Here is a 57,671-nt window from a genome sequence, read left to right as displayed (position 1 = left end):
GGCCTGGACGCGCAGTGCACCTTGCTCTTCCTGCAGGATGACAAGCGCATCCAGCAATTCTTCCTGGTCAAGCATTACCCGGCGGCGGCCGAGCTGCAGACGGTCTACACCGTGGCACGCGAGCTGGCCGAGGAAGGGCCCTTGACCATGGCGCGCCTGGAAGAGGCCCTCGAGGAAGCGGGCGAGGCCAAGCTCAAGGTCTGCCTGAAGCTGCTCAAGGACGGCAAGCTGCTGCGCCAGAACCGCAAGCTCGAGTACCTGCCCACAAACAGGGAGCCTGACCCGGATCTGTTCGGGGAATTGGCCGAGGTCTACGTCCAGAAGGCGGAGCGCGACCGTGTGGCCCTCGACCAGATGGTAGGCTATGCGGTGAGCGGTTTCTGTCGCTGGAAGCTGCTGCTGGACTATTTTGGCGACGAAGTCGAAGGCTTCGAGAAGTGCTGCAAGTGCGACAACTGCCGCAACCCGCCGGCGGCCATGATCGAGGATATCGAGATCCGCGACGATGAGTTCGATCGCGAGCCGGCGCCAGGGCCCAGCGGTCCGCACTACGAAGTCGGCGGCCGCGCCAGGTCGCCGAAGTTCGGCGAGGGCGTGATCGTCGCCGTCGCCGGAGACCAGGTCACACTGGAATTTCCTGACCAGGATGAGCCGCGTACCTTCCTGGCCGAGTATCTAGAGCCGGCCTGAGCCGGGAAGGGACCGCATGGGAGACATGGTCGTCGTTCGCAGGGAAGGCTTGTATTGCGTACCCGGAGGGTTCTACATCGACCCGTGGCGGCCGGTCGACCGCGCGGTGATCACGCACGCCCACGGCGACCATGCCCGCTATGGCCACGGCCACTACCTGTCGGCCGCGCCGGGCGTGAATGTCCTGAAATCGCGGCTCGGCGAGATCAATGTCCAGGGCGTCGAGTATGGCGAGACCGTCGTTCACAACGGCGTGACCATCTCGCTGCACCCGGCCGGCCACGTGCTGGGCTCCGCCCAGGTCCGCATGGAGTGCGGCGGCGAGGTCTGGGTGGCCTCGGGCGACTACAAGGTCGAGCCGGATAAAACCTGCGCACCCTTCGAGCCGGTGCGCTGCGATACCTTCATCACCGAGTCCACCTTTGGACTACCGATCTACCGCTGGGACCCGGAGCAGCAGGTGATCGACGAGATGAACGCCTGGTGGCGCCGCAATGCCGAGGAGGGCCGCTGCAGCGTGGTGTTCGCCTATGCCTTCGGCAAGGCGCAGCGCATCCTGTCCCGGCTCGATCCGACCATCGCCCCCATCGTCTGCCACGGCGCGGTGGAGCCGCTCAACCGCGTCTACCGTGCGGGTGGCGTCGAGCTGCCCGATACCGTGATGGTCAGCGAGATCGAGAAAGCGGCATTGCGGCGCGCCATCGTCATCGCACCACCGTCGGCCAGCGGCTCGCCCTGGATGAAGCGCTTCGGCGACTACAGCGATTCCTTCGCCAGCGGCTGGATGCTGCTGCGCGGCGCGCGCCGGCGGCGTGGCGTGGACCGCGGCTTCGTGCTGTCCGACCACGCCGACTGGCCCGGCCTGATGAGCGCCATCAAGGCCACCGAGGCACAGAAGATCATCGTCACCCACGGTTCGATTCCGACCATGGTGCGCTGGCTGTGCCAGAACGGGCTGGATGCCAAGGGCTTCGACACCGAGTACGGCGACGAGGAAGAGGACGAGGCGCTGCCGCCTGCGGGCGCCGCGGCGTCGAAGGAAACCCACCAGGAGAAGGGGGGGGGAACTGCGGCGGGAGAGAGCGATGCGTGAATTCGCCCGCCTGTATGCGGAACTCGACGAGACCACCTCTACCACCCGCAAGCTCGACGCCCTGCAAACCTATTTTTCCAGGGCCGCGCCCGAGAACGCCGCCTGGGCCGTCTACTTCCTGGCCGGCGGCAAGCCGCGCCAGGCGGTGCCGACCAAGCTGCTGCGCCAGTACGCGATCGAATACGCGGGCCTGGACGAGTGGCTGTTCGACGAGTCCTACCACGCCGTGGGCGACATGGCCGAGACCATCGCCCACATCCTGCCCCCACCTTCGCGGCGCAGCGACGTCGGCCTGGCCGAGTGGATGGAACAACGCATCGGCCCCCTGCGCGGCGCCGACCCCGGCACCATTCGCGAGGCCCTGTACGCGGCCTGGGATGAACTCGACTGGCGAGAACGCTTCCTCTTCGTGAAACTCATCGGCGGGGGGTTTCGCGTGGGCGTCTCGCGCCTGCTCGTCACGCGCGCGCTGGCGGCTATCGCGGCGGTGGACAGCAAACTGATCGCCCAGCGCCTGATGGGCTGGACCGACAATTCGGTCCGGCCCACCGCCACCAGCTTCCTGCAGCTGATCGCCGAACAGTCGGATGAAGAGCACAAGCTGCGCGGCGGCCAGCCCTATCCCTTCTTCCTGGCCCACCAGCTGCAGGGTGAGCCAAGCGCGCTGGGCGAGGTCGACGACTGGCAGGTGGAGTGGAAGTACGACGGCATCCGCGCCCAGCTGGTGCGGCGCGGCGGCCAGAACTTCCTGTGGTCGCGCGGCGAAGACCTGATCACGGAACGCTTCCCGGAACTGGCCAACGTGCGCCTCCCGGAAGGAACGGTGCTCGATGGCGAGGTGCTGATCTGGCAGCCCGGCTGCGACGCCCCGGCGCCCTTTGCCGACCTGCAGAAGCGCATCGGCCGCAAGACGCTCGGCCCCAGGATCCTGGGCGAGCTGCCGGCCGTGCTGTGCTGCTACGACCTGCTGGAATTCGGCGGCGTCGACCTGCGCGCGCTGCCCCAGCACGAGCGCCGTGCGCTGATGGAGACGGAAGTAGCGGCCATCGACTCGTCCCAGTTGCGGCTGTCCCCGGTGATCAAGGCCGACAGCTGGGATGACCTGGCAGCCCTGCGCGCCGAGTCGCGCGAGCGTGGCGTCGAGGGCATGATGCTGAAAGCACGCTCCGCCCAGTACGGCGTGGGCCGCACCAAGGACGTCGGCACCTGGTGGAAGTGGAAGATCGATCCCTATACGGTGGACGCGGTGCTGATCTACGCCCAGGCCGGCAGCGGACGGCGCGCCTCCCTGTACACCGACTACACCTTCGCGGTGTGGGACGGGGCAGGAGACGAGCGCCGCCTGGTGCCCTTCGCCAAAGCCTATTCGGGCCTGACCGACGCCGAGATCGCGCAAGTGGACAATGCCGTGCGCAAGACCACGATCGAGAAGTTCGGGCCGGTGCGATCCGTCAAACCGACCATGGTGTTCGAGATCGGCTTCGAAGGCATCGCCCTGTCGACCCGCCACAAGGCCGGCATTGCCGTGCGCTTCCCGCGCATCCTGCGGCGGCGCTTCGACAAGCCGGTCGAGGAGGCGGATACCCTGGATACCCTGAAAGGCCTGCTGGCCGCGGCAAGTCCATGAGCAAGAATCCCGTCACCGAACGCATCGACGCCTGGCTTGCGGCGAAAGGCTGGACCGCGTTTCCTTTCCAGCGCAATGTGTGGAAGGCGGCCCTCAAAGGCCAGTCCGGCCTGCTGCATGCGAATACCGGCGCCGGCAAGACCTTCGCCGTCTGGTTCGCGGCGCTGCAGCGCGCGGGCCTCAAGACCGGGCGCCATACCGCCGGCCTGCGCGTGCTGTGGATCACGCCGATGCGGGCGCTTGCCGCGGATACCACGCGGGCGCTGGAGGAGTCGGCCGCCGAGCTGATGCCCGAGTGGGAGATCGGCGCCCGCACCGGCGACACCAGCTCGGCCGAGCGCGCGCGCCAGACCCGCAAGATGCCGGCGACCCTGGTCACCACGCCGGAAAGCCTGTCTTTGATGCTGAGCCACGCCCAGGCTGCGGAGCAGTTCAGGCACCTCGACATGATCGTCATCGACGAGTGGCATGAACTGATGGGCAGCAAGCGGGGCGTGCAGGTGCAGCTGGCGCTGGCGAGATTGCGCCACTGGCGTCCCGAGCTCTTGATCTGGGGCGTGTCGGCGACCATGGGCAACCTGGATCTTGCGCGCCAGGTGCTGCTGGGCGGTGACGAGGGCGTGTTGGTCGAGGGAGATTTGCGCAAGCAGATCTTGGTCGATTGCCTGATTCCGGAGAACGTGGCGCGCTTCCCCTGGGGTGGCCACATGGGCCTGCAGATGCTGGGGCCCGTCATCAAGGAAATCGAGCATTACGACGCGACCCTGGTGTTCACGAACACCCGCGCCCAGTCCGAGATCTGGTACCAGAACATTCTCGACGAACGTCCGGACTGGGCCGGTGTGATCGCCCTGCACCACGGCTCGCTCGACCGCGAGGTGCGCGAGTGGGTCGAGATGGGGCTCAAGAAGGGCGAACTGAAAGCGGTGATCTGCACGGCCAGCCTGGACCTGGGCGTGGACTTCCTGCCCGTCGAGCGCGTGCTGCAGATCGGCAGCGCCAAGGGCATTGCGCGCCTGCTGCAGCGGGCCGGCCGCAGCGGCCACGCGCCGGGGCGGGTCTCGCGCGTGACCCTGGTGCCGACCAACAGCCTTGAACTGCTGGAAGCGGCCGGTGCGAAGAAGGCGGTGGCGGCGCGCCGCATCGAAGGGCGCTACGTACCCAACAAACCGTTTGATGTGCTGGTGCAGCACCTGGTGACGGTGGCGCTGGGCGGCGGCTTCGTTTCAAGCGAGCTGTATGAAGAAGTGAAGCGCGCCTGGTCTTATCGGAACCTGAACGAGGAAGAGTGGCAGTGGGCGCTGGATTTCGTCGCGCGCGGCGGCCAGAGCCTGCTGGCCTACCCGGAGTACCGCCGCGTGCTGCCGGACGAGGAGGGCGTCTACCGTGTGCCGGATACGGCGATCGGCCGCCGCCACCGCATGGGCATCGGCACCATCGTGTCCGACTCGACCATCTCGGTAAAGTACATGAGCGGCGGCCGCATCGGCAGCGTCGAGGAATCCTTCATCTCGCGCATGAAGCCGGGCGACCACTTCCTCTTCGGCGGGCGCATCCTGGAATTCGTGCGCGTGCACGAGATGACGGCCTTCGTGAAACGCGCGACCAGCAACCGCGGCGCCATCGCGCGCTGGGGCGGAGCGAAGATGCCGATGTCTTCCGAGTTGGCGCACGCGGCGCTGGAAGAACTGCGGCTGGCTTCCCAGGGCATCTACGACAGCCCCGAGATGCAGGCTCTGCGGCCGCTGATCGAGATCCAGTGCCGCTGGTCCGCCCTGCCCACCAGCGAAACCCTGGTCCTGGAAAGCATGAAGAGTCGCGAAGGCTGGCACCTCTTCGTGTTCGCCTTCGCCGGGCGCTCGGTGCACACGGGCCTGGCGTCGCTGTTCGCCTACCGGATCGGTCGCATGCAGCCCTCGACCTTCTCGATCGCCGTGAACGACTACGGCTTTGAATTACTCACACCGGAGCCGGTCGACTGGGCGCGCATATTCGATGCCGAGACGGGCGCGGACGTGGACCTGTTCACTACTGACTGCCTGCTGGAGGACGTGCTGGGCAGCCTGAACGCGACCCAGCTCTCGCAGCAGCGCTTCCGCGAAGTGGCGCGCATTGCCGGCCTGGTCTTCCAGGGTTATCCCGGCCAGCCGAAGTCGAACCGGCAGCTGCAGGCTTCCTCGTCCCTGTTCTTCGAAGTCTTCCGCAAGCACGACAGCGGCAACCTGCTGCTCACGCAGGCCCAGCGCGAAGTGCTGGAGCAGGAACTGGAACTCACGCGCCTGCGCGAGACCTTGGACGAACTGCATGGACGCCGCGTCGCCTTCCGCGAAGTCAAGCGCGCCACGCCCTTCGGCTTCGCGCTGATGGTGGAGCGCTTCCGCGAGAAGGTCAGTACCGAGAAGCTGTCGGACCGGGTGGCGCGCATGGTGCGCGAACTGGAGAAGGCGGCGGCTGCATGATGCACACGACGAGCGTGGCGGCGCGGGTGGCCGGCGAAACGGTGCTGCTGCTGCCGGAGAAGGCACTGTACTGGCCGGCGGAGAAGATGCTGATCGTGGCCGACATCCACTTCGGAAAAGCTGCCGCCTTCCGGGCGCTGGGCGTGCCGGTGCCGCGCGGGACCACGACCGAGAACCTGACGGGGCTCGACGCCCTCGTCGACGCGCATGGGGCGCAGCACATCGTCTTCCTCGGCGACTTCCTGCATGCGCGCGCGGCCCACGCCAGCGCCACCCAGCAGGCGATGCTGGCCTGGCGCGCGCGCAGGAGCAGCCTGCGCCTGACCCTCGTGCGTGGCAACCACGACCGCCACGCAGGCGACCCGGCGGCGCAACTGGGAATCGAACTGGTGGACGAACCGCACCAGGTCGGTCCCTTCGCCTTCTGCCACCATCCGGATCTCGACACGCCGGGCTATGCGCTGGCCGGCCACATCCATCCCGTCTACGTGCTGGCGACCCGCTTCGACGCGCTGCGCCTGCCGTGCTTCGTGGTGGGCAGCGAGCGCATGATCCTGCCTTCCTTCGGTTCCTTCACGGGCGGCCACGCGATCCGGCCGGAGCCGGGCGACACGATCTACGTGAGCTCCGGCGACGCCGTCCACTGCGTACGTTAGCGTACTGACTTCCCATGTGCTGAGGCGTAAGTTCTAGTAGGACAGAACGTCAATCGCTCATGGAGGAATAGCCATGCTTTTCCGCACCTTTTTACATGCCGCTTTTGCCGCCATGCTGGCCTTCGGCCCGGCTGTCCTTGGCGGCGCCCAGGCGCAGGCCTACCAGGGGGGCCGCAACTATGCCCCGGTGATCAATGGATTCAATGTGGAAGAGGTGCGCCGCCTGAACCCGGGTGTCGAGCTGCACTTCGACCTCTACGGCAGCCCCGGCGGCGTGGCCACGCTGCGCATCGACGGCGCGACCCGTAACCTGAACCTGACCGAGGTCGAGCCCGGCCAGTACACCGGCACCTACACCATCGGCACCCATGACCGCATCCGTCCGGAGAGCGGCGTGACCGCCAACCTGCGACTGGGCAACCAGGTGGCTACCAGCCTGCTGAGCGAATCGCTGCTGCAGCCGAACGCCCCGCGCAGCCAGCGCGGCCAGCTGGCCTCGCAGCCGCGCGTGGAACGCTTCGACGTGCAGGGCAGCCCGGACCTAAGCCCGGGCAACGAGCTGCGCTTTACCGTCTTCGGCACGCCGGGCGCCCGCGTCGAAGTGGCCATCGCCGGCGCGCGCGGCGTGTTCTTCCTGCCGGAAGTGCGTCCGGGCGAATACGACGCCATCTATACGATCCGCAACACCGACCGCATCACCTCCGGCAGCCGCGTGACCGCGACCATCCGCGCCGACGGTCGCTACGCCACCACCGTGCTCGGCCGTCCGCTGCTCAGCGGCGGAAGGGTCAGCGAGCCGCGCCAGGCGCGCTACTGCAGCAACTGCGCCGTGGTGGAAGCGGTGAACGTGATCGAAGTGTCGGGTAATGGCAACTACCTGGGCACGGCCGGCGGCGCCGTGGTGGGTGGTCTGCTGGGCAGCCAGGTCGGCAGCGGCAGCGGCCGTACCGCGGCGACCGTGGCTGGCGCCGTGGCGGGAGGTCTGGCAGGACGCAATATCCAGCGCAATATGAACAAGGAACAGCGCTTCGAGGTGGTGGTGCGGTATTCGACCAGCGGCGCGACGCAGACGCTGCAGTACGACAATGACCCCGGCGTGCGCCAGGGGGATCGTGTGCGCGTCAGCAACGGTGTCCTGACCCGTGACCAGTAGGGGTGATTCAGTCCTGTGGACTGAATCACGCTCCGCCGAACGCGCGTTCAAACTTCAGTAGCATCTACGCGAATTGCGTCTCTGAGCAGCGGTGAGTTGAACGCGCGGTCGGCAGAGCCGACCACCCTATGTATAGATAGTACCCGCAGTGTTCACAAAGAAAAGGCCGGCGTCCGTGAGGAACGCCGGCCTTCTTGTTTAGTCGAGGACGCCGTCAGGCCGTTGCCAACACCTGATCGTCACCCGGCTGCTCCGACTCCGCCTTCTGCTTCGCTCCGCCCTTGGTCCGCGAGCGCGAGGGCGGCAGGCGGCGCAGGGTCTTGAGCGCTTCGGCGTCCTTGATGCCGATGGTGCGCTGGTCGACGGTGATCAGGCCGATCTCGTTGAAGGCCGACAGCGTGCGGCTGACGGTCTCGAGCGTGAGGCCGAGGTAGCTGCCGATCTCGTGGCGCGTCATGCGCAGGTTGAACAGCTTGCTCGAGTAACCCATGGCGGCAAAGCGGTCGGCCAGGGAGACCAGGAAGCGGGCGACTCTCGCTTCGGCGGACAAGGCGCCGAGCATGCCGATCATGGTCTGCTCGCGCACCAGCTCGCGGCTCATGACGCCGTACATCATGTTTTCGAGCTCGGCGTGGACGCGGCCGAGGGCGGTGAGTTTCTTGAACGGCAGCAGGATCAGGTCGCAGTCGGAAAGGGCGACGGCTTCCGAGGCGTAGTGGCGGGTGTGGATGCCGTCCACGCCCAGCATGTCGCCCTTCATCGGGAAGCTCAGCACCTGCTCGTTGCCGAATTCGTCGATCAGCACGGTCTTCAGGAAGCCCGAGTTGACGATATATAAAGTGTCGAAGGCCTGGCCGATGGTGTGGACGCGCTGGCCGGTCTTGAACTGCACGTGCTGGAACAGCAGTTCTTCCGACGTGACCGAGACGCTGGCGGGAATGCGCAGCAGGTCGCACACTTCCTTGAGGTTGGACCAGAGGCGTCCCTGGCGTTGGCGGCCGGCTTCCATGGGCGAGTGCAGGGTCGGCTGGGTGACGTTGCGTTGTTCTGTTGGCTGGGACTGCATGCTCATCTCCAGTGAAAGACTCATGGTTTGGGCGGCGACCACGGGGCGAAGCTTGCTACCGGCTCGGTGGAGGCGGACCCCGCTGGCGGCTGGCTCACGCTGGGACTTGGATCGCAAGCAAGTCGAAACGGTGAATTCAGTATGCCAACACGAGTCCGGCACGAATATCAGCTATTGCTGAATATGTAGGTAGGACGGTTGCTAGGCTTGTAGGAATTCTCCGACTGCCAGCCTTGGCGACAGAGGGAAAACCCGGTGGATGGCATTGCAGCCTGGCGCCTGGAGGGGGCAGGGCGGGAGGGAAACAGCGTGGCGCGGGCCGCACCAAGGGCGGGCCCGCGTGTCTAATTCGATTAGGCCTTCATTGGCGACAGCAGCCGGTGCGCGACCGCGTACTGCACCATTTCCGACAGCGAAGTCATGCCCATCTTCTGCATGATGCGCGTCTTGTGGGTGCTGACGGTCTTGACGGACAAATGCAGGCCGTTGGCGATCTCGGTGATCGACTTCCCACTGACGAGTAGCGAAAACACCTCGAATTCCCGGTCAGACAATTGCTTGTGCAGCAACTGTTCGTTCGGCGCCATGATGTTCAGCGCCAGCTGCTCGGCCACTTCGGTACTGATATAAGGGCGGCCGGAGGCTACCTTGCGGATTGCGCCCACCAGCTGGGTGCCCGCGCTTTCCTTGGTGAGATAACCCTGGGCGCCGGCGCGGATGGCGCGCACCGCGTATTGTTCTTCCTCATGCATGGTGAGGATCAGGATGGCGAGCTTGGGCGCCTCGCTGCGCACCTGGCGGATCAGGTCCACCCCGCTGCGGCCCGGCATGGACAGGTCGAGCAGCAGCAGGTCGAAGCCGCCCTGGCGCACCTGGGCCAGCACTTCAAAGCCATTGGTCGCTTCGCCGGCGATGTCGATGTCCGGCGCACCGTCGAGGATGCGCTTGAGGCCCTCGCGCATGATCGTGTGGTCGTCGGCAATAACAATGCGAATCATGAATCTTCCTTCAGTGAAGCGACGCTGACCGGTTCAGGCTAACACAGGTTCGCGCGGTCATTTGTCGTTCTTTCTTCACGGCCGCCCCGCAAGGCAGGCTGTGGATCAGCTAGCCACCGGCTCGCTGATCAGGCGGTGCACCAGCACCGGCTTGGTGGTGTGGGACAGCACCTTGTTGGTCACGCTGCCCAGCAGCAGTTGGCCCCAGCCGCTGCGTCCGTGCGAGCCCATGAAGATCAGGTCGCAGCCTTCCTGCTCGGCCACGTCGACGATCTTGAGGGCGGCGGTGTCGGAAAACGCCGTCATGCATTCGTGCTTGAGACCGGCCGCGCCGCAGGAGCGCATGATCTTGCCCATGTATTCCTCGCCCAGGCGGCGCATCTGCGCGATGTACTCCTCTTCGCTCGGATAGGAGGGCGGGATGATCTCCACGTACACGGGATACTGGTAATCGGGCGCGACGAACAGGGCCAGCACCTCGGCGCCCATCTGTTGCGCGAATTTGACGCCGGCGCAGGCCGTATGCTGCGACACGGCCGAGCCGTCGGTGGTGATCAGGATTTTGCGGTACATATTGACTCCTCCAATGGCCACGCCATTCTGAAGCGTCCTGGACGCGGCGGCGATTGCGAGAACGCAAACTGTTGAGCTCGATCAAACTTCAGGCTGCTGTTCCGGGGCCCGTGAACACCGCTGCGGCAGCCAGGACGTTACGAAAAACAACACCTCCCTTGTGTAAATATTCAGGAACTGCACGTTTTAATTGTCGCGGAATTAAGTTTCGCTGTCCATTTCGTTGCGTCGCCGTCGCCGACATTTACCTAGGGCAACCACGCTGCTACACTCGCATGCAGACTCTTACCATCATTGATCGTGCCCGCGCGGCGCGGAGGTGGGCGCAGTACCGACCGAATTGCAAACGCTCATTGCGAACTTATACATCATGGAGAAGCAGGGATTATGACCGACGCCGCTGACGATTTCGACGCACTATTCGAGGAAGTGGCGGCGCAGCGCACCAGCGCCCCCGCCGCACCGGCGCCCGCACCGGAGCCGGTGGCCGCGGCCGCCGATGAAGACGACCTCGAGTCGCTGTTCGACCAGGTGTCGGCGAGCGCCGCGCCTGCCGTGGCCGCGGCTCCCGCCGTTGCCGCAGTCGCGGCCGTGGCGCCGGCCGCCGCCGCACACGCCGCCGGTGAAGGCGAGCAGGGCATGTTCGAACGCCTGGGCGGCATCGTCCGCCTGCTGCACGATTCGCTGCGCGAACTGGGCTACGACAAGGCGCTGACCGAAGCCTCCTCGGCCATCGTGGACGCCCAGGACCGCCTGGAATACGTCGCCACCCTGACCGAACAGGCCGCCAACAAGGTGCTGAACACCCTGGATGACGGCATGCCGGCCCAGGACCTGCTGTCGAAGCAGGCCAAGGACATGGAAAACCGCTGGGCCGACCTGTTCTCGGGCAAGCTCAGCCTGGACGAGTTCAAGGCCCTGGCCGGCGACTCGCGCCAGTTCGCCGCCACCGTCAACGAAGCGACCGAAGCCGAGAAGGCGCGCCTGCTCGAGATCATGATGGCGCAGGACTTCCAGGACATCACCGGCCAGCTGATCAAGAAAGTGGTGAAGATCACCCAGACGGTCGAGCAGGAACTGGCCCAGCTGCTGCGCGACCACGCGCCGGCTGACCTGAAAGAGAAGCTCGCGAAGAAAGAAGCTCCGCCGGCGGCGGCCCCGCTGATGCAGGGCCCCTCGGTGCCGGATACGGCGCTGAACCAGGACAACGTTGACGACCTTCTCGCCGATCTGGGATTCTAATGGACGATATGCTCAAGGACTTCGTCGTCGAGGCGATGGACCTTGCGGTAAATGTTGAAGAACATTTGCTGCGCCTCGAACGCGATCCGGACAACAAGGAAACGCTGAATGCGGTGTTCCGGTCCTTCCACACCATCAAGGGCGGCGCCGGCTTCATGGGCCTGCCCGCGCTGGTCGCGGCCTGCCACCTGACCGAGAACCTGTTCGACGCCCTGCGCACGGGCCAGGCGCCGGTGACCCCGCTGGCGATCGAAGCCGCGCTGGAAGCCTCGGGCTTCGTGGCCGACCAGCTCAATGACCTGAACAACGGCACCCCGCCGGAAGGCCTGGCGCAGATGCCGGCGGAACTCGAGCGCATCCTGACGGACGCGATCGAAGGCAAGGGCGCGCCGAGCGTCCCGGCTGCCGCGCCGGCCGCCGCAGCCGCGCCGGCACCGGCCGCCGCCGCGCCGCTTGCCGCCGCGCCGGTCGCAGCAAGCCCCGCAGTCGGCGACGATGGCCTGGACTGGGTCGGCATGTACAACGCCGTGGTGCCGGAAAGCGCCGCGATCGCGGCTGGCCCGGCAGCCGCAGCGCCGGCGCCGGTCGCCGCGGCTGCCGCCGCGCCCTCGGCGCCCGCCGCGCAGGCCGAGGGCGCCCCGGCGGCCAAGGCCTCGGGCTGGGATGGCGTGGAACGCCGCTCCAACGACAAGGTCGCCGATGCGCGCGCCGCCGCCGCGCCTGCGAAAGACGAAAGCATCCGTATCGATGCGGTCAAGCTGGACGCGCTGCTGGAAGTGGCGGGCGAGTCGGTGCAGGCCGCCAACCAGGCCGCCGTGCTGCTCGAGCGCCTGCAGCAGTTCAAGTTCGAAGGTCCCGCCGCCGCCCTGATGGCGACGCTGACCGAGACCCTGGAACGCGCCTCGCGCTACTCGGCCGAACTGCAGCGCGCCACGCTGGCGACTCGCATGCAGCCGGTGGGCCGCCTGTTCCAGAAATTCCCGCGCCTGGTGCGCGAGCTGGCCAAGGACCTCGGCAAGGACGTCGAGCTGACCATCGAAGGCGCCGAGACCGAGGTCGACCGCGTCGTGGTGGACAGCCTCTACGACCCGCTGGTGCACATGCTGCGTAACGCGCTCGACCACGGCGTCGAGTCGCCGGAAGAGCGCGTCGCCGCCGGCAAGCCGGCCAAGGCCTTCATCCTGCTCAAAGCATGGCAGGAGGCGAACAGCGTCATGATCGTGCTGCAGGACGACGGCAAGGGCATGGACCCGGTCAAGCTGCGCCGCAAGGCGATCGACAAGGGCCTGATCGGCGAGAACGGCGCCCCGAACGACGACGACGCCTACCAGCTGGTGTTCCTGCCGGGCTTCTCGACCAAGGAAGTGGCTTCCTCGGTCTCGGGCCGCGGCGTGGGCATGGACGTGGTCAAGACGGCGGTGGAAAAGAACCGCGGCGCGATCCGCATCGATTCCTCGCTCGGCCACGGCACCAAGTTCGCGATCCGCCTGCCGATCGAGCTGTCGATCGTGCCGACCATGCTGGTGTCGACCTCGAACGCTTCGCTGGCGCTGCCGATGGCCGTCGTCGAGCGCGTGGTCGAGCTGCCGGAAGAGTTTTCCTGCGTGGGCGGCGCCCCGGTGCTGAAGGACCAGGGACGCCCGCTGCCGGTGCGTTCGCTGGCCCTGGCGCTGGGCTACGAAGCCTGCTCGGAACGCGTCGGCATCGTCATCAACGCCCCGCAGCCCTACATCCTGGCGGTGGCGGCGGTCGATGGCACGGCCGACCTGGTGATCAAGCCGATGACGGCCCTGTCCGTCGAGGGCATCACCGGTACCGCGCGTTCCGCCGAGGGTGAACTGGTGCTGGTGGTCGGCCTGTCCTTCCTGATGGACGGCTGCCGCAGCAACGTGCGACTCGCCGCCTGAGATGTCTTGACGCGATGCGGCATGCGAATGCCGCGCCGCCATGTCATAAAAACGCATACAAAAGCCTGAGCTTTCCAGCTCAGGCTTTTTTTATTTGCATTGGTAGTTGTCTATGCAAATTAAATTTGCATGAAATTGCACTCATTGGCAGAAAAATGCGCCGCCCCCTCTTGGTGCGGCACTGCACAATTATGGCATAATCAAAAACCGACCTCGCATATGGCGAGGCGCGTTCACTGGATAGACCATGCAAAAAACGCTCTACGACAAACTCTGGGATTCCCATGTCGTGCGTGCCGACGCCGATGGCACCACCGTCCTCTACATCGACCGCCACCTGGTGCACGAAGTCACCAGCCCGCAAGCCTTCGACGGGCTACGCGAGGCCGGCCGCGGCCTATGGAGGACCTCGGCGAACCTGGCCGTGGCCGACCACAACGTGCCGACCACCGACCGCGCCCACGGCATCGCCGACCCAACCTCGCGCCTGCAGGTCGAGACGCTGGACGCCAATGCGAAGGGTTTCGGGCTGACCTATTTCGACATGAACGACAAGCGCCAGGGCATCGTCCACGTGATCGGGCCGGAGCAGGGCGCGACCCTGCCGGGCATGACGGTGGTCTGCGGCGACTCGCATACCTCCACCCACGGCGCCTTCGGCTGCCTGGCGCACGGCATCGGCACCTCGGAAGTCGAGCACGTGTTGGCCACGCAGACCCTGCTGGCCAAGAAATCGAAATCGATGCTGGTGCAGGTCGAGGGCGAGCTGCCGCCGGGCGTGACCGCCAAGGACATCGTGCTGGCGGTGATCGGCAAGATCGGCACCGCGGGCGGCACCGGCTACGCCATCGAATTCGGTGGCTCGACCATCCGCGCGCTGTCGATGGAAGGCCGCATGACGGTCTGCAACATGGCGATCGAAGCGGGCGCGCGCGCCGGCATGGTCGCGGTGGACGACACCACCATCGACTACGTGAAGGGCCGTCCCTTCTCGCCCAAGGGCGAGCAGTGGGAGCAGGCGGTCGCCTACTGGCGCACGCTGCACTCGGACGAGGGCGCTACCTTCGACACCGTCGTCAAGCTCGACGCGTCGGAGATCCGCCCGCAAGTCACCTGGGGCACCTCGCCCGAGATGGTGACCTCGGTGGACGGCCGCGTGCCGGACCCGCAAGAGGAAAGCGATAGCGTGCGCCGCGGCGCCATCGAGAAGGCGCTGGCCTATATGGACCTTGCCCCCAACACCCCGATCGAGCAGATCCGGATCGACAAGGTCTTCATCGGCTCCTGCACCAATTCGCGCATCGAGGACCTGCGCGCCGCCGCGGAAGTCGTGCGCGGCCGCCAGCGTGCGCCGAACGTCAAGCTGGCGATGGTGGTGCCGGGTTCCGGGCTGGTGAAGGAACAGGCCGAACGCGAAGGCCTCGATCGCATCTTCAAGGACGCCGGCTTCGAATGGCGCGAACCGGGCTGCTCGATGTGCCTGGCCATGAACGCCGACCGCCTGGAACCGGGCGAGCGCTGCGCCTCGACCTCGAACCGCAACTTCGAGGGACGCCAGGGGCAGGGCGGCCGCACCCACCTGGTGTCGCCCGCGATGGCGGCGGCGGCGGGCATCGCAGGCCGCTTTGTCGACGTGCGCGCGCTTTGAAACGTTATCAGCATCCCGACACACCGAAACACAGGAACATCATGAAGAAAGCATTTGTCATCGCCATCGCCGCCATCGTGCTGAGCGGCTGCAACACCATCTCGGGCATTGGCCGGGACGTGCAGAAGGCCGGCCAGGTCATCACCGGCGCCGGCGGCAAGTAATCAATCAAGAAGAAAAGGCGGAACGATTCAATGGATAAATTCACCGTACACGAAGGCCTGGTGGCGCCGCTCGACCGCGCCAATGTCGACACCGACGCCATCATCCCGAAGCAGTTCCTGAAATCGATCCGCCGCACCGGCTTCGGCCCGAATCTATTCGACGAGTGGCGCTACCTGGACCACGGCGAGCCGGGCCAGGACTGCAGCACCCGTCCGGTGAATCCCGACTTCGTGCTGAACCAGCCGCGCTATGCGGGCGCTTCGATCCTGCTGGCACGCAAGAACTTCGGCTGCGGCTCCTCGCGCGAGCACGCTCCATGGGCCCTGCAGCAGTATGGCTTCCGCGCCATCGTCGCGCCGAGCTTCGCCGACATCTTCTTCAACAACTGCTACAAGAGCGGCCTGCTGCCGATCGTGCTGGGCGAAGAGGAAGTCGACGGCCTGTTCAGGGCGGTCGAAGCGAACCCCGGCTTCAAGCTGGTGGTCGACCTGGCGCAGCAGCGCATCGGAACGAGCGACGGCAGCCTGTCGTACGGCTTCGCCATCGACGAGTTCCGCAAGTACTGCCTGCTGAACGGCCTGGACGACATCGGCCTGACCCTGCGCCACGCCGACGAGATCCGCGCCTTCGAACAACGCCACCTGGCCGCCCAGCCCTGGCTCGCCAACACCATCTAAGAAAGAGAACGCATGAAGATTGCAGTCTTGCCGGGTGACGGCATCGGTCCGGAGATCATCAACGAAGCGGTCAAGGTCCTGGACGCGCTGGGCGAATCCTTCGAACTCGAAACCGCGCAGGTCGGCGGCGCCGGCTACGCCGCCCACGGCCACCCGCTGCCGGAAGGCACCCTGAAACTGGCCAAGGCGGCCGACGCCGTGCTGTTCGGCGCCGTCGGCGACTACCAGTACGACAGCCTCGAGCGCGCCCTGCGTCCCGAGCAGGCCATCCTCGGCTTGCGCAAGGAACTCGGCCTGTTCGCCAACCTGCGTCCGGCCATCCTTTATCCGGAACTTGCGGGCGCATCCACGCTCAAACCCGAGGTCGTGTCGGGCCTGGACATCCTGATCATCCGCGAACTCACCGGCGACATCTATTTCGGCAAGCCGCGCGGCGTGCGCGAATGCCCGGACGGCCCGTTCGCGGGCCAGCGCGAAGGCTTCGACACCATGCGCTATGCCGAAGGCGAGATCCGCCGCATCGCCCACGTGGCCTTCCAGGCCGCGCGCAAGCGCGACTCGCGCGTGACCAGCGTCGACAAGGCCAATGTGCTGGAAACCTTCCAGTTCTGGCGCGACATCGTCACCGATGTGCACAAGGAATACCCCGACGTCGAGCTCGAGCACATGTACGTCGATAACGCGGCCATGCAGCTGGTCCGAGCCCCGAAAAAGTTCGATGTCCTCGTCACTGGTAATATGTTCGGCGATATCCTGTCGGATGCCGCGGCGATGCTGACGGGGTCGATCGGCATGCTGCCGTCCGCCTCGCTCGACGCGAACAGCAAAGGCCTGTACGAGCCGTCGCACGGTTCGGCGCCGGACATCGCCGGCAAGGGCGTGGCCAATCCACTGGCGACCATCCTCTCCGCCGCGATGATGCTGCGCTTCACCTTCGGCAAGACCGAGCAGGCGGACCGCATCGAGAACGCGGTCAAGCGCGTGCTGGCGCAGGGGCTGCGCACCCCGGACATCCACGAGCCGGGCAGCACCAAGGTCGGCACAAAAGAAATGGGCGACGCTGTCGTCGCGGCGCTGGCCTGATGCGTTAATACAAGACTTATATTTTTATACCTGAGGGAAGATAATGAAATTAGTAGGCCTGGTTGGCTGGCGCGGTATGGTGGGCTCGGTCCTGATGCAGCGCATGCAGGAAGAGGGCGATTTCGACCACATCGAGCCGGTGTTCTTCACTACCTCGAACCCGGGCGGCGCCGCGCCGAAGATGGCGAAGAACGAAACCACCCTGAAGAGCGCGACGGACATCGCGGAACTCTCGAAGTGCGAGATCATCATCTCCTGCCAGGGCGGCGACTACACCACGGAAGTGTTCCCGAAACTGCGCGCCAGCGGCTGGAACGGCTACTGGATCGACGCGGCCTCGACCCTGCGCATGAACGACGACGCCGTCATCGTGCTCGATCCGGTCAACAAGGACGTGATCAAGAACGCCATGTCGCGCGGCGTGAAGAACTTCATCGGCGGTAACTGCACCGTGTCCTGCATGCTGATCGGCCTGGGCGGCCTGTTCGAGCAGGGCCTGGTCGAGTGGATGACCTCGATGACCTACCAGGCCGCATCGGGCGGCGGCGCCCAGCACATGCGCGAACTGCTGACCCAGTTCGGCACCATCAACCAGTCGGTCAAGCCGCTGCTGGACGATCCGGCCTCGGCCATCCTCGAGATCGACCGCACCGTGCTGGCGACCCAGCATGGCCTGTCCGCTGAAGAAACGAAACAGTTCGGCGTGCCGCTGGCCGGCAACCTGATCCCCTGGATCGACAAGGACCTGGGCAATGGCCAGTCGAAGGAAGAGTGGAAGGCCGGCGCGGAGACCAACAAGATCTTGGGCCGCGGCGAAGGCTTCGGTAAGGGTGACGCAAATAAGGCGATTCCCGTGGACGGCCTGTGCGTGCGCATCGGCGCGATGCGCTGCCACTCGCAGGCGCTCACCATCAAGCTGACCCGCGATGTGCCGCTCGACGAGATCTCCGACATCATCGCCTCGCACAACCAGTGGGTGAAGGTGGTGCCGAACACCCGCGAAGCCTCGATGCGCGACCTGTCGCCGGCCGCCGTGACCGGCGGCCTGGGCATCCCGGTCGGCCGCCTGCGCAAGCTGGCCATGGGCAACGACTACCTGTCGGCCTTCACCGTCGGCGACCAGCTGCTGTGGGGCGCCGCCGAGCCGCTGCGCCGCATGCTGCGCATCGTGCTGGACAAGTAATCCCGGAGGGTGGGCGGCAGCGCCGTCCACCCTGCGCACCGTATTGGCAGCCTTGCCACACCCGCTGTAAAATTGCTAAGCGCTTGTAATCAAACGCTATCAAACGCCCTCCGCATCGGTCATTCTGGCCACACATCCCTCCCTGCGGCAGCCTCCGTGTGCGCGGGAAGCTTGCATGCTCCAGAGCATGATGATATGTTGAGACTCCCAGGAAATCGTCTTTCCTCCGGCCAACTTTCTTTCGCATCCTGACTATGCCTTTTTCTCACCGTCCTCCGCTCATGGCAACCGCGCTGAAAACAGTCACCGCGGCCGTGGCCAGCGCCGTGCTCCTGTCGTCCGCCGCCTCGGCTGCCGGCCTCGGCAAGCTGACGGTGCTGTCGGCGCTCGGGCAGCCGCTTCGCGCCGAGATCGAACTGACGACGACCGCGGGCGAGGATGCGTCCAGCCTGGCCGTCAAACTGGCTTCGCCGGAAGCCTTCCGCGCGGCGAACATCGAGTTCAACCCGGCCCTGCTGTCGCTGCGCTTCAATGTCGAGCAGCGCGCCGGCCGCCAGATCATCCGCGTCACCTCGACCCAGCCGCTGAACGAGCCTTTCGTCGACATGCTGCTCGAGCTGTCCTGGAATAACGGTCGCCTGGTGCGTGAATACACCTTCCTGCTCGACCCGGCCGAACTGCGCGCCACGCAGCCGGCCCAGGTGGCGGCCGAGGCCCCGCGTCCGGCAGCCCAGCCGCGCGCCGCCCAGCCTGCCGCACCGGTCGCGCAAGCGCCGCAGGAGCAGCCGCGCCGCGAAGCATCCGCACCGCCCCCGCGCGCAGCGGGACCGGCCGTCGACACGCCCACCAGCTACCGCGTGCGCCCGGGCGACACCCTGGGTGGAATCGCGACCCGCCTGAAGCCGTCCGACATCTCGCTCGACATGATGCTGGTGGCGCTGTACCGCGCCAACCCGGACGCCTTCATCGGCCAGAACATGAACCGCCTGAAGTCGGGCCAGATCCTCCGGGTGCCCGATTCGGACACCCTGCGCGGCACGGACAGCGCCGAAGCCGGCGCCATGGTCGTCGCCCACGCGGCCGACTTCAATGCCTACCGCAACAAGCTGGCCGGCCAGGTCGCGAACGCGGCGCCGCAGCGCACCCCGCAGGCGGGCCAGAGCGCGGCCGGCAAGATTACCGCCAAGGTCGAGGAGCGCCCGACCGCCGCCAACGAATCGCAGGACAAGCTGCAGCTGTCGAAAGCCACCCAGCCGACCGCGGGCGCGAACGGCGCGGCAACGGCCACCGCCAGCGCGGAAGATGCGATCGCACGCGAAAAGGAACTGGCCCAGGCACAGGCGCGCGTCAAGGAACTCGAGCGCAACGTCAACGACCTCGAAAAGCTGATGACGGTGAAGAGCCGCGCCGGCAGCGAGGCCGAGAACGCCGCCGCAGCTGCCGCCGGCGCCGTCGCCGGCGTCGACAACACCCCGGCCGCGCAGGCAGCGAAGCCGGCCGCCAAGCCGAGCACCCCGCCGAAGCCCGTCGTGCCGGAAGAGAAGAGCCTGGCCGACACCCTGATGGACAACATCAACATCGTGGCCGGCGGCGCCCTCGTGCTGCTGCTGGCTGCCCTCGGCATCTCGCAGCGCCGCAAGAAGGCGCAGCAGGCCCGTGACCTGGACGCCGAGCCTTCGGTGCTGGGCGTGCCGACCCAGGGCGCGCACTCGCTGTTCGCGGAGGCGGGCGGCCAGAGCGTCGACACCAGCAACAGCGTCTTCAATTCCAGCTTCGCCCCCTCGGCTTCCCAGCTCGACACCAACGAGGTCGATCCGGTCGCCGAAGCCGACGTCTACATCGCCTACGGCCGCGACGCCCAGGCCGAAGAAATCCTCAAGGAGGCCCTGCGCACCCATCCGGAACGCCATCCGGTGCGACTCAAGCTCCTCGAGATCTACGCCGCACGGAAGGACCTGCGCGCTTTTGAAACCCAGGCCAGCGAGCTGTATGGCATGACGCGCGGCCAGGGCGACGAGTGGGCCCAGGCGGCCGCGCTCGGCCAGAGCATCGATCCCGCCAATCCGCTGTACGCCAGCGCCACCGGCGCCACGCCGGTTGCGCCCGCCCAGAGCCCGCAGGAGCGCGACCAGCAGTCGCTGCTGTCCGCGCAACTGGAAGACGCCTTCCGTGGCGGCGCCGCTCCGGCAGCCGTCCTCGGCGCGGGTGCGGCGGCAGGCGCCGCCTATGCCGCGATGGACGAGGACAAGCAGGAAGACGCGACCGCCGTACCGGGCTTCGAGAGCGAGCCGGTGGCCGCGCGCAGCGAGGACAATTCGCTCGACTTCGACCTCGGCGGGCTGACCTTCGAGCCGGTGACGAACAACGAGCCGATCGCGATGAACGGCCCGGATGCCGGCGCGCAGGACGAGACCGCCGTGCCGGACCTGGAATTCGCCCTCGATCCGATCACGCCACCAGACGTCACCGCTGCCCCGGCCCCGGCCGAGGAAGAGCCCTTCGACCTGGCCTTCGACATGAGCTTCGGCGACCCGCAGCCGGCGTCGCAGGATGCGCTGCGCACCGAGGCGCCCGCTGCCGCCGCCCCGGTCGACATGGCCGGCCTGGCCGCCGAGTTCGACCTGCCGCCGCTGCCGGAAGTGGCGCAAGAGCCGGCGTCGAACAATGCGGAGGCACTCGACAAGGATCCGCTGTTCGACCTCGACTCCATGGACTTCGGCCTGCCGCCGACCCCGGCCCAGCCGGCCGCCGTGGCCGAGGCGACGCCTTTCCACGGTGAGGTCCCGGCCATCCTCGGCGCCCCGGCGCCGACCGCCGGCGTCGAGGACCCGCTGTTCGACCTCGACGCCATGGACTTCGGCAGCCCGGCCGAGCCGGCGCCCGCCGCGACCGCCCAGCCGGCGGCGGAACCCTTCGAATTCGATGCGCCGCCGGCGCCGGCAAGCGAGCCGAAGGAAGAGTTCTCCTTCGACCTGGCTGAGCCGGACGCGGGTGATCCCTTCGCGCTGCCGGACACCCCGGCCGCCGCGCCGGCCATTGTTGCCACCCCGAGCCCGGGCGTGCCGGTCGAGCCGGCCTTCGACATGGCCGACATCGACCTCGAGCTGCCTGACTTCGACCGCGCCGGGGCCGTAGCTGCGCCAGCCCTGCCGGAAGTCGGCGAGGCGCTCGAACCGGCCGCCATGTCGCCCGAGCACATGGAGATGGAAACCAAGCTCGATCTCGCGATCGCCTACCAGGAAATCGGTGACAAGGAAGGCGCACGCGAACTGCTCGACGAAGTCATCAAGGGTGGCAGCAGCGAGCAGGTGAGCAAGGCCAGCGCCATGCGCTCCCTGCTGGCGTGAGGCGCATCGCCCTTGGTGTCCAGTACGTAGGCACCGCCTGGAACGGCTACCAGAAGCAGCCGGCGCGCAATACCGTCCAGGACCAGCTCGAGATCGCGCTCGAGAAGTTCGCCTGCACGCACCTGGGCACCACCTGCGCGGGCCGCACCGACGCGGGTGTGCACGGCATCGAGCAGGTGGTCCACTTCGACACGGAGTTGGACCGCGCCATGCAGAGCTGGGTGCGCGGCGTGAACGCCTTCCTGCCCGACTCGATCGTGGTGCGCTGGGCGCATGAAGTCCAGCCCGATGCGGAGGGCAACGAGTTCCACGCGCGCTTCTCGGCGCGCTCGCGCACCTACCACTATGTGCTCTACAACCACCCGAATCCATCGAGCCTGCTGGCCGGACGGGCAGGGTGGACTTTCCGTCCGCTGGACGTGGAGCGCATGCGCGAAGCGGGCCAGTACCTGATCGGCGAGCACGATTTCTCGGCCTTCCGGGCTTCAGGCTGCCAGGCCAACTCTCCGGTCAAGCAGATGCACGAGGTGGGCATCCAGCGCCATGGCGACGTGATCGTGTTCACGGTGCGCGCCAGCGCCTTCCTGCACCACATGGTGCGCAATATCGTCGGTTCGCTCATCTATGTGGGCACGGGCCGCAACGAACCAGGCTGGATGAAGGAAGTGCTGGAAAGCCGTTCGCGCGACGTCGCCGCGCCGACTTTCATGCCGGACGGCCTGTATCTGGCCAGGATCGATTACGATCCGAAGTGGGGACTGCCGCAGGAGCCGGCGTCGCCGCTGCCCTGGCTGTAAGCAGCCCAAAAGGATCATCATGCAACGCACCCGTATCAAGATTTGCGGCATCACGCGCCCTGAAGACCTGCGTGCGGCCGTCGCGCTAGGGGCTGATGCGCTGGGTTTCGTGTTCTATCCGAAGAGCCCGCGCTACGTCACGCCCGAGCAGGCTGCCGAGCTGTGCGCCGCGCTGCCGCCCTATGTGAGCGCGGTGGCGCTGTTCGTGAACGCGACGGTGGACGAGGTGAGGGCGGTGGCGCAGCAGGCGCCGCTGGCGCTGATCCAGTTCCACGGCGATGAAACTGCCGAGCGGTGCGCCGAACTGGCTGCCGCGGTGTCGCGCCCATTCGTGCGGGCCTTCCGCGTCAGGCCGGACACAAGCCCGGATGAACTGCTAGAATATGAGCGCACATACCGCGCCGCCAGCCCCTGGTTCTCCGGCCTCCTGCTGGACACCTGGGTCGACGCCTACGGCGGCGCAGGAAAGGTTTTCGATTGGTCTCTCGTCCCAAAAGAGCTCGCGCCTCGGGTCGTTTTGAGTGGTGGCTTGAACGTACAAAACGCGACTGACGCGGTAGTACGTGTTCGTCCCTTCGCGGTCGACGTCAGCAGTGGCGTCGAGGCGCAGAAGGGCATCAAGGACGCCCGCAGGATTGCCGACTTCATCGCGGCAGTGCGGGGCGCCGACGCCATCATTTCGAGTGAGAACCATCATGAAAGACCGTCCGAGCGGGAACAACCCGCTGTTCCAGACTCCTGATTACCAGCTGCCCGACCAGAGCGGGCACTTCGGTCCCTACGGCGGCAGCTTTGTCGCCGAAACCCTGTCGCACGCACTGGCCGAGCTGAACGAAGCCTATGCGCGCTTCTCGCAGGATCCCGAATTCCTCGAAGAATTCCGCTACGAGCTGGCCCACTTCGTCGGCCGTCCCTCGCCCGTCTACCACGCACGCCGCTGGTCAAGCCAGGGCGGCGGCGCCCAGATCTTCTTCAAGCGCGAAGACCTCAACCATACGGGCGCGCACAAGATCAACAATGTGATCGGCCAGGCCCTGCTGGCGCGCCGCATGGGCAAGAAGCGCATCATCGCCGAGACCGGCGCCGGCCAGCACGGCGTGGCCACCGCCACCATCTGCGCCCGCTTCGGCATGGAATGCGTGGTCTACATGGGCAGCGAAGACGTCAAGCGCCAGGCCCAGAACGTCTACCGCATGAAGCTGCTGGGCGCGACCGTGGTGCCGGTGGAATCGGGCTCGAAGACCCTGAAGGATGCGCTCAACGAAGCGATGCGCGACTGGGTCACCAATATCGAAAACACCTTCTACATCATCGGCACCGTGGCAGGCCCGCACCCCTACCCGATGATGGTGCGTGATTTCCAGTCGGTGATCGGCGAGGAATGCCGCGTGCAGATGCCGGCCATGACCGGCCGCCAGCCGGACTACGTGGTCGCCTGCGTGGGCGGCGGCTCGAACGCCATGGGCATCTTCTACCCCTATATCGACGAGCCGGGCGTGAAGCTGGTCGGCGTCGAGCCGGCGGGCGAGGGGATCGAGACGGGCAAGCATGCGGCGTCCCTGAACGCCGGCATCCCCGGCGTGCTGCACGGGAACCGCACCTACCTGCTGCAGGACGAGAACGGCCAGATCATCGAGACCCATTCGGTGTCGGCGGGCCTGGACTACCCCGGTGTGGGTCCGGAACACGCCTGGCTGAAGGACATCAAGCGCGCCGAGTACGTGACGATCACGGACGAGGAGGCGCTGGCGGCCTTCCACGACTGCTGCCGCATCGAAGGCATCATCCCGGCGCTCGAGTCCTCGCATGCGATCGCCTACGCGGTGAAGCTGGCGCCGACCCTGCCGAAGGACCAGCTCATCCTGGTCAACCTGTCGGGCCGGGGCGACAAGGACATGCACACGGTGGCGCAAAGGATGGGGCTGGATTTCAGCTGACCTCCTGTGCTTGCGCTCCCGTGAACCTTTGATAAGAAAGAACAGCATGTCCCGAATCGCTTCGACCTTTGCCGCCCTCAAGGCGGAGAACAAAACCGGCCTCGTCACCTTCATCACCGCGGGCGACCCCGGCCCCGAACTGACCGTGCCCCTCATGCACGCCCTGGTGGAAGGGGGCGCGGACGTCCTCGAACTGGGCGTTCCGTTTTCCGATCCCATGGCCGAGGGCCCGGTCATCCAGCGCGCCTGCGAGCGCGCACTGAAGTTCAATATCGGCCTGCAGGACGTCTTCGGGTTCGTGCGCGAATTCCGCAGGACGAACACGACGACCCCGGTTGTGTTGATGGGCTACGCCAACCCCATCGAGCGCATCGGCCCCGAGAACTTCATCCGCTGCGCAAAGGAGGCCGGCGCCGACGGCGCCATCGTGGTCGACTACCCGCCGGAAGAGTGCGCGGCCTTCGCCGAGTCCATGCGTGCCAACGACCTCGACCTGATCTTCCTGCTGGCGCCCACGTCGACCACCAGACGCGTGCAGCAGGTGGCCCAGTACGGCAGCGGTTTCAGCTACTACGTCTCCTTGAAAGGCGTGACGGGCGCCGGCAGCATCGACACCGCCGAGGTTGCGCGCCGCGTGAGCGCGATCCGCGAGCACGTGAAGCTGCCGATCGGCGTCGGCTTCGGGATCCGCGACGGCGCCACCGCGCGCGCCGTCGCCGAGGTAGCCGATGCCGTCGTGATCGGCAGCCGCATCATCCAGGAGCTCGAGTCGGTGCCGAAGGAGAAGGCTGTGGAAGCGGTCCGCGACTTCACCTCCGGCATCCGCAGCGCATTGGACGCCTGAGCATCCTGAGCTCGCCCTTGGCATACGTCAACCTCGGTGTCAGGTCTGACATTCAGACACGAGCTCAACCGTTGCTTGCGATAACGGTCGAGCCCGTGTCCGTTTGTCAGACCTGACACTGGCTGTGAAGGTTTGACGCCGCAGTCGTTGCCAGCACCCCTTTCGATTTGTTGCTGCATCGCAAGATGCGCCTTGTGCTGGCGCGTGTTGCCCGCCGCGGATCGCAGTACAGTGGATCGGTATTTCCGATAAACATCCTCACTGGATCCTGCAATGAAAATACAAATTGTGAACGTATCCGTTGCCCAGTCGGCCAAGGTCGTGGCCGTGTTGTACACGGTGATCTCCTTGCCTGTGCTGCTGATCATGGCGCTCGCCGGGGCATTCCAGGGCAACCTCGGTGTGGTCCTCCTGGCCGTCGTGATCGCGCCGCTCATCTACGGCGCGATCACTTTTCTGTTCGCCAGCCTGGGAGCCTGGCTCTACAACGTGGTTGCCCGCTGGGTCGGCGGCTTTGAATACAGCATCAAGGAAATGCCGGAAACCCGCGTGCAGGCCTGAGTTGCCGCAGCCACGGATTCAATCTGCCTTGCTGTCCGGGACGCCATTCATGGCGTCCTTTTTTACGTGCCACGCATCGTGATCCTAGCGAAGATTGGCGCCTCCAGTGTCGAGAAGATCAGATCCGCCGCATGATGTCTGAATGCTAATTGTCTGACTGGCATCATTCGACAAGCGGGGCGCTTGCGGCTACACTACCGCCACCTCGAAGACTTGCCGCAAAGGAGAACAGATGAGTTGGCTAGAAAAACTGCTGCCCCCAAGGATCCAGCGCTCCGATGCCGCCAATCGCAAAACCATGCCGGAAGGCCTGTGGGTCAAGTGCCCGTCGTGCGAAGCGGTGCTCTACCGCGCCGACCTGGAGTCGAACCTGCACGTGTGCCCGAAGTGCGACCACCACATGCGCATCCGCGCCCGCGAGCGCCTGGATAGCCTGCTCGATGAAGGCGGCCGCTACGACATCGGCCAGGAAACCCTGCCGGTCGACACCCTGAAATTCAAGGATTCCAAGAAATACCCGGACCGCCTCAAGCAGGCCATGGACGCCACCGGCGAGACCGATGCCCTGATCGTGCAGGGCGGTTCGATCATGAGCCTGCCGGTCGTCGTCGCCTGCTTCGAATTCGAATTCATGGGCGGCTCGATGGGCTCCGTGGTCGGCGAGCGCTTCGCCCGTGGCGCGCAGGTCGCGCTGGAGCAGAAGGTGCCCTTCATCTGCATCACCGCCACCGGCGGCGCCCGCATGCAGGAAGGCCTGCTGTCGCTGATGCAGATGGCCAAGACCACCGCCATGCTGACCAAGCTGTCCGAGAAGAAGCTCCCGTTCATTAGCGTGCTGACCGATCCGACCATGGGCGGCGTCTCGGCCTCGTTCGCCTTCATGGGCGACGTCGTCATTGCCGAGCCGAAGGCCCTGATCGGCTTCGCCGGCCCGCGCGTGATCGAGAACACCGTGCGCGAAAAACTGCCGGAAGGCTTCCAGCGCGCCGAGTTCCTGGTCCAGAAGGGCGCCGTCGACATGATCGTCGACCGCCGCAAGATGCGCGAAGAGATCGCGCGCCTCCTGGCCCTGCTGCAGAACCAGGCCGCCGACGTCCTGGCCTGATCCATCCCATCGGTGCGGGCGCCGCGCGTCCGCACCGGCGCCTCGCGCGCACCACCGAAGTGCTCCCATCTATGTCCCAATTACCGACCACCTTGCCCGACTGGCTGGCGCTGCTCGAGTCGCGCCATGCCGAAACCCATATCGACATGGGCCTTGACCGCGTGCGCGCCGTCAAGGAGCGCATGCAGCTCGCTTTTGAGTGCCCCGTGATCATGGTGGCGGGCACCAACGGCAAGGGCTCGACCTGCGCCATGCTGGAAGCCATGCTGCTGCAGTCCGGCTACCGCGTGGGCCTCTACATCAAGCCGCATTTCCTCGACTTCAACGAGCGCGCCCGCATCAATGGCGAGATGGCATCGAACGAGGCGCTGGTGGAGGCCTTCGATGCGGTCGAAAGCGTGCGCGGCGGAATCTCGCTGACCTATTTCGAATTCACCACGCTGGCGATCATGCACCTGATCTCGAAAGCCGGCGTGGACGTGGCCATCCTCGAAGTCGGCCTGGGCGGACGCCTGGACGCCGTCAACGTGATCGACGCCGACGTGGCCATCGTGACCAGCGTCGATATCGACCACACCGACTACCTCGGCGACACCCGCGAGAAGATCGGCTTCGAGAAAGCCGGCATCTTCCGCCCGGGCAAAGCCGCCATCTGCAGCGACCCGGTGCCCCCGGCAACGCTCATCCAGCACGCGCAAGACATCGGCGCCGACCTGTGGCTGCTGGGGCGCGACTTCAACTACCAGGGCGACCAGCAGCAGTGGAGCTATGGCGGGCGCGGACAGCGCCGCAACTCGCTGGCGTATCCGGCCCTGCGCGGCGCCAACCAGCTGCTCAACGCCTCCGCCGCCCTGGCCGCCCTCGAGGTGCTGCGCCTGCAGCTGCCCTGCGGCGCCCAGGAAGTGCGCGCCGGCCTGGCCATGGTCGAGCTGCCGGGCCGCTTCCAGGTGCTGCCGGGCCGCCCGACCCAGGTGCTGGACGTGGCGCACAACCCGCACGCCGCGGCCACGCTGGCCCAGAACCTCGGCAATATGGGCTTCCACCGCTACACCTATGCGGTGTTCGGCATCATGGAAGACAAGGACATCGACGCCGTGATCGCCCCGATGGCCCAGTACATCGACCACTGGTGCGTCACCGCGCTTCCCTCGCCACGCTCGGCCGACCCGGCCAGGCTGGTGGAAAAGCTCGCGCAACTGAAGCCCGCGGGCGCGAAGGGGGACGATTTTTCGGTCACCGCCTTCTCCAATCCGGCCGAGGCCTATGCGAATGCCGTGAGCCGCGCAGGGGAGAATGATAGAATTGTGGTCTTTGGCTCGTTCTATACGGTCGCCGGCGTGATGGCGGCCCGCAAAAACTCTCTTCACTGATACTAGAAACGCATGGGCTTGTTCTCGTTCGGTAGCAAAAACAAGCAAGACACTGCTCGGGACAGCGGTCATTTCGTCAAGGACGACGATGCCGCCTACGGCCAGCAGGCCCGCGCCAAGCGCGCGTCGCACGCGGGCGAAGGGGCGCGCAGCAAGCGCGGCGCCGACCCCATCCTGCCCGAGAAGAAGCGCGCGCGCCGCCGCCTGGTGGGCGCGATCGCGCTGGCGCTGGCAGCGGCCGTCGGCCTGCCGATGCTACTCGATTCCGAGCCCAAGCCGCTCGGCACCGACATCGCCATCAACATTCCGGCCAAGGACAAGGCGGCCCCGCTGCCGGTGCCGGCAGCCAGCACCGTCGACAGCGGCGAGGAAATCGTCGAGCCGCAGGACGCCGCGCCCGCCGAGGCTGAAGTGGCGCCTGTCGAGCCGCCACCGCCGCCGCTGCGCACGCTCGAGACCCCGCGCGCCGAAGCGCCCGCGGCCAGGCCCGAGCCGGTGAAGCCCGAACCGTCGAAGCCCGAGCCCAAGCGCAAACCCGAAGAAACCCACCCGAAGGTGGCCGAGCTCGAAACGAAGAAGATCGAGAAGCCGGCCGCCAAGCCCGTGGAAGCGAAGCCGCCGGTGGCGAAGGATGAGGCGGCCCGCGCCATGGCCATCCTCGAAGGCAAGCCGGCCGTGAAGGCCGCGGGCCCGTCGCAGAAGTACGTGGTGCAGGTGGCCGCGCTGGCGACCCAGGAAAAGGTCAACGAGCTGCAGGGCCGCCTGCGCGCCGCCGGCGTGTCGTCCTTCACCGAGAAGAACGGTGAGCTGATCCGCGTGCGCGTGGGCCCGTACACGAAGGAAGAGGGCGAAAAAATCCGCTCGAAGCTGATTGCCATGGGCCTGTCGGGCACCATGGTCCCGCTCTGAAGGGCAGTGTGATGCAGGGTGTCGTGGCGTGACGATTTTTGACTACCTGGTCCTGTTTGTATTGATTTCGTCGGTCGTCATCTCAACACTGCGCGGCCTGGTCAAGGAAATCCTCTCGCTGCTGGGCTGGATCGTGGCCTTCGTGGTGGCCAATGCCTACGGCGCGAAGCTGGCGCCGATGCTGCCCGAGCTGCTGCCGGGCGAGACGGCGCGCCTGATCATGGCCTTCGTCGTGCTCTTCCTCGGCGTGCGCATCCTCATGGGCCTGCTGTCGCTGGCGATCGGCGCCGTGATCACCGCCACCGGCCTCACGCTCGCGGATCGCGGCCTGGGAGGTTTGTTCGGCCTGGCGCGCGGCATTGTAATCGTGCTGGCCGCCGTCATATTGTGCGGGATGACGTCCATCCCGCAGCAGGATTTCTGGAGGAACGCGCTGCTGTCGCCGATGGCGGAAACGGGCGCGCGGACGGTCAAGCCCTTCCTTCCCGCTGCGCTCGCGCAGCACGTCCGATATTAGGCAACGAGATTCAAGTTTCATTTTTTGCAATCAGCAGTCCAGCTTTAGGAGCACACCATGTGTGGCATCGTCGGCGTCGTCTCGAACAATCCCGTCAACCAGCTTCTCTACGATGCGTTGCTGCTGCTGCAGCACCGCGGCCAGGACGCGGCGGGCATCGCGACCAATCACAGCAGCATGTTCTCGATGTACAAGGCCAACGGCCTGGTGCGCGATGTGTTCCGCACCCGGAACATGCGTTCGCTCCAGGGGAATACCGGCATCGGCCACTGCCGCTACCCGACCGCGGGTTCCTCGAGCGAAGAGGAAGCGCAGCCGTTCTACGTGAATGCGCCCTTCGGCATCACGCTGGCGCACAACGGCAACCTGACCAACCAGGCCGCGCTCAAGGAAGAGCTGTTCCGTAACGACCGCCGCCACATCAACACCGACTCCGATTCGGAAGTGCTGCTCAATGTGCTGGCCCACGAGATCCAGGAAGCGGCCGACGGCTACAACCTGAGCACCGACGCGGTGTTCAAGGCCGTCAGCGCGGTGCATCGCCGCGTGCGCGGCGCCTATGCGGTAGTGGCCCAGATCGCCGGCCACGGCATGCTGGCCTTCCGCGACCCCTTCGGCATCCGTCCGCTGTGCCTGGGCGTGAACGAGGGCGAGCATGGCGTCGAGTACCTGGTGGCCAGCGAATCGGTGGCCCTGGAAGGCCTGGGCTTCCGCTTCGTGCGCGACATCGCGCCGGGCGAGGCCATCTTCATCGACAACGATAGCAAGCTGCACGAGCGGCAATGTGCAGAAAACCCCAGCCTGAACCCCTGCGCCTTCGAATTCGTGTACCTCGCCCGTCCTGATTCGGTCATCGACGGCGCCTCGGTCTACGCGACCCGCCTGCGCATGGGCGAATACCTGGCCGACAAGATCCGCAAGGAGATCCCGGAAGGCGAGATCGACGTGGTCATGCCGATCCCCGATTCCTCGCGTCCGGCCGCGATCCAGCTGGCCCTGAAGCTGGGCGTCGAGTACCGCGAAGGCTTCATCAAGAACCGCTACATCGGCCGCACCTTCATCATGCCGGGCCAGGGCATGCGCAAGAAATCGGTGCGCCAGAAGCTCAATGCGATCGCCGCCGAGTTCAAGGACAAGAACGTGCTGCTGGTCGACGACTCCATCGTGCGCGGCACCACCAGCCGCGAGATCGTGCAGATGGCGCGCGACGCCGGCGCCCGCAAGGTCTTCTTCGCCTCGGCCGCGCCGCCGGTGCTCTACCCGAACGTGTACGGCATCGACATGCCGACCCGCGACGAGCTGATCGCCCACGGCCGCACCGTGGAAGAGGTGTGCAAGGAGATCACCGCCGACCGCCTGGTCTACCAGGACGTCGACGCCCTCAAGCGCGCCATCTCGGATGTCAACCCGGCGCTCAAGAACTTCGAGGCTTCCTGCTTCGACGGCGTCTACGTGACGGGCGACGTGACCCCGGAATACCTGGACCGCCAGGAGACCGCGCGCCACAATCCGAAGAAGAACCAGGTCGAGGACCCGGTGCGCACCCAGCTGAACCTGAACACGCCGGCAGTGACCGAATAAGTGGAGTAGGAAGCGCCATGAGCGATCAGAAGTACGGTTTCACCACCACCGTCCTGCACAACGACCGCAGGAAGAGCATCGAGCAGGGCTCGCTGCACAAGCCGGTGCACACCTCGGTGGCCTTCGGCTACGGCGATGCGCGCCAGCTGGCCTCGGTCTTCCAGGGCAAGGAGCCGGGCTTCCGCTATGGCCGCCAGGGCAATCCGACGGTCGGTGCGCTCGAGGACAAGATCACCAAGATGGAAGACGGTGTCGGCACGCTCTGTTTCGCGACCGGCATGGGCGCCATCGGCGCCCTGTTCCAGGCCCTGTTGAAGGCGGGCGACCACATCGTCTCGTCCTCCTTCCTGTTCGGGAACACCAACAGCCTGTGGCAGACGGTGGCGGGGCAGGGCGTGGCGGTGGACTTCGTCGACGCGACCGATGTGGCGCACGTGGAAGCGGCGCTCAAGCCGGATACCCGCATGGTGTTTGTGGAGACCATCGCCAATCCGCGCACCCAGGTCGCCGACCTGGCCCGCATCGGCCAGCTGTGCCGCGAGCGCGGCATCCTCTACGTGGTCGACAACACCATGACCACGCCCTACCTCTTCCGTCCGAAGAGCGTGGGTGCGGGCCTGGTGGTGAACTCGCTGACCAAGTCGATCGGCGGCCACGGCAACGCGCTGGGCGGCGCCCTCACCGACACCGGCCTGTTCGACTGGAGCGCCTACCCGAACATCGCGCAGAACTTCCGCAAGCAGCCGGCCGCCAACCAGGGCCTGGCCCAGCTGCGCGCCAAGGCCCTGCGCGACTTCGGCGCGGCCCTGGGCCCGGAAGCGGCCCACCACATCGCGGTCGGCGCCGAGACCCTGGCCCTGCGCATGGAGCGCACCAGCGCCAATGCGCTGGCGCTGGCGCAGATGCTGGAGAGTGACGACCGGGTGTCCGCCGTCCACTACCCGGGCCTGGCTTCGCACCCGCAGCACGGCATCACGCGCGAACTGTTCCGCGCGGGCGGTTCGCTGCTCAGCTTCGAGCTGAAGGAGAACATCGATCCCTTCGACTACCTGAATCGCCTCAAGCTTGCCATCCCGGCCAGCAACCTGGGCGACACGCGCACCCTGGTGATCCCGGTGGCGCACACCATCTTCTTCGAGATGGGCCCCGAGCGCCGCGCCAGCATGGGCATCGCCGAGTCCCTGATCCGGGTCTCGGTGGGCATCGAGGACACCGAGGATCTGCTCGAAGACTTCCGCGCTGCCCTATCTGCATGAAATCGTAACGAATTACCGTCATCCCCCCTTCGGAGCTTGAGCGAGGCAAGTCTCCGTTCTAGGATGTACTCCTAATTACAATATTTGGAGGGTAATCATGCGGAGAATCCTGTTGTCCCTGATGTTCGTCAGCTGCGGCGCCCTGGCCGCGGATGATCTGGCGGAGGCGAACCGGCTGCTGGCCGCCAAGGACTACGGCAAGGCGATGGCAATGTTTACCCGCCTCGCCGGCGCCGGCAATCCGGACGCGCAGCTGCGCCTGGGCGAAATGCACTGGTTCGGCGAAGGCACCGGCGAGGACCTGGACGCCGCGCGGCGCTGGTTCGAGAAGTCGGCGGCGGCCGGCAATCTGGGCGCGAAGGATTCGCTGGCTGTCCTCGACCGGCGCAAGGCCCGCGGCGCCGAGATTGTCTACTGGACCCAGCAATACGACGGCGCCGACCTGCGTTCAGGCAAATTCGACTGCCCGCTGCCGGCGATTCCGGCCGCTTCGAAGACCAACGAGGAGATCAAGGCCACCAAGGAGGCGATCGACAGCTGGCGCTCCTGCCAACAGGGCTTCATGGCCAATTTCAATGCGACGGTCTCGAGCGGCAAGCATATTCCCGCCGAGGTGCTGGGCATGATGACGCCATCGGAAGTCAAGCGCGCCCGGGACCATGTGCAGGCGGTCTATGCCAGCCTGAAGGCGAACGCCATCGCGGACGTCAACACCATCGCCAGCAGGCAGCTGGAATGGCACAAGGCGACGGACGCGCTCGCCAAGGAAGAAAACCAGCGACTGGCCACGCGCGCCGACGAGGAAAAGCGCATGTACATCGAGCAGCAGCGGCGCCAGAACGACGATCGACGCCTGTTGATGGACCGCGCGCGCAGCGTGCCGGCGCCGCCGCCCGTGGTTCCTCCCACGCGACGCTAGCCTTTCCGGCGGCCCCGGCTGCCGGAATTGTTTCAACGGTTGAGCGAGCGGCGCACTTGCCGCTATCATGGGGTTCCATCCCTCACCGTGTGCGACCATGAAGACCAAGCTGTTCCTTGCCTCCCTGCTGCTGTGCGGCGCCGCCTTTGCCGGCGAACTGGAAGACGCCAACGCCCTGTTCGAGAAAAAGGACTACGCGGGCGCAATGAAGCTCTACACCAAGCTGGCCAATGCCGGCAACCCGGCCGCCCAGCAGGCCCTCGGCCAGATGTATTTCTATGGCGAGGCGGGGCAGGTCGACGAGGCCAAGGCGGTGGAACTGTTCAGGAAAGCGGCCGCCAAGGGCAACAAGGTCGCGATCGCCTCGCTCGAGCTGATCGACCAGCGCGCCAAGCGCCGCGCCGACATCGACTACTGGATCAACGGTTATGACGGCGCCGACCTGAAGACGGGCGAGTATCGCTGCGTGGCGCCGCGTATCCCGGCGATGTCGAAGATCAACGCGGACATCGACCGCATCGGCGCCGCCGTGAAGGCCTGGCAGGAGTGCTACAACAAGTATGTCACTCACCTGAACAACGCGATGCCCCTGGCCAAGCGGGTTCCCGCGGACATCCAGAAGCTGATGAACAAGGAAGAAACGGAGAAGTCGAACGCCTACCTGGCCCAGCTGCAGGAAAACCTGAGCGAAGAGGCGAGGGTGAGCTCGAAGCTGCTGCTGGCCGATTTCGACGCCTGGCGCAAGGCAACCGAAAGCTATGTGGAGCAGCACAACAAGATGGTCAAGGACGCCAAGAAGGATTCCTACTGGGCGGACAAGAAGATCCAGTAGATTGGCAGCGCCATGGAAAACGGGGTAGTCGAGGCCGGCGGCTTCGACTACCCCGTCGTCGCGTGAAGCGCGAACTCAGTGCCAGCTGCGCATCAGCCCCACGGCCAGGCCTTCGAGCGCGAACTCGTCGTCCGGCGAGACCTGGATGACCTTGAAGTCGGGATTTTCCGGAATCAGCTCGACCATATTGCCGGTCTTGCGGTAGCGCTTGACGGTGACTTCCTCGCCCAGGCGGGCGACCACGATCTGGCCGTTCTTGGCGCTGTCGATCTTCTTGACCGCGAGGAAGTCGCCGTCGCAGATGCCGGCATCGCGCATCGACCAGCCCTTGACCTTCAGCAGGAAGTCCGGACGGGCCGAGAACATGGCCGCGTCGACGGAATAGGTGGCTTCCACGTGCTCCTGGGCCAGGATGGGCGAACCGGCGGCGACGCGGCCGACCAGCGGCAGCGACATCATGAGTGCCGGCGGCGGCATCGGGATCTGTTCGACCGAGGCGCCGACGAGGCGGATGCCGCGCGAGGTGCCCGGCGAGATTTCGATGGCGCCCTTGCGCGCCAGCGCCTGCAGGTGTTCTTCGGCAGCATTGGCCGACTTGAAGCCCAGTTCGGCCGCTATTTCGGCGCGGGTCGGCGGGAAACCGGTGTTCTCGATCGCTTCCTTGATCAGGTTGAGGATCTGTTCTTGCCTTGCAGTAAGCTTGAGCATGGGTGTATTACGGCCACGGGTTATATAAACAAACTGTATTTTTGTACAGTATTCCCGGATGCGCAAGGGAAAACACGGGAAAAGTGTAAAAAATTTGTGCAGCGGCGACGAAACGCCCTGCCGCCACGCCATGGTTCCCATTTGCCCGTTTTTCAGGCTATAATAGCCGGCTTACCCTTCCCACACTCGTCTTGACGCCGAGGTGGGCATTTGTTTAAACGTCCTTAAGGAGTGTTGCATGCGTCATTATGAAATCGTTTTTATCGTCCACCCGGACCAGAGCGAGCAAGTTCCGGCGATGATCGAGCGTTACAAGACCACGGTGACCAGCCGCGGCGGTAACATCCATCGCGTGGAAGACTGGGGCCGCCGTCAAATGGCTTACCAGATCCAGAAGCTGCCGAAAGCCCACTACATCTGCATGAACATCGAGTGCGACAACGAGACCCTGGTCGAACTGGAAACCGCATTCAAGTTCAACGATGCCGTCCTGCGTCACCTGACCGTCAAGATGAAGAAGGCCGAAACCGCACCGTCGCCGATGATGAAGTCGGTCCAGCGCGAAGACGCAGCCAAGAGCCACCGCGCTGAAGCAGCAGCTGCTGCCCCGGCGGCCGCGGCTTAAGCTGTCACTGAGTTTTTTCTCGGGAACCTTTGAACGGAAGTGAACCAGTTCCAGCTCATCGCGACCATCGCGGAGCGTGACGTACTGCGTTATACCCCCGCCGGCGTCCCCATCGTGGGCGTGATCCTGCAGCATAGTTCGCAGCAGGAAGAAGCAGGGGTGGCAAGGCTGGTCGAGTTTGAAATGCCTGCGCTCGGCGCGGGCCGGATTTCAGGCCGGCTGGACAGCGCCGAACTCGGTGCCGCCTACCGCTTCGAGGGATTCCTCGCCAGGAAGAACCGCAACAGCAAAGCCTTGGTGTTTCACATCATTGATTTCAGTGCCGCATAGTCGCCCAGCGACACGGCCTATTTAGATTACAGATACAGGAGCCTCAAATGGCATTCGGTAAAAAGTTCGACAAAAACAAAGCCAAAGAAAAACTCAAGCGCAAGCAACAGAACCCGCTGTTCAAGCGCAAGAAGTTCTGCCGCTTCACCGCCGCCGGCGTTGAACAGGTTGATTACAAAGACGTGGATACCCTGAAGGACTTCGTCCAGGAAAACGGCAAGATCATGCCGGCACGCCTGACCGGTACCAAGGCGCACTACCAGCGCCAGGTCGACACCGCCATCAAGCGCGCACGCTACCTCGCGCTGCTGCCGTACACCGACCTGCACAACGCTTAAATCGCGGCACGTCAGCTAGAAATCCTGGAGAATAAATATGCAAGTTATCCTGCTCGAAAAAGTTGTTAACGTCGGCAACCTGGGCGACGTCGTCAAAGTCAAGGACGGTTACGCACGTAACTTCCTGATCCCGCAAAAGATGGCACGCCGCGCTACCCAAGCCGCCGTGGCCGAGTTCGAAGTCAAGCGCGCCGAACTGGAAAAAGCAGCAGCTGAAAAGCTGGCGGCTGCCCAGGCACAAGGCGACAAGCTGAGCGGCATGACCGTCACCATCGCCCAGAAAGCCGGCGTGGACGGCCGTCTGTTCGGTTCGGTCACCAACTTCGACATCGCCGAAGCCCTGAGCAAGCAAGGTTTCGCAGTCGAGAAGTCGCAGGTTCGCCTGCCGACCGGCCCGCTGAAGACCACCGGCGAGTTCCCGGTTGCCGTCGCGCTGCACACCGACGTCGTCTCGGAAATCACCATCGCCGTCGTCGGCGAGGCTGCATAAGCTTTTGTTGTATAAATGAAAAAGCCGGGTTCGCCCGGCTTTTTTTACGTCCTGAAAAACCGGTCATTTATGACAGCCGCGTGACAGGAGAAGGTATAATGCCCGCCATGAATTCCCCAGCCGATCCGCAAGTCGATTCCCTGCGCATCCCGCCGCATTCCATCGAAGCAGAGCAGTCCGTCATCGGCGGCCTGCTGCGCGATAACGCCGCGTGGGACCGCATTGCCGACTTCATGCACGCGGACGACTTCTACCGCTACGACCACCGCATCATCTTCGAACAGATGGTCCGCCTGATCAACGCCGGCAAGCCGGCCGACGTGATCACGGTCTACGAAGCCTGCAACCAGCTCGGCAAGGCCGAGGAGGTGGGCGGCCTGCAGTACCTGAACGCGATGGCGCAGAACACGCCGTCGGCGGCCAACATCCGCCGCTACGCCGAGATCGTGCGCGACCGCGGCGTGCTGCGCAAGCTGATCACCGTCGCCGACGAGATCTCGGGCAATGCCTTCAACCCGCAGGGCAAGGAAGTCAAGCAGATGCTCGACGAGGCCGAATCCAAGATCTTCGCCATTGCCGAGCAGGGCGCGCGCGGCGCCCAGGGCTGGACCGCGGTGCAGCCGCTGCTGACCCAGGTGGTCGAGCGCATCGACGAACTGTATTCGCGCGAGAACCAGGGCGAGATCACCGGCGTGCCGACCGGCTTCATCGACCTCGACCGCATGACCTCCGGCCTGCAGCCGGGCGACCTGGTCATCGTCGCCGGCCGTCCCTCGATGGGCAAGACCGCGTTCTCGGTCAACATCGGCGAGAACGTCGCGATCGAAGCCGGCCTGCCGGTGGCCGTGTTCTCGATGGAGATGGGCGGCGCCCAGCTGGCCATGCGTATGCTCGGTTCGGTGGGCCAGCTCGACCAGCACCGCCTGCGTACCGGCCGCCTGAACGACGAGGACTGGCCGCGCCTGACGCACGCCATCCAGAAAATGAACGATGCCCAGCTCTACATCGATGAGACGCCGGCGCTGAACCCGATCGAGATGCGCGCACGGGCACGACGCCTGGCGCGCCAGTGCGGGAAGCTCGGCCTGATCATCGTCGATTACCTGCAGCTGATGCAGGGCAGTCAGCCGGGCGACAACCGCGCGGCCGAGATCTCGGAGATTTCCCGTTCCCTGAAAGGCCTGGCGAAGGAGCTCCATTGCCCGGTCATCGCGCTGTCCCAGCTGAACCGCTCGCTGGAACAACGACCCAACAAACGTCCCGTCATGTCCGACCTGCGCGAATCGGGCGCTATCGAACAGGATGCGGACGTTATCATCTTCCTGTATCGCGACGAGGTCTACAATCCCGACTCGCCCGATAAGGGAACCGCCGAGATCATCATCGGTAAGCAACGTAACGGTCCGATCGGGGCCATTCGTCTTACCTGGATCGGCTCCTACACCAAGTTCGGCAACTACAGCGGTAACCTCGCCATCTACCAAGGCGACTAAGTTTCAAAGCAGTTCCCAACGAAGTCTTATAAATCAAGCCGGCCACGAGCCGGATCACTTTGCCGCTGCCAGCCGTGGCGGCGGTTTCGAAGTCCCAAGAGATTCACAACGGAGAATAAAATGTTTGGACGCCTGATGCCCCAGGAGGGCAAGTTCTTTGACCTGTTCAACCAGCACGCCGCCCTGTGCGTGAAAGGCGCGCAGGAGATGGTCGGCCTGATGACCAATTTCGACGACCTGGAAAACCGCACCCACGCCGTGGAGAGCATCGAGAAACAGGCGGACAAGATCACCTACACCTGCGTCGACCTGCTGCACAAGACCTTCATCACCCCGCTCGACCGCGACGACATCCACAAGCTGATCACCAGCATGGACGACATCCTCGACATGATGGAAGACGCGGCCCAGACCGTGTCGCTGTACGACCTGCACGCCGTGACGCCGGAAGCCGCGCGCCTGGCCGAGCTGTGCCTGTCGGCCTGCAAGAAGGTCCAGGAAGCGGTCGCCCTGCTGCACGACATGGGCAACGCCCAGAAGATCGTCGCCATCTGCGAAGAGATCGACCGCTTCGAGTCGGACGCCGACCACGTGATGCGCGCCGCCATGTCCAAGCTGTTCCGCGACGAACCGGACGTGCGCAACCTGATCAAGATGAAGGCCATCTACGAGATCCTCGAGACCGTCACCGACCGCTGCGAAGATGTCGCCAACATCATCGAAGGCATCATCGTCGAAAACGCCTAACGCGTCCAACAACAAGAACAATCATGGAAACTGTTAACATCAGCATTTACGTGCTGGGCATGCTGGTGCTGCTGGCGCTGGTCTTCGACTTCATGAACGGCTTCCACGACTCGGCGAACTCGATCGCCACCGTCGTGTCGACCGGCGTCCTGAAGCCGCACCACGCCGTCGCCATGGCCGCCTTCTTCAACTTCATCGCGATCTTCGTGGTCAGCATGAAGGTGGCGCAGACCATCGGCAAGGGCACCATCGACGCGCACGTGGTGGACCATTACGTCATCTTCGGGGCCCTGGTCGGGGCGATTACCTGGAACATCATTACCTGGTACTACGGCATCCCGTCCTCGTCCTCGCACGCCCTGATCGGCGGCCTGGTGGGCGCGGCCGTGGCCAAATCGGGAACCGGAGCGCTGATCGCCGGCGGCCTGATCAAGACCGTGGTGTTCATCGTGGTCGCGCCGATGCTGGGCTTTATCCTGGGCTCGACCATCATGCTGCTGGTCTCGTGGATCTTCGTAAAGTCAACGCCGCGCAAGGTGGACGTCTGGTTCCGCCGCCTGCAGCTGGCCTCGGCGGCCGGCTACTCGCTCGGCCACGGCGGCAACGATGCGCAGAAAACCATGGGCATCATCTGGATGCTGCTGATCGCCGCCGGCGTCACCAGCCCGGACGACGCGCTGCCCCCGGCCTGGGTCATCATCTCGTGCTACGCGGCGATCGCCTTCGGCACGCTGTTCGGCGGCTGGCGCATCGTCAAGACCATGGGCCAGAAGATCACCAAGCTCAAGCCGGTCGGTGGCTTCTGCGCGGAGACCGGCGGCGCCATGACGCTGCTGATGGCCAGCTTCTTCGGCATCCCGGTCTCGACCACCCACACCATCACCGGCGCGATCGTCGGCGTGGGCGCCTCGCAGAAGATGTCGGCCGTGCGCTGGGGCGTGGCGGGCAACATCGTCTGGGCCTGGATCTTCACCATTCCGGCGTCGGCCTTCATGGCGGCGGTGGCCTGGTGGATCGGTACCCACATCATGTAAAGCCGGACCGGCTGGAAGAACAGGAAGCAGGGCGCGAGCCCTGCTTTTTTTATGCACGCTCGACGGTGCGTGTTCCGTTTCTGGTAGTAATATTACATGGTGGCGCACGCCACCATGACCGCCTCTTGAAGTCTTTCTGGCGGAAAATACCAATGAAAACAACGACAACGGAGACAAGATGCGCAACAGACGTAGTTTGACTTCAGGATGGCGCTCGGCCGTACTCTGCGCAGCGCTCAGCGTCGGCGCCGCCATGCTCGTGCCCGGCGCCGTACATGCCCAGCAGCAGCCCGAGGCATCCGCCACGGCGCCGGTCGCGCCGAACACGATCCGGATCCACTTTCGTCGGGTGCAGAACGACACCGCCGAGTGGGGCGTGTATTCCTGGGACGGTCCCCTGAACCCGAGTTCGGCCTGGATCACCGACCGCTTCATGTTCACCCAAGCGGACGCCTTCGGTGGCTGGGTCGACATCCCGCTCGCGCCTGGCAAGACGGCGCTGTGGTTCCTGGTCACCGACGGCAACGGCAACAAGAACTGCGGCGCCGACCAGGGCGCGCCGCTGGGTCCGGACGTGGCCACCCGCGGCCACGAGATCTGGCTGCTGGAAGGGGACTGCACGGTGCATACCAGCCAGCCGGCGGTCACTTACGGCAACCTGTCCGCCGCCAGCGCCCACTGGCTCTCGCGCACCACGTTCGCCTGGCCGGGCGTGCCGGGTACCGGCAGCTACAAGCTGTACTACGCGGCGGGCGGCGGCCTCGGCTCCGGTGCGCAAGGCGTGACCGGCGCCGACGGCAGCATGGACCTGCGTCCGGCGCCCCTGCCGCAGCAGGTACGCGACAAATTCCCGCACCTGGCGGGCGCCACCGGTTTCACGCTGTCGGAACAGGATGCGGCCAGGGTCGCTGCGCTGGCCAGCAACCAGTTCGCCATCGCCCAGTTCGACACGGCCGGCAAGCTGGTGCAGGTCACCTCCCTGCAGACGGCCGCCATGCTCGACGACGTGTTCGGCGCCCGCGCGGCCGATGCGAAGCTCGGCGTGACCTTCAACGGCGCCGGCGTGCCGACCTTCCGCGTCTGGGCGCCGACCGCCAGGTCGGTGGCGCTCGACATCTATCCGGACGCGAACGCGCCCGCCAGCGCGCATGTGCCGATGCGCCTCGATGCCGCCAGCGGGGTATGGAGCTACACCGCGCCGAACGCCGCCTGGACCAACCGCGCTTATTACACCTATACCGTCAAGGTGCTGTCGCGCTGGGCGAACAATACGCTGGTCACGAACACCGTCACCGACCCGTATTCGCTCAGCCTGAACGCCAACAGCACGCGCACCTTTGTCGCCAACCTGGACAGCGAGCAGCTCAAGCCGCGCGGCTGGGACCGGCATCGCATCCCGGACCTGGCCCATGCGGCCGACATCGCGCTGTACGAACTGCATGTGCGTGACTTCTCGGCCAGCGACGACTCGGTGCCCGCCGCCCGCCGCGGCAAGTACCTGGCCTTCACCGAGCGCAATTCGCGCGGCATGCGCCACCTGAAATCCCTGGCGAAGGCAGGGCTGACCCACGTGCACCTGCTGCCGGCCGCCGACATGGCCAGCATCGACGAGGCCGGTTGCGTCACGCCCGTCATCCCGGACGCCGGTCCGGCATCGACCGACCAGCAGGCCGCGGTGGAAGCGGTCCGCGACAGCGACTGCTTCAACTGGGGCTATGACCCGGTGCACTACAACGCGCCGGAAGGCAGCTACGCCCTTGACGCCAACGACGGCGCCGCGCGCGTGCGCGAGTTCCGCGCCATGGTGCAGGGCCTGCACGAAGCCGGCCTGCGGGTGGCCATGGACGTGGTCTACAACCACACCAGTTCCTCGCAGCAGGGACCGCTGTCGGTGCTCGACAAGATCGTGCCGGCCTATTACTACCGCCTGAACGACAAGGGCGGCAACCTGAACGACAGCTGCTGCGCCGACACCGCCGCCGAGCACACCATGATGGGCAAGCTGATGGTCGACTCGGTCGCCCTGTGGGCCAGCGCGTACAAGATCGACAGCTTCCGCTTCGACATCATGACCTTCGCGCCGCTCGACGTGATGAAGCAGGTGCAGGCGCGCGTCAACCAGGCTGCCGGCCGAGAGATCTACCTGTACGGCGAAGGCTGGAACTTCGGCGCCGTCGCCAACGACGTGCGCTTCGTGACGGCGCGCCAGGCCAACCTGTTCGGCACCGGCATCGGTTCCTTCAACGACCGCCTGCGCGACACGGTACGCGGCGGCGGCTGTTGCGACGGCGGCGAGAACCTGATCAAGGAGCAGGGCTTCATCAACGGCGTCTGGTACGACCCGAACGACCTGGCGAGGCAGTCGCGCGACGATGCGCTGCGCCTGGCCGATCTGGTGCGCGTAGGCCTGTCGGGCACCCTGCGCGACTACCGCTTCGTGGACCGCTTCGGCTCCCTGCGCAGCAACGCGGACATCGACTATTTCGGCCAGCGCGCCGGCTATACCGGCAGCCCGGTCGAGACCATCAACTACGTCGAAAAGCACGACAACCAGACCCTGTTCGACATCAACGCCTTGCGTCTGCCGCAGTCGACTTCTCTTGCCGACCGGGTGCGGGTGCAGAACCTGGGGTCGGCCATCGTGATGCTGTCGCAGGGCATTCCCTTCATCCATGCGGGCCAGGAACTGCTGCGCTCCAAGTCGCTCGACCGCGACAGCTACAACGCGGGCGACTGGTTCAATCGCCTCGACTACAGCTATGCCTCGAACAACTTCGGCGTGGGCCTGCCGTCAAGCGACAAGAACCGCGACAACTGGGGCCTGATGACGCCGGTGCTGGAGAACCCGCTGATCAAGCCGGACACCAAGGCGATCCTGGCGGCGAAGTCCGCTTTCGAGGACCTGCTCAGGATCCGCTTCGACAGCGCCTTGTTCCGCCTGCGCACGGCGCAGGACGTGGAAGAGCGCCTGCGCTTCTACAACACCGGGCCGGACCAGCAGCCCGGCCTCGTGGTGATGCACATCGACGGGCAAAAGCCGCGCAGCTATCCGGACGCACGCTACCGCAGCGTGGCGGTGCTGTTCAACGTGGACAAGGAAGCCCGGACGATCGCGGTTCCGGAGCTGAAGGGGCGCAAGTTCAAGCTGCACCAGGTGCAGGCCAGCTCGGACGATCCGGTGGTGAAGACCTCCCGCTACGGCGATGCGGACGGTAGTTTCACCATCCCGGCGCGCACGGCGGCGGTGTTCGTGGAAAAGGGAGCGAACCGCGGGGACGATTGAAGGAGACCCGGAACCGGGCGGCATCACCTGCCCGGCATCCGCCGGAAAACGAAAAAGGCAGGACGCGCGCGTCCTGCCTTTTTTGCATGTCCGCCCCTGGCGGGCGGATGCGGCTTACTGCATTTTCGCTTCTTCGACGTCGGCTGCGTTACCGGTGCTGGTCCTGCTGGTGCTGGCCTGGCCCTTCTTGCGCTTGAGGTGGCTGCCAACCGAGACGTAATCGTCGTCCCTGGCCCGGCTCTCGCGGCTGGTGGAGGGTTCATGCGCGCAGCCGCCCAGCAGGGTGGACGCCACGGCGGCGAGGATCAACTTCTTCATATCATCCAACTCCATCGTCAATCGGTAGGTAAGAGGGACGATTGTAGTGCCGCCCGTGCCGGAGCGGGGCGGTTTCCGGGCGGCCAGTGCAAGATTACCCTTGGCGGATGGCCGCTACCTGATGCAGACCGCCCGCACCATCTTGATGTCGGTGAAGCCGCCGAGCACCTTCTCGATCCCGTCCATCTTCAGGGTCAGCATGCCGTCTTCGAGCGCCGCAGCGAGCAGGCTTGAAACGCGGCTGTGTTCGACCAGCAGGCGCTTGACCGTGTCGGTGCCGAGCATCAGTTCGTGCAGGCCGATGCGGCCGCGGTGGCCCTTGTTGCATTCGTCGCAGCCGACCGCGCGATACAGGGTCAGGCGGCCCGCGGAATCGCCGTGGCGGCTGCGCCAGTCCGCAACGATGCGGCTGCGCGCGGCCTGCGGGTCGTCCCTGAAGGACGCGGTGCCGCGCAGGTCTTCGCAGTATTCCGCCAGCAGGGCGTCGACTTCGTCCTGGTCCGGTTGGTAGGCCTGGCGGCAAGCCGTGCACAGGCGGCGTGCGAGGCGCTGGGCCAGGATGCCGAGCAGGGCGTCGGCGAAGTTGAAGGGGTCCATGCCCATGTCGAGCAGGCGCACGATCGATTCCGGCGCGCTGTTGGTGTGCAGGGTCGCGAACACCAGGTGGCCGGTGAGCGAGGCTTCGATGCCGGTGCTGACGGTTTCCTTGTCGCGCATCTCGCCGACCATGATCACGTCCGGGTCGGCACGCAGGAATGCCCGCATCACGCTGGCGAAGTCCAGTCCCGCCTTGCGGTTGACCTGCACCTGGCGCAGGCCTTTCTGCGTGATCTCGACCGGGTCTTCCGCGGTCCAGATCTTGGTCTCCGGCGTGTTCAGGTGGTGCAGGATCGAGTGCAGCGTCGTGGTCTTGCCCGAGCCGGTCGGGCCGCACACGAAGAACAGGCCATAGGGCTTCCCGATCGCCGGCAGCAGGCGCTCGAGGTTGTAGTCGGTGAGGCCGAGCTTGGCCAGCGGAATCGGTTCGCCCGCCTGCAGGATGCGCATCACCACGTCCTCGACCCCGCCGGACGAAGGGATGGTGGCCACGCGCAGTTCGATGTCGAGCGGGCCGTACTTCCTGAAGCGGATCTTGCCGTCCTGGGGCTTCCTGCGCTCGGAGATGTCGAGGTCGCACATGATCTTGATGCGCGCGACCAGGGCGTTGCGGTAGCTGGACGGGATCTCGATATAGGGCACCAGCACGCCGTCCTTGCGGAAGCGGATGCCGGTCTTGCCCTTGCCCGGCTGCGGTTCGATGTGGATGTCCGAGACGCCCTGGCGGTGGGCGTCCATGATCACCTTGTTCAGCAGGCGAACCAGTTCGTTCTCGACTGCTTCCGAGACCTCGGTGGCAAGCTCGCCGTCTTCGTCGTCTTCCAGGCCGGACAGCAGTTCGCCCACCGATTCGGAGGAGACGCCCAGGCCGAAGAAGGCGTTCGCGGTGTCGCGGAAGTCGGCGCGCGTGGTGACGCGCCAGGCCACCTTCGACTTCGGGAAGAGCTGGCCGACGATGCGCGAGGCGGCCGTGCGTTCCGGGTCGAGCGCCAGCACGACCAGGCCGTTCGGGCCATCCTCCAGCGGCAGCCAGCCGTTCTCTTCGACGTACTGGGCCTTCAGGTTGCGCAGCAGGTCGACCGGCTTGACCCGGTCCGGGCGGAAGGGTTCATAGGGGACCTTGAAGAAGGTCGCCAGCGCCGCCCCGATGGCGGCGCGGCGCACCCGGAGCGCGCCTTCCAGGACTTCCTCGAGATCGAGGTCGCGCTCGCGCGCCTGGCGTCCGGCGGCATCGAGTTCGGCGCGGGTGAGCAGGCCCTCCTGGACCAGCGCGTCATACCTGCCGCGCATGCGTTGCGGGCCGAGGCGCTGGCCGAGCGCCACCGAGAGCGTCGCGCACAGCTGCCGCACCGCCTCCAGAGCGGGCGGCTGGAAAGGCCCGCCGGCGCGGTGGTTGATGAACTGGACCACGCCCAGCAGCCCGCCATCGGCGTCTTCCAGGGGCGCGACCAGCATCTCGCGGGTGCGGTAGCCGCTGCGCTGGTCGACCCCGCGCTGGAACTGCAGCCCGGGCGCCAGGCGCCGGAGCTCTGCCTCGTCGTAGACGTCGTCGATCTGGACCGGCTGGCGCGAGGCCGCCACGAAGCCGGCGATCGAGGACGAGCCGACCGGCAGGCGCAGCTCGCGGAAGGTGGCCAGGCCCGTCTTGACCTTGGAGACGATGTGCTCCTTGTCGGGCGTGACCGCATACAGGGTGAAGCGGTCGCAGTCGAGCAGGTCGCAGAAATCCAGGCCCAGGTCGAGCATGATCTCCTCGACGTTGGCGGTGGCATGGATGCGGTTGGTGATCGCCTGCAGCTTCTGGAAGAAGGCCAGGCGGCGCGCGGCCTCTTCCGGCGGAAGCGCCTGCCCGGTCACAGCGCGACCTCGAGTCCCTCGAAGGCCAGGTGCACCTGCAGGCCGCCCAGGTGTTCGCGGTGGCGCGCCAGCACGTCGGCGAAGGCCGCCTCCAGGTCGTCGTCGCTGCGGGTCGGTTCGTGGTGGGTGCAGTAGAGGTGCTTCGCGCCCACGCGCAGCGCCATCTCGATCGCGGCATCGAAGGTGCCATGGCCCCAGCCGGCCTTGGACGGGTATTCCTCGCGCGTGTACGAGCAGTCGACGATCAGGGCGTCCACGCCGCGCATGGCGGCGTCGATGGCGTCCTGGCGCGCCGCCAGGTGCGCCTCGCAGGCGTCGAAGGCCGGGTCGTCCGGGGCGTAGGGATTGTGCCAGGGCTCGTGGTCGCCGGTGAAGAAGAGCGAGCGGCCGCGGCAAGCAATTCGGTAGCCCAGGTTGGTGACCGGGTGGTTCATGACCACGTTCTGTACCTGCGCGTCGCCCACCTCGATCGGCACCCCGATGTCGAGCGTCCGGTACTCGATGGTCGCGTCCATCTGGGTTTCGCTGACGGGGAAGTAGCTGTTCTGCAGCTGCACGCCCATGACGTGCTCGATGCCATGCCCGGTGACCGGGTCATGGGCGCCATGCAGGCGCACCCGGCTGCCCTTGATGAAGAGCGGCGTGAAGAAGGGCAGGCCGTGGATGTGGTCCCAATGGCTGTGGGTGATGAAGATGTTGGCATGCACCGGGAGTTTTCCCAGCAGGTGCTGGGCCAGCGGGAACAGGCCGGTGCCGCCGTCGAGGATGATGAGGGTGCCGTCGTCGGTCCTCACCTCGATGCAGGTGGTGTTGCCGCCGTAACGCGCGGTACGCGGGCCTGGGGACGGAATCGATCCCCGCACCCCCCAGAAACGGAATTTCATCTCTACTCCCAGCCGGACTCGGTTTAGTTATTTTTCTGAAACATCGCGAATGATAGCCAGTTTGTGGCATTCCTTGGCCGAAAAATTGTAATTATCCGATGGAGCATATACAGGAGAACACAACAAAGCTACACTTCGGAAATTACCGACTGGCAAAAGACTTTTTCACAAGAAAATGTCTGTTGTAACAGTCTGATATGCATATCGAACCCGCCTCATCGAGCTGTCCGAGCACCTACCATGCAAGAGCTGAACCCCTCACAAATCGCGCAACGCCTGCACCAGCTCACCGAAGTCAGCGTGGCGCTCGGGGATACGCACGACACCGCCGCGCTGCTCGACCGCATCCTGCGCGTGGCCAAGCACATGACCGACGCCGACGGCGGCACCCTGTACCGCCCGAGCGAAGACCGGCGCAGCCTGTGCTACCACATCTCGATCAACGACACCCTCGGCATCTACCAGGGCGGCGTGAGCGGGCGGCCGATCGACATCGCGCCGGTGCCGCTGTGCGACAGCTACGGCAACAAGAACCTGGCCTCGGTGGCCGCCTATGCCGCCAACTTCAACCAGTCGGTGAACATCGAGGACGTCTACAAGGCGGACGTGTTCAACTTCTCGGGCATGCGTTCCTTCGATGCGGCCTTCGGCTACCACTCGCAGTCCTTCCTGACGGTGCCGATGACCGACCACGAGGGCGAGCTGCTGGGCGTGCTCCAGCTGATCAATGCCAAGGATCCGGAGACAGGCGGCATCCGCGCCTTTTCCCAGACCGACCAGCGCTTCATCGAAGCGCTCGCGACCCAGGCCGCGGTGGCCCTCACCAACCAGCTCCTGATCGCGCAGCTCGAGAACCTGCTGGAAGCCCTGGTCAACCTGATCAACATCGGGATCGACGAGAAGTCCCCCTACACCGGGCGCCACTGCCAGTTCGTGCCGGAGCTGACCATGATGCTGGCCGAGGCCGTGCACGCCACCAGCGAGGGCCCGATGGCGGCCTTCCGCATGAGCGATGCGGACCGCAAGGAGCTATGGCTGGCGGGCCTGCTGCACGACTGCGGCAAGATCACGACCCCGGTCCACATCGTCGACAAGTCGACCAAGCTGGAAACCATTTTCGACCGCATCCACCTGGTCGACACCCGCTTCGAGGTGCTGCTGCGCGATGCCGAGATCCACGCCCTGCGCGCCAAGTGCGAACCGGATGCGAACCATGCGGCGATCGAGGACCGCCTGGCTTCCGAGCAGGCGCGCATCCGGGCCGACCGCGAATTCCTGCGCCGCGCCAATGTGGGCGGCGAGGGCATGTCGCCCGACGACCAGGAGCGCGTGCGCCGCATCGCCCAGTATCGCTGGACGGCGCCGGGCGGCCAGGAACAAGCCTTCCTGAGCGAGAACGAGGTCCACAACCTGACGGTGCGCTTCGGCACCCTGACCGACGACGAGCGCAAGATCATCAACAACCACATCGACGTCACGATCCGGATGCTGGAGTCGCTGCCCTGGCCCAAGCACCTCAAGAACGTGCCGGAATACGCGGGCGGCCACCACGAGCGCATGGACGGCAAGGGTTACCCGCGCGGCCTCACGCGCGAGCAGATGTCGGTGCAGGCGCGCATCATGGCGATCGCCGATATCTTCGAGGCGCTCACCGCCTGCGACCGGCCCTACAAGAAGGGCAAGAAGCTGTCCGAGTCGCTGCACATCCTGGGCCGCTTCGCCCTCAACGGCCACATCGACCCGGACCTGTTCGACATCTTCGTGCGCAACCGCGTCTACCTGCAGTTCGCGCACAAGAACATGGACGCCCACCAGATCGACGAAGTGGACGAGTCCACGATCCCGGGTTACCGGCCGTAAGGGGAGGGCATGGGACGGATCCGGCAGATGCTCTTGCGCTACGGCGGGCGCTGGGCGCTCGGCCTGCTCCTGACCCTCGCCGCCGTGCTCTACACCCTGGACGTGTGGACCAGCCACACCATCGCGCGCCAGGACACGATCATCTCCGACCTGCGCATGCGCCTCGAACCGTTCGCGCTCGAGCCGGGCATCGTCATTGTCGATATCGACAGCAAGAGCCTGACCGAGGTCGGACGCTTCCCCTGGAGCCGCAACGTGATGGCGAAGCTGGTCGAGCAGCTCACGCGCCACTACGAAGTCAGCGCGGTGGGCTTCGACGTCTCCTTCCCTGAGCCGGACACCAGCTCGGGCTACGATGTGCTGGCGCAACTGGCGAACCGCGAGCTGAAGGGAATCCCCGGGCTCAAGGACGAAATCAAGCGCCTGGAGCCGGCGCTGGACTACGACGGCATGTTCGCCGAGGCGCTGCGCGGCCAGCCGGTGGTGCTGGGTTTTAACCTTTCCGAGGGCCAGCGCAAGGGCGTGCTGCCGGAGCCCGCGTTCACGACGGACTTCCTGAACGGGCGCGTCGGCAACGCCTACACCGTCAACGGCTACGAAGCGAACATCGCGCGCCTGCAGGAAGCCGCTGCGGGCGCCGGGGTGTTTACCGCCACGACCGATGCCGATGGCCTGGTGCGCTCCTCGCCCGTGCTGTTCAGGATCGGCGACGGCTACTATCCGTCGCTGTCGGCGGCGACGCTTGCCACCGCACTGGGTGCCACCGCAATCAAGCCGAAGATGGTCGGCACCGTGGATACCCTGTCCCAGGCCGACCGCGACGCGTCGGCGTTCGACACGATGCAGATGTGGGTCGACCGCAAGCCGGTGTCCTTCCCGGTCGGCGAGGGGATGATCGCCACCGTCCAGTTCCGCGGCCCCGGCGGCCCCGGCGGCGGGGCCTTCCGCTACGTGTCGGCGGCGGACGTCCTGAATGGAAAGGTGGCGAAAGACGTGCTGGAGGGGACCATCGTCCTGGTCGGCACCACGGCGCCCGGCCTGCAGGACCTGCGCGCCACGCCGGTGAATGCCGAATACCCCGGGGTCGAAATCCACGCCAACATGATCAAGTCGATGCTGGACGGGCGCTTCAAGGTCCGTCCGTACTGGGCGCAGCCGGTCGAGACGATGCTGGTGGCGGCGCTCGGCGTCGCGCTGGCCCTGCTGCTGGCCGTGCTCAGCCCCGCCTGGTCGGTGCTGCTGGCGGCGGCCGCCTTCGTCGCCTGCGCAGGTTTCAACTACCTGATGTACAGCCGGTACGACGTCATCCTGAACGTCTTCATCTGCCTGCTGCTGGTGGCCACCCTGTTCGTGCTGAACCTGGCCTGGGGCTGGTTCTTCGAGGTGCGCAAGGGTAGGGCGCTGGTGTCGCGCTTCGGCGAATACGTGGCGCCCGAGCTGGTCGAGCGCATGGCCGAGGACCCGGAAGCCTACAATATGGACGGCGAGAGCCGCGAGCTGACCGTCATGTTCGTCGACGTGCGCGGCTTCACCACCATCTCCGAGGGATTGAGCCCGAAGGAGCTGCGCGAGTACATCAACCTCTATCTCACCGCGATGTCCGAGGACATCCGCTCCAGCCACCAGGGCACGCTCGACAAGTACATCGGCGACGCCGTGATGGCCTTCTGGGGCGCGCCGGTGAGCTTCCCGGACCACGCCAGCCGGGCCGTCGCCACGGCCCTCCTGATGCAGGACAGCGCGGCGCGCCTGAACCGCGACTTCCTTGCGCGCGGCTGGCCCGAGCTGAGGATCGGCATCGGCCTGAACACCGGCCCCATGCACGTGGGCGACATGGGCTCGAAGATCCGCCGCGCCTACACCGTCATGGGCGACGCGGTGAACCTCGGCGCGCGCCTGGAAGGCATCACCAAGGTCTATGGCGTCGGCATCGCCGTCGGCGTGGCCACCCGGCAGCAAGCGCCGGAGTTCGCCTGGCGTGAGCTGGACCTGGTGCGCGTGAAGGGCAAGAACGAGCCGGTCGCGATCTTCGAGCCGCTCGGCAAACCGGCCGACCTGGCCGCCGGGGTGCTGGAAGAAGTGGCGCAATGGGAGGCCGCGCTGGCCCAGGTCCGCGCCCAGCAGTGGAATGCGGCCGAGCAGGCCATCGCCGCCCTCGCGGCCCGCCATCCCGCACGCGGCCTGTACGCGCTATACCTCGAACGCATCGCCCACTACCGGGCCCACCCACCGGGTGTGGACTGGGATGGCGTGACCACTTTCGACAGCAAATAGTCATGCGGCGTGGGTGTGTCACCCATGCAACATGCATGACGCGTCTTCCCCCTTCCCGAGGGGGAAGTTTCCAGATTGCCCTCAATTTTTCTCCATTGCAACAAGAAGCTCGGTAAACTGCTATCGAGCCCTGTGGTCCCCCATCCGGCAATGGCTCGGTCTGCGGTTATAAGAAAAACCGAACAATACGACTCCTCATAAAGCAAAACCGATGAAACAACGCTTTGCACGCCTGTTCGCAGGCTCCGTGCTTGCCGTGGCCGTCAGCGCGGCCTGGGCACAGGAGGCTGCGCCCGCAGACGACGTGGTCCGCTTCACGATCACCCGCTTCGAGGTCGGCGGCAATACGCTGCTCGCCCAGGACGAGGTGGAACGCGCCGTGGCGCCCTTCACCGGCCCGGCGCGCGACTTCGGCGACGTCCAGCGCGCCCTCGAAGCCCTGGAAAGCCTCTACCACGCGCGCGGCTACAACGTGGTCACGGTCCGGCTGCCCGAGCAGGAACTCAATGGCGGCGTGGTGCGCCTGGACGTGGCGCAGACGAAGGTCGGCAAGGTGACGGTCAGCGGCAACCGCGTTTTTGATACCGCCAATATCCGCCGCAGCCTGCCCGCTCTGCGTGAAGGCGAGACCCCGAACCTGAAACAGGTGTCGGCCAACCTGAAGCTGGCCAACGAGAACCCGGCCAAGCGCGTCAAGCTGAGCCTCGAGGGCGGCCAGCTCGAGGACACGGTCGATGCCCGCATCGAGGTAGTCGACGAGCGGCCGTGGACCGTCATGGCCAACTTCGACAACACTGGCACGGGCGAGACGGGCAAGACCCACGCCGGCGCCGTGCTCCAGCATGCCAACCTGTGGGGACGCGACCACGTGGCCAGCCTGCAGTACACCACCACCGTCGAGGAACCCTCGCAGGTCGGCGTCTGGGGCATCGGCTACCACCTGCCCTTCTACGCGCAGGGCGGGGCGCTCGACCTCTACGCCAGCTACTCGGACGTCGATTCCGGCGTGGTGACGGCCGGCCTGTTCGACCTGGCCGTCAGCGGGCGCGGCGCCGTCTATGGCGCGCGCTACAGCCAGGTATTGCCCAAGCGCGACATCGGCGGGCGTGAGCTGGAAGGCCGCGTCGTCTACGGCTTCGAGACCAAGGCCTACAAGAACAGCGTGGTCTTCTTCAACCAGGACTTCGGCAACGACGTCACGGTGCGCCCCATCAGCATCGGCTACATCGGCCGCGTCGGCCTGGACAGTGGCGAGGCCAACTTCTCGGCGACCCTGCTGCGCAACATCCCGGGCGGCTCGCGCGGCGGCAAGGAGGACTTCGAGGCCGCGCGCGCAGGCGCCAAGCCCGGCTACACGGCGCTGCGCCTGGCCGGCGCCTGGACCCGCGCACTGGGCACAAGCGACTGGCAGGCCCGCGTGCTGGCCAACGGGCAGTACAGCGGCGACGCCCTGGTCTCGGGCGAGCAGTTCGGCGCCGGCGGCAGCACCTCGGTGCGCGGCTTCGACGAACGGGCCCTGTCCACCGACATCGGCGCCGGCCTGAACCTGGAGCTGTATACCCCGAACCTGTGCAGCCGCGCCGGCTGGCAGTGCCGCCTGCTCGGCTTCATCGATGCCGCCTGGGGCAAGCGCAACGATGCGCTGCCGGGCGAACTGCGCAGCACCACGATCGCCGGCAGCGGCCTGGGCCTGCGCTTCGCGGCGGGACGTTACGCCAGCGTGCAGGTCGACTATGGCGCGGTAGTGAAGGAAGGCGTCATCAAAGGCGCCGGCAATGGCAAGCTGCACGTGCGCGTCGGCCTGGCCTACTAGGAGAGATTCATGAAGAACGGATTAGTCAAGCTCGCCCGGGTCGCCGTCTGCGTGGCCGCCTGCCACGGCAGCGCCCAGGCCGCGCCGACCTCGCCGCAGGTGGTGGCCGGCCAGGCGACCTTCTCCCAGCAGGGCAACGTGTTCTCGATCACGAACACGCCCGGCGCCATCATCAACTGGCAGAGCTTCAACGTGAACGCCGGCGAGGTGACCCGTTTCACCCAGCAGGGCAGCGACAGCGCGGTGTTGAACCGCATCGTCGGCCAGGACCCCAGCCGCATCCTCGGCGCCCTGCAGTCGAACGGCAAGGTCTTCCTGATCAACCCGAACGGCATCGTGTTCGGGCAGGGCGCGCGCGTGGACGTGAACGGCCTGGTGGCCTCGACCCTGAACATCAGCGACAGCGATTTCCTGGCCGGGAAGAAGACCTTCACGGCGGGCAGCACCGCGGGCGCGGTCCGCAACGACGGCGCGATCACGACGCCGGGCGGCGGCAAGGTCTTCCTGGTCGCGCCCAGCGTCGAGAACAACGGCATCATCACCGCGCCGAACGGCGAGGTGGTGCTGGCGGCCGGCCGCAGCGTGAAGCTGGTCGACTCGAACAATCCCGACCTCGACGTGGTGGTTTCGGCTCCCCAGGACCGCGCCATCAACCTGGGCCAGGTGGTCTCCAGCGGCGGTCGTATCGGCATCTACGGCGCCCTCGTCAACCAGCGCGGCGTGGTCAACGCCAACAGCGCGGTGGTCGGCGAGAACGGCAAGATCGTCCTGAAGGCGAGCGGCGACACCGTGCTGGAGGCGGGCAGCGTCACCAGCGCGACGGGCGCAGGCAAGGGCGGCGAAATCCAGCTGCTGGGCACGCGCGTCGGCATCGGCGGAAATGCCCTGGTCGACGCCAGCGGCGCTCAAGGCGGCGGCACCGTGCTGGCCGGCGGCGACTATCAAGGCAAGAACGCCGCACTGCCCAATGCGCAGCAGACCTGGTTCGGCAGGGACGCACGCATCCGCGCCGACGCGCTCGTCTCGGGCGAGGGCGGCAAGGTCGTGCTGTGGTCGGATGGCGTCACCGGCGCCTACGGCAGCATCTCGGCGCGCGGCGCGGGACGCGGCAACGGCGGCCTGATCGAGACTTCGGGCCACGAGCTCTCGACCGGCGGCATCCGCATCGACGCGGCCGGGGGCAAGCAGGGCGGCAAGAGCGGCACCTGGCTGCTCGACCCGTGGAACATCGTCGTGCGCGACGGCGGCGAGACCGCGCCCGGCAACGCCGACATGTTCGACAAGATGCCCGGCGACGAGGACGCCGTGGTGGACCCCACGGCGCTGCGCGACACCAATGCGAACATCGTCCTGCAGGCCCGCAATGACCTCACCTTCGTGAACAACCTCGACACGGAGCACAGTGTGCGCGCCGAGGCCGGCAACGACCTGATCGTCGACGCCAGCATCAGCGCCGGAGGCGACATCGACCTGCGCGCCGGGAACCGCCTGACCCTGGGCGAGCGCGGCGAACTGCGCAGCCCGAACTACATCGACCTGAAGGCCGAGCGCATGGACCTGTTTGGTCGTGTCCGCGGCGAAGACGGCGTGCTCCCGATCGTCTCGTTCAGTACCTTCAATAACAGCACCCCGATCAATGTGCGCGGCACCGACAGCCCGGGCGCGCTGACGCTCAAGCCCTCCCAGTTGGCCAATATGGAGGCCTTCGGCATCAGTATCGGCAACAGCGCCCACCTTGGTGCAATCAGCATCGACAACACCCTGGACATGGGCGGCCACCTGTCGATCGATACCGGCGGCGCCATCAACATCAACGCGCCGGTGGTGCTGGGCGACGCCGACAGCCGTTTCACCGCCACCCTGCATCCCCACCTCGGCGGCGGCGCGATCCAGATCGACGGCGCCGGCTCGATCACTGCCGGCAGGAAGATCGCCCTGAGCGGCGGTTCGGTGCGCGTGCTGGGCAACCTGACCTCCGACGCCATCGCCATCGACGCCGGCAGCAGCGGCATCGATCTGCAGGAGGGGGCCGACCTGAACGCGGCAGGCGAGATCACCCTGCGTTCGAACGGCACCCTGTACCAGAACGGCGCGGCATCGATCCAGGCGCAGAAGCTGCTGGCAACCGGCACCCAGGTCCAGATGCTCGGCGTGAACCGCGTCGGCACCCTGGCCGGCAGCGCCTCGATGGGCAACTTCCGCTTCAACTGGCGCGACGCCATGGCCATCGGCGCGGTCGCCGATGCAAGCGGCGTGCGCGCCTACAGCGAAGTGGACCTGACGGGCGGCGCCCTGACGGCGGGCGCCGGCATCGAGGGCGCGGCCGTGTTCATCGACGCCGACGCGATTCGAGGCGCCGGCACCATCAAGGGCAACTTCGTTGACCTGGCCTCGCGCGGCGGCATCGGCGCCAGCGGCAGCCCGCTGCGCACCAGCGCCGGCGTGCTCTCCGCATGGAACAGCCAGACCGGCAGCGCCTTGATCAATATCGTGAACGACCGCGCCGTGATCCTGCGCGACGTGGTGCAGGCGGGCGCCGGCAACAGCGGCGCGATCTCGGTCGAAAGCTTCGGCGGCCTGACCGTGACCGAGACCACGGGCGAAGGCCAGGGCGTCATGACCAGGAGCGGCGACATCAGCCTGGTGACCCACAGCCCGATGACCATTGCCGGCAATGTGAGCACCGAGAGCGGCAACATCCGCCTGCTGGCGGATAACAACGGGGCGCTGACCGTCACCAGCTCCGCCCGGGTGGCATCCGGCTCGGGCAACATCAGCATCACCGGCGGCAGCACCTCGATCGCCGCGGGCAGCGTGGTGGTGTCGAGCCCGGACAAGCTGAGCGTGACCAACACGAACAGGCCCGATCCCATCCCGACACCGCCGCTGGACACCTGCATCAGCAACCCGAGCACGAATGGCTGCGGCGCCGTGCTGGAAGCGAAGACCCGCGAATGCATCGCCAATATGGACGGCCCGCAGTGCGGCCAGGTGCTGCCCACGACGGGCGCCTGCGAGCGCAACCCGGCGACCCTGGGCTGTACCGTGGTGATGGAACGCGCGGCCCTGCTGGCCTGTATCCAGAATCCGAAGGGCGCCGGCTGCGGCGCCATCCTGCCGCCCTACGACACCTGCCGGAACGACCAGAACCGCCTGGGTTGCGCGGTGGTGATCGAAGCGCGCGAAAAGCTCGACGCCTGTATCCGGAACCCGAAGGGCGCCGGCTGCGGCGAGATCCTGCCCACCTACGAGGCTTGCAAGCTTGATGGCAACATCCTGGGCTGCGCCCCGGTGCTGCTGGCGCGCGAGCAGCTCGAGGCCTGCATCCGGAACCCGAAGGGCGCGGGCTGCGGTGAGATCCTGCCCACCATCGAAGCGTGCAAGGCCGACGGTAACATCCTGGGCTGCGTCCCGGTGCTGCTGGCGCGTGAAAAGCTCGAGGCCTGCATCCTGAACCCGAAAGGCGCGGGCTGCGGCGAGATCCTGCCCACCATCGAAGCGTGCAAGGCCGACGGTAACATCCTGGGCTGCGCCCCGGTGCTGCTGGCGCGCGAGCAGCTCGAGGCCTGCATCCTGAACCCGAAAGGCGCCGGCTGCGGCGAGATCCTGCCGCCACTCGAGCAGTGCCGCGTCGACGGCAACATCCTCGGCTGCGCCCCGGTGCTGGCGCGCGCCGCCTTCGACGCCTGCCTGGCCAACCCGACCGGCGCCGGCTGCGCCGGCGTCCTGCCGGCCCTGGCGCTCTGCAAGGCCACGCCTGGCCTGGAAGGCTGCACCCAGGTCCTGCAGCTGACCTTCGATGCCTGCCTGGTGACGCCGGGCGACGCGTCCTGCGTCGGCATCCTGCCGACCCTGTCGCAGTGCGTGAACGACAAGACCAAGGCCGGCTGCCAGGTCGTGCTGCCGACCCTGCAGCAGTGCATCGGCAGCCCGACGCTGCAGGGCTGCTCGGTGCAGTTGCCCAAGCTGGAGCAGTGCGCGGTGAACCCGAACATCGCCGGCTGCGAAGCGGTGCTGCCCCAGCCCGACTTCTGCGGCGCCCACCCGACGGACCCGCGCTGCACCGTGTTCAACCCGGCGCCGTCGACCCAGGAGCAGGGCAAGAAGCCGGTCGCCACCGCCCAGCAGGCCGCGGTCAACCTGATCAATACCCGCATCCCGACCACGCAGGAGCGCGCGCCGGCAGGGCCGGCGCAAAGCGGTCCGGGCGATGGCGGCGGCGACGGCCGCAAGCCATCGGAGAAGCAGGCCGGCCCGGCGCAGGGCCCGAATACTGGAGCACAGAATGAAAAACCAGCTGCAAAAATGTACTGCAACTAAGGGCGCGGCCAGCGCATGGAGCGCACTGCTGTTCGCGGCGCTCCTCGTGTTCGGCAACGCGGCCTGGGCCGCCCAGGTGGCGGGCAGGGTCGAGCGCCTGAGCGGGCCGCTGATGGCGAAGAAGGCGGATGGCAGCGTCAAGGTGCTCGGCCTGAAGTCCGAGATCGAGAGCGGCGATACCCTGGTCTCCGAGAAGAACACCTACGCCCAGATCAGGTTCATCGACAACAGCGAAATCACGCTGCGCCCGGGGACCACCTTCAAGGTCGAGGACTTCGCCTATGAGGAAGGAAAACCGGACGGGGACCAGGCCAGCTTCAACCTGGTGAAGGGCGGCCTGCGTTCGATCACCGGCCTGATGGGCAAGCGCAACAAGGAGAAGTTTTCCCTGAAGACGCCGAACGCCACCATCGGCATCCGCGGCACCACCTTCATCGCGCAGTACGTGCCGCCCGAGGCGCCGGCTGGCCGCGCCACGACACCCCTGGCGCCGGGCCTGCACGTC

Annotated in this window: 47 protein-coding genes (2 of these 47 cut by a window edge); 40 read left to right on the top strand and 7 right to left on the bottom strand. The window is 66.1% G+C overall.

Features of this window, described 5'->3' with window-relative positions; translation table 11 throughout:
• The 6 genes from NX780_RS00800 to NX780_RS00775 form a co-directional block, all read left to right on the top strand.
• Positions 1-690 carry the 3' end of a RecQ family ATP-dependent DNA helicase gene (locus tag NX780_RS00800; protein WP_258825965.1) on the top strand. It extends 1,017 nt beyond the left edge of the window, so 690 of the gene's 1,707 nt are visible here — the last part of the coding sequence; the start codon falls outside the window, past its left edge; it ends in the stop codon at positions 688-690.
• A 16-nt stretch (positions 691-706) separates the two neighbouring features.
• Positions 707-1,783 carry a ligase-associated DNA damage response exonuclease gene (locus NX780_RS00795; RefSeq protein ID WP_258825964.1) on the top strand — a complete coding sequence of 359 codons (1,077 nt, stop codon included), beginning with the start codon at positions 707-709 and terminating at the stop codon, positions 1,781-1,783.
• Positions 1,776-3,410 carry an ATP-dependent DNA ligase gene (locus tag NX780_RS00790; protein ID WP_258825963.1) on the top strand — a complete coding sequence of 545 codons (1,635 nt, stop codon included), beginning with the start codon at positions 1,776-1,778 and terminating at the stop codon, positions 3,408-3,410. Before NX780_RS00795 ends, NX780_RS00790 begins: the two co-directional genes overlap by 8 nt.
• Positions 3,407-5,869: a ligase-associated DNA damage response DEXH box helicase gene (locus tag NX780_RS00785; RefSeq protein WP_258825962.1), complete on the top strand. Its 2,463-nt coding sequence runs from the start codon at positions 3,407-3,409 to the stop codon at positions 5,867-5,869. The genes NX780_RS00790 and NX780_RS00785 overlap by 4 nt, the downstream gene beginning before the upstream one ends.
• Entirely contained in the window at positions 5,866-6,525 is a 660-nt protein-coding gene (pdeM, locus tag NX780_RS00780; RefSeq protein WP_258825961.1) for a ligase-associated DNA damage response endonuclease PdeM, read from the top strand. Before NX780_RS00785 ends, pdeM begins: the two co-directional genes overlap by 4 nt.
• 73 nt (positions 6,526-6,598) lie before the next feature.
• Positions 6,599-7,678: a glycine zipper 2TM domain-containing protein gene (locus NX780_RS00775; RefSeq protein WP_258825960.1), complete on the top strand. Its 1,080-nt coding sequence runs from the start codon at positions 6,599-6,601 to the stop codon at positions 7,676-7,678.
• Between the two features lie 214 nt (positions 7,679-7,892).
• On the opposite strand, the gene NX780_RS00770 is transcribed toward NX780_RS00775, so the two are convergent.
• The 3 genes from NX780_RS00770 to NX780_RS00760 all read right to left on the bottom strand — a co-directional run bounded on the left by NX780_RS00770 (position 7,893) and on the right by NX780_RS00760 (position 10,315).
• Entirely contained in the window at positions 7,893-8,687 is a 795-nt protein-coding gene (locus NX780_RS00770) for a Crp/Fnr family transcriptional regulator (protein ID WP_027866725.1), read from the bottom strand.
• Between the two features lie 410 nt (positions 8,688-9,097).
• Positions 9,098-9,742 carry a response regulator gene (locus NX780_RS00765; RefSeq protein ID WP_258825959.1) on the bottom strand — a complete coding sequence of 215 codons (645 nt, stop codon included), beginning with the start codon at positions 9,740-9,742 and terminating at the stop codon, positions 9,098-9,100.
• A gap of 105 nt (positions 9,743-9,847) precedes the next feature.
• The gene (locus tag NX780_RS00760; RefSeq protein ID WP_258825958.1) at positions 9,848-10,315 is read right to left on the bottom strand and encodes a universal stress protein; all 468 of its coding nucleotides are present in this window, start codon (positions 10,313-10,315) and stop codon (positions 9,848-9,850) included.
• Between the two features lie 387 nt (positions 10,316-10,702).
• Here NX780_RS00760 and NX780_RS00755 point away from each other — a divergent pair, with 387 nt between their 5' ends.
• The 21 genes from NX780_RS00755 to NX780_RS00655 all read left to right on the top strand — a co-directional run bounded on the left by NX780_RS00755 (position 10,703) and on the right by NX780_RS00655 (position 34,195).
• Complete coding sequence (locus NX780_RS00755; RefSeq protein WP_258825957.1) at positions 10,703-11,557, top strand: protein phosphatase CheZ; 855 nt, start codon at positions 10,703-10,705, stop codon at positions 11,555-11,557.
• Positions 11,557-13,464, top strand: coding sequence for a chemotaxis protein CheA (locus tag NX780_RS00750; protein WP_258825956.1), 1,908 nt, complete (start codon positions 11,557-11,559; stop codon positions 13,462-13,464). Before NX780_RS00755 ends, NX780_RS00750 begins: the two co-directional genes overlap by 1 nt.
• 247 nt (positions 13,465-13,711) lie before the next feature.
• On the top strand, positions 13,712-15,112 hold the full coding sequence (gene leuC / locus NX780_RS00745; RefSeq protein ID WP_258825955.1) for a 3-isopropylmalate dehydratase large subunit: 1,401 nt from the start codon (positions 13,712-13,714) through the stop codon (positions 15,110-15,112).
• A 41-nt stretch (positions 15,113-15,153) separates the two neighbouring features.
• The gene (locus NX780_RS00740; RefSeq protein WP_258825954.1) at positions 15,154-15,276 is read left to right on the top strand and encodes an entericidin A/B family lipoprotein; all 123 of its coding nucleotides are present in this window, start codon (positions 15,154-15,156) and stop codon (positions 15,274-15,276) included.
• A gap of 30 nt (positions 15,277-15,306) precedes the next feature.
• Positions 15,307-15,954, top strand: coding sequence for a 3-isopropylmalate dehydratase small subunit (leuD, locus tag NX780_RS00735; RefSeq protein ID WP_258825953.1), 648 nt, complete (start codon positions 15,307-15,309; stop codon positions 15,952-15,954).
• Positions 15,955-15,966: 12 nt separating this feature from the next.
• Complete coding sequence (gene leuB / locus NX780_RS00730; RefSeq protein WP_258825952.1) at positions 15,967-17,037, top strand: 3-isopropylmalate dehydrogenase; 1,071 nt, start codon at positions 15,967-15,969, stop codon at positions 17,035-17,037.
• Positions 17,038-17,080: 43 nt separating this feature from the next.
• Positions 17,081-18,220, top strand: coding sequence for an aspartate-semialdehyde dehydrogenase (gene asd / locus NX780_RS00725; RefSeq protein ID WP_258825951.1), 1,140 nt, complete (start codon positions 17,081-17,083; stop codon positions 18,218-18,220).
• Between the two features lie 281 nt (positions 18,221-18,501).
• Positions 18,502-21,567 (top strand): motility hub landmark protein FimV, encoded by a 3,066-nt coding sequence (locus NX780_RS00720; protein WP_258825950.1) that lies wholly within the window; start codon positions 18,502-18,504, stop codon positions 21,565-21,567.
• Complete coding sequence (truA, locus tag NX780_RS00715; protein ID WP_258825949.1) at positions 21,564-22,364, top strand: tRNA pseudouridine(38-40) synthase TruA; 801 nt, start codon at positions 21,564-21,566, stop codon at positions 22,362-22,364. The genes NX780_RS00720 and truA overlap by 4 nt, the downstream gene beginning before the upstream one ends.
• A gap of 13 nt (positions 22,365-22,377) precedes the next feature.
• Positions 22,378-23,106, top strand: a complete 729-nt coding sequence (locus NX780_RS00710; protein ID WP_258826382.1) for a phosphoribosylanthranilate isomerase — start codon at positions 22,378-22,380, stop codon at positions 23,104-23,106.
• Positions 23,060-24,301 (top strand): tryptophan synthase subunit beta, encoded by a 1,242-nt coding sequence (gene trpB, locus NX780_RS00705; RefSeq protein ID WP_258825948.1) that lies wholly within the window; start codon positions 23,060-23,062, stop codon positions 24,299-24,301. Before NX780_RS00710 ends, trpB begins: the two co-directional genes overlap by 47 nt.
• Before the next feature lie 46 nt (positions 24,302-24,347).
• Positions 24,348-25,145 (top strand): tryptophan synthase subunit alpha, encoded by a 798-nt coding sequence (gene trpA, locus NX780_RS00700; RefSeq protein ID WP_258825947.1) that lies wholly within the window; start codon positions 24,348-24,350, stop codon positions 25,143-25,145.
• Between the two features lie 273 nt (positions 25,146-25,418).
• A complete protein-coding gene (locus NX780_RS00695) occupies positions 25,419-25,706 on the top strand; it encodes a hypothetical protein (protein ID WP_258825946.1) in 288 nt (95 codons plus the stop codon).
• 232 nt (positions 25,707-25,938) lie between these two features.
• The gene (accD, locus tag NX780_RS00690) at positions 25,939-26,811 is read left to right on the top strand and encodes an acetyl-CoA carboxylase, carboxyltransferase subunit beta (RefSeq protein WP_258825945.1); all 873 of its coding nucleotides are present in this window, start codon (positions 25,939-25,941) and stop codon (positions 26,809-26,811) included.
• Positions 26,812-26,882: 71 nt separating this feature from the next.
• Entirely contained in the window at positions 26,883-28,181 is a 1,299-nt protein-coding gene (gene folC, locus NX780_RS00685; RefSeq protein ID WP_258825944.1) for a bifunctional tetrahydrofolate synthase/dihydrofolate synthase, read from the top strand.
• 12 nt (positions 28,182-28,193) lie between these two features.
• Entirely contained in the window at positions 28,194-29,090 is an 897-nt protein-coding gene (locus NX780_RS00680) for an SPOR domain-containing protein (RefSeq protein WP_258825943.1), read from the top strand.
• 28 nt (positions 29,091-29,118) lie between these two features.
• Complete coding sequence (locus NX780_RS00675; protein WP_258825942.1) at positions 29,119-29,607, top strand: CvpA family protein; 489 nt, start codon at positions 29,119-29,121, stop codon at positions 29,605-29,607.
• 57 nt (positions 29,608-29,664) lie between these two features.
• Complete coding sequence (gene purF, locus NX780_RS00670; protein WP_258825941.1) at positions 29,665-31,188, top strand: amidophosphoribosyltransferase; 1,524 nt, start codon at positions 29,665-29,667, stop codon at positions 31,186-31,188.
• Between the two features lie 17 nt (positions 31,189-31,205).
• Complete coding sequence (locus NX780_RS00665) at positions 31,206-32,444, top strand: cystathionine gamma-synthase family protein (RefSeq protein ID WP_258825940.1); 1,239 nt, start codon at positions 31,206-31,208, stop codon at positions 32,442-32,444.
• A gap of 97 nt (positions 32,445-32,541) precedes the next feature.
• Positions 32,542-33,363 carry a tetratricopeptide repeat protein gene (locus NX780_RS00660; RefSeq protein WP_258825939.1) on the top strand — a complete coding sequence of 274 codons (822 nt, stop codon included), beginning with the start codon at positions 32,542-32,544 and terminating at the stop codon, positions 33,361-33,363.
• A gap of 97 nt (positions 33,364-33,460) precedes the next feature.
• The gene (locus tag NX780_RS00655) at positions 33,461-34,195 is read left to right on the top strand and encodes a tetratricopeptide repeat protein (RefSeq protein WP_258825938.1); all 735 of its coding nucleotides are present in this window, start codon (positions 33,461-33,463) and stop codon (positions 34,193-34,195) included.
• 75 nt (positions 34,196-34,270) lie between these two features.
• Here NX780_RS00655 and lexA read toward each other — a convergent pair whose 3' ends face one another.
• Complete coding sequence (lexA, locus tag NX780_RS00650; RefSeq protein WP_258825937.1) at positions 34,271-34,903, bottom strand: transcriptional repressor LexA; 633 nt, start codon at positions 34,901-34,903, stop codon at positions 34,271-34,273.
• Positions 34,904-35,141: 238 nt separating this feature from the next.
• Here lexA and rpsF point away from each other — a divergent pair, with 238 nt between their 5' ends.
• The 8 genes from rpsF to pulA all read left to right on the top strand — a co-directional run bounded on the left by rpsF (position 35,142) and on the right by pulA (position 43,243).
• Complete coding sequence (gene rpsF, locus NX780_RS00645; protein WP_020656856.1) at positions 35,142-35,528, top strand: 30S ribosomal protein S6; 387 nt, start codon at positions 35,142-35,144, stop codon at positions 35,526-35,528.
• Positions 35,529-35,567: 39 nt separating this feature from the next.
• Complete coding sequence (gene priB, locus NX780_RS00640) at positions 35,568-35,858, top strand: primosomal replication protein N (protein ID WP_258825936.1); 291 nt, start codon at positions 35,568-35,570, stop codon at positions 35,856-35,858.
• Between the two features lie 47 nt (positions 35,859-35,905).
• Positions 35,906-36,196: a 30S ribosomal protein S18 gene (gene rpsR / locus NX780_RS00635; protein ID WP_036249492.1), complete on the top strand. Its 291-nt coding sequence runs from the start codon at positions 35,906-35,908 to the stop codon at positions 36,194-36,196.
• Positions 36,197-36,233: 37 nt separating this feature from the next.
• Entirely contained in the window at positions 36,234-36,686 is a 453-nt protein-coding gene (rplI, locus tag NX780_RS00630) for a 50S ribosomal protein L9 (protein WP_258825935.1), read from the top strand.
• A gap of 107 nt (positions 36,687-36,793) precedes the next feature.
• A complete protein-coding gene (locus NX780_RS00625) occupies positions 36,794-38,179 on the top strand; it encodes a replicative DNA helicase (protein WP_258826381.1) in 1,386 nt (461 codons plus the stop codon).
• Between the two features lie 120 nt (positions 38,180-38,299).
• Entirely contained in the window at positions 38,300-38,926 is a 627-nt protein-coding gene (locus tag NX780_RS00620; protein WP_258825934.1) for a DUF47 domain-containing protein, read from the top strand.
• Between the two features lie 23 nt (positions 38,927-38,949).
• Positions 38,950-39,960, top strand: a complete 1,011-nt coding sequence (locus NX780_RS00615) for an inorganic phosphate transporter (protein WP_258825933.1) — start codon at positions 38,950-38,952, stop codon at positions 39,958-39,960.
• Between the two features lie 178 nt (positions 39,961-40,138).
• A complete protein-coding gene (gene pulA, locus NX780_RS00610) occupies positions 40,139-43,243 on the top strand; it encodes a pullulanase-type alpha-1,6-glucosidase (RefSeq protein WP_258825932.1) in 3,105 nt (1,034 codons plus the stop codon).
• A 114-nt stretch (positions 43,244-43,357) separates the two neighbouring features.
• Here pulA and NX780_RS00605 read toward each other — a convergent pair whose 3' ends face one another.
• From NX780_RS00605 to NX780_RS00595, 3 genes are all read right to left on the bottom strand, one after another.
• On the bottom strand, positions 43,358-43,561 hold the full coding sequence (locus NX780_RS00605; protein ID WP_258825931.1) for a putative periplasmic lipoprotein: 204 nt from the start codon (positions 43,559-43,561) through the stop codon (positions 43,358-43,360).
• 114 nt (positions 43,562-43,675) lie between these two features.
• On the bottom strand, positions 43,676-46,015 hold the full coding sequence (locus NX780_RS00600; protein WP_258825930.1) for a GspE/PulE family protein: 2,340 nt from the start codon (positions 46,013-46,015) through the stop codon (positions 43,676-43,678).
• Positions 46,012-46,899 (bottom strand): MBL fold metallo-hydrolase, encoded by an 888-nt coding sequence (locus NX780_RS00595; RefSeq protein WP_258825929.1) that lies wholly within the window; start codon positions 46,897-46,899, stop codon positions 46,012-46,014. Before NX780_RS00595 ends, NX780_RS00600 begins: the two co-directional genes overlap by 4 nt.
• Positions 46,900-47,139: 240 nt before the next feature.
• On the opposite strand from NX780_RS00595, the gene NX780_RS00590 reads away from it, so the two are divergent.
• From NX780_RS00590 to NX780_RS00570, 5 genes are all read left to right on the top strand, one after another.
• Complete coding sequence (locus tag NX780_RS00590) at positions 47,140-48,759, top strand: GAF and HD-GYP domain-containing protein (RefSeq protein WP_258825928.1); 1,620 nt, start codon at positions 47,140-47,142, stop codon at positions 48,757-48,759.
• 9 nt (positions 48,760-48,768) lie between these two features.
• The gene (locus tag NX780_RS00585) at positions 48,769-51,033 is read left to right on the top strand and encodes a CHASE2 domain-containing protein (RefSeq protein WP_258825927.1); all 2,265 of its coding nucleotides are present in this window, start codon (positions 48,769-48,771) and stop codon (positions 51,031-51,033) included.
• A 211-nt stretch (positions 51,034-51,244) separates the two neighbouring features.
• Positions 51,245-52,846 carry a ShlB/FhaC/HecB family hemolysin secretion/activation protein gene (locus NX780_RS00580; RefSeq protein ID WP_258825926.1) on the top strand — a complete coding sequence of 534 codons (1,602 nt, stop codon included), beginning with the start codon at positions 51,245-51,247 and terminating at the stop codon, positions 52,844-52,846.
• A gap of 9 nt (positions 52,847-52,855) precedes the next feature.
• Positions 52,856-57,166 carry a two-partner secretion domain-containing protein gene (locus tag NX780_RS00575; RefSeq protein ID WP_258825925.1) on the top strand — a complete coding sequence of 1,437 codons (4,311 nt, stop codon included), beginning with the start codon at positions 52,856-52,858 and terminating at the stop codon, positions 57,164-57,166.
• On the top strand, positions 57,132-57,671 hold the 5' portion of the coding sequence (locus NX780_RS00570) for a FecR family protein (protein ID WP_258825924.1). The gene runs 234 nt beyond the window's last position; 540 of the gene's 774 nt are visible here — the first part of the coding sequence; its start codon is at positions 57,132-57,134; its stop codon lies beyond the right edge, outside the window. Before NX780_RS00575 ends, NX780_RS00570 begins: the two co-directional genes overlap by 35 nt.

The sequence above is a fragment of the Massilia agri genome, assembly GCF_024753255.1.
Classification (GTDB): domain Bacteria; phylum Pseudomonadota; class Gammaproteobacteria; order Burkholderiales; family Burkholderiaceae_D; genus Telluria; species Telluria agri.
The sequence above is the reverse complement of the archived record's forward strand: the minus strand, read 5'-3'. Positions and strand labels throughout refer to the sequence as shown.

Excerpts from the sequence above, each read along its gene's own strand:
- asd (WP_258825951.1), top strand. The coding sequence starts at position 17,081 with ATGAAATTAGTAGGCCTGGTTGGCTGGCGCGGTATGGTGGGCTCGGTC.
- NX780_RS00605 (WP_258825931.1), bottom strand. The coding sequence starts at position 43,561 with ATGAAGAAGTTGATCCTCGCCGCCGTGGCGTCCACCCTGCTGGGCGGC.
- NX780_RS00740 (WP_258825954.1), top strand. The coding sequence starts at position 15,154 with ATGAAGAAAGCATTTGTCATCGCCATCGCCGCCATCGTGCTGAGCGGC.
- NX780_RS00680 (WP_258825943.1), top strand. The coding sequence starts at position 28,194 with ATGGGCTTGTTCTCGTTCGGTAGCAAAAACAAGCAAGACACTGCTCGG.
- NX780_RS00760 (WP_258825958.1), bottom strand. The coding sequence starts at position 10,315 with ATGTACCGCAAAATCCTGATCACCACCGACGGCTCGGCCGTGTCGCAG.
- NX780_RS00620 (WP_258825934.1), top strand. The coding sequence starts at position 38,300 with ATGTTTGGACGCCTGATGCCCCAGGAGGGCAAGTTCTTTGACCTGTTC.
- NX780_RS00720 (WP_258825950.1), top strand. The coding sequence starts at position 18,502 with ATGGCAACCGCGCTGAAAACAGTCACCGCGGCCGTGGCCAGCGCCGTG.
- NX780_RS00590 (WP_258825928.1), top strand. The coding sequence starts at position 47,140 with ATGCAAGAGCTGAACCCCTCACAAATCGCGCAACGCCTGCACCAGCTC.
- NX780_RS00580 (WP_258825926.1), top strand. The coding sequence starts at position 51,245 with ATGAAACAACGCTTTGCACGCCTGTTCGCAGGCTCCGTGCTTGCCGTG.
- NX780_RS00775 (WP_258825960.1), top strand. The coding sequence starts at position 6,599 with ATGCTTTTCCGCACCTTTTTACATGCCGCTTTTGCCGCCATGCTGGCC.
- NX780_RS00665 (WP_258825940.1), top strand. The coding sequence starts at position 31,206 with ATGAGCGATCAGAAGTACGGTTTCACCACCACCGTCCTGCACAACGAC.
- rplI (WP_258825935.1), top strand. The coding sequence starts at position 36,234 with ATGCAAGTTATCCTGCTCGAAAAAGTTGTTAACGTCGGCAACCTGGGC.
- NX780_RS00770 (WP_027866725.1), bottom strand. The coding sequence starts at position 8,687 with ATGGAAGCCGGCCGCCAACGCCAGGGACGCCTCTGGTCCAACCTCAAG.
- pdeM (WP_258825961.1), top strand. The coding sequence starts at position 5,866 with ATGATGCACACGACGAGCGTGGCGGCGCGGGTGGCCGGCGAAACGGTG.
- NX780_RS00755 (WP_258825957.1), top strand. The coding sequence starts at position 10,703 with ATGACCGACGCCGCTGACGATTTCGACGCACTATTCGAGGAAGTGGCG.
- trpA (WP_258825947.1), top strand. The coding sequence starts at position 24,348 with ATGTCCCGAATCGCTTCGACCTTTGCCGCCCTCAAGGCGGAGAACAAA.
- NX780_RS00790 (WP_258825963.1), top strand. The coding sequence starts at position 1,776 with ATGCGTGAATTCGCCCGCCTGTATGCGGAACTCGACGAGACCACCTCT.
- NX780_RS00625 (WP_258826381.1), top strand. The coding sequence starts at position 36,794 with ATGAATTCCCCAGCCGATCCGCAAGTCGATTCCCTGCGCATCCCGCCG.
- leuD (WP_258825953.1), top strand. The coding sequence starts at position 15,307 with ATGGATAAATTCACCGTACACGAAGGCCTGGTGGCGCCGCTCGACCGC.
- NX780_RS00660 (WP_258825939.1), top strand. The coding sequence starts at position 32,542 with ATGCGGAGAATCCTGTTGTCCCTGATGTTCGTCAGCTGCGGCGCCCTG.
- rpsR (WP_036249492.1), top strand. The coding sequence starts at position 35,906 with ATGGCATTCGGTAAAAAGTTCGACAAAAACAAAGCCAAAGAAAAACTC.
- NX780_RS00795 (WP_258825964.1), top strand. The coding sequence starts at position 707 with ATGGGAGACATGGTCGTCGTTCGCAGGGAAGGCTTGTATTGCGTACCC.
- pulA (WP_258825932.1), top strand. The coding sequence starts at position 40,139 with ATGCGCAACAGACGTAGTTTGACTTCAGGATGGCGCTCGGCCGTACTC.
- NX780_RS00655 (WP_258825938.1), top strand. The coding sequence starts at position 33,461 with ATGAAGACCAAGCTGTTCCTTGCCTCCCTGCTGCTGTGCGGCGCCGCC.
- purF (WP_258825941.1), top strand. The coding sequence starts at position 29,665 with ATGTGTGGCATCGTCGGCGTCGTCTCGAACAATCCCGTCAACCAGCTT.
- leuB (WP_258825952.1), top strand. The coding sequence starts at position 15,967 with ATGAAGATTGCAGTCTTGCCGGGTGACGGCATCGGTCCGGAGATCATC.
- leuC (WP_258825955.1), top strand. The coding sequence starts at position 13,712 with ATGCAAAAAACGCTCTACGACAAACTCTGGGATTCCCATGTCGTGCGT.
- lexA (WP_258825937.1), bottom strand. The coding sequence starts at position 34,903 with ATGCTCAAGCTTACTGCAAGGCAAGAACAGATCCTCAACCTGATCAAG.
- NX780_RS00765 (WP_258825959.1), bottom strand. The coding sequence starts at position 9,742 with ATGATTCGCATTGTTATTGCCGACGACCACACGATCATGCGCGAGGGC.
- NX780_RS00615 (WP_258825933.1), top strand. The coding sequence starts at position 38,950 with ATGGAAACTGTTAACATCAGCATTTACGTGCTGGGCATGCTGGTGCTG.
- rpsF (WP_020656856.1), top strand. The coding sequence starts at position 35,142 with ATGCGTCATTATGAAATCGTTTTTATCGTCCACCCGGACCAGAGCGAG.
- NX780_RS00575 (WP_258825925.1), top strand. The coding sequence starts at position 52,856 with ATGAAGAACGGATTAGTCAAGCTCGCCCGGGTCGCCGTCTGCGTGGCC.
- trpB (WP_258825948.1), top strand. The coding sequence starts at position 23,060 with ATGAAAGACCGTCCGAGCGGGAACAACCCGCTGTTCCAGACTCCTGAT.
- accD (WP_258825945.1), top strand. The coding sequence starts at position 25,939 with ATGAGTTGGCTAGAAAAACTGCTGCCCCCAAGGATCCAGCGCTCCGAT.
- NX780_RS00585 (WP_258825927.1), top strand. The coding sequence starts at position 48,769 with ATGGGACGGATCCGGCAGATGCTCTTGCGCTACGGCGGGCGCTGGGCG.
- folC (WP_258825944.1), top strand. The coding sequence starts at position 26,883 with ATGTCCCAATTACCGACCACCTTGCCCGACTGGCTGGCGCTGCTCGAG.
- NX780_RS00695 (WP_258825946.1), top strand. The coding sequence starts at position 25,419 with ATGAAAATACAAATTGTGAACGTATCCGTTGCCCAGTCGGCCAAGGTC.
- NX780_RS00595 (WP_258825929.1), bottom strand. The coding sequence starts at position 46,899 with ATGAAATTCCGTTTCTGGGGGGTGCGGGGATCGATTCCGTCCCCAGGC.
- NX780_RS00785 (WP_258825962.1), top strand. The coding sequence starts at position 3,407 with ATGAGCAAGAATCCCGTCACCGAACGCATCGACGCCTGGCTTGCGGCG.
- NX780_RS00750 (WP_258825956.1), top strand. The coding sequence starts at position 11,557 with ATGGACGATATGCTCAAGGACTTCGTCGTCGAGGCGATGGACCTTGCG.